The sequence below is a fragment of the Ferrovibrio sp. genome (assembly GCF_036381655.1).
Classification (GTDB): Bacteria; Pseudomonadota; Alphaproteobacteria; order Ferrovibrionales; family Ferrovibrionaceae; genus Ferrovibrio.
Window position 1 is genome coordinate 1 of record NZ_DASVCJ010000029.1, and the last position, 54364, is coordinate 54364.

59 protein-coding genes and 1 pseudogene (1 of these 60 cut by a window edge) are annotated in these 54364 nt (G+C 66.9%); 22 read left to right on the top strand and 38 right to left on the bottom strand.

Annotated elements, in window-relative coordinates:
* The 10 genes from VF194_RS05880 to phnG all read right to left on the bottom strand — a co-directional run.
* Nucleotides 1-177, bottom strand: a 177-nt coding sequence (locus VF194_RS05880) for a helix-turn-helix domain-containing protein (protein ID WP_330887949.1), incomplete at its 3' end; no start/stop codon positions are given.
* Between the two features lie 141 nt (nucleotides 178-318).
* Nucleotides 319-960: a LysE family translocator gene (locus VF194_RS05885; RefSeq protein ID WP_330888978.1), complete on the bottom strand. Its 642-nt coding sequence runs from the start codon at nucleotides 958-960 to the stop codon at nucleotides 319-321.
* Between the two features lie 56 nt (nucleotides 961-1016).
* Nucleotides 1017-1580 carry a phosphonate metabolism protein/1,5-bisphosphokinase (PRPP-forming) PhnN gene (phnN, locus tag VF194_RS05890; RefSeq protein WP_330888980.1) on the bottom strand — a complete coding sequence of 188 codons (564 nt, stop codon included), beginning with the start codon at nucleotides 1578-1580 and terminating at the stop codon, nucleotides 1017-1019.
* An 8-nt stretch (nucleotides 1581-1588) separates the two neighbouring features.
* Entirely contained in the window at nucleotides 1589-2734 is a 1146-nt protein-coding gene (locus VF194_RS05895; RefSeq protein ID WP_330888982.1) for an alpha-D-ribose 1-methylphosphonate 5-triphosphate diphosphatase, read from the bottom strand.
* Nucleotides 2731-3426: a phosphonate C-P lyase system protein PhnL gene (gene phnL / locus VF194_RS05900; RefSeq protein ID WP_330888984.1), complete on the bottom strand. Its 696-nt coding sequence runs from the start codon at nucleotides 3424-3426 to the stop codon at nucleotides 2731-2733. Before phnL ends, VF194_RS05895 begins: the two co-directional genes overlap by 4 nt.
* An 8-nt stretch (nucleotides 3427-3434) precedes the next feature.
* Nucleotides 3435-4211, bottom strand: coding sequence for a phosphonate C-P lyase system protein PhnK (gene phnK / locus VF194_RS05905; protein WP_330888986.1), 777 nt, complete (start codon nucleotides 4209-4211; stop codon nucleotides 3435-3437).
* Nucleotides 4208-5131 (bottom strand): alpha-D-ribose 1-methylphosphonate 5-phosphate C-P-lyase PhnJ, encoded by a 924-nt coding sequence (locus VF194_RS05910; RefSeq protein WP_330888988.1) that lies wholly within the window; start codon nucleotides 5129-5131, stop codon nucleotides 4208-4210. Before VF194_RS05910 ends, phnK begins: the two co-directional genes overlap by 4 nt.
* On the bottom strand, nucleotides 5128-6225 hold the full coding sequence (locus VF194_RS05915; RefSeq protein ID WP_330888990.1) for a carbon-phosphorus lyase complex subunit PhnI: 1098 nt from the start codon (nucleotides 6223-6225) through the stop codon (nucleotides 5128-5130). Before VF194_RS05915 ends, VF194_RS05910 begins: the two co-directional genes overlap by 4 nt.
* A 1-nt stretch (nucleotide 6226) precedes the next feature.
* Nucleotides 6227-6829, bottom strand: a complete 603-nt coding sequence (phnH, locus tag VF194_RS05920) for a phosphonate C-P lyase system protein PhnH (RefSeq protein ID WP_330888992.1) — start codon at nucleotides 6827-6829, stop codon at nucleotides 6227-6229.
* Between the two features lie 2 nt (nucleotides 6830-6831).
* Complete coding sequence (phnG, locus tag VF194_RS05925) at nucleotides 6832-7341, bottom strand: phosphonate C-P lyase system protein PhnG (protein ID WP_330888994.1); 510 nt, start codon at nucleotides 7339-7341, stop codon at nucleotides 6832-6834.
* A gap of 116 nt (nucleotides 7342-7457) precedes the next feature.
* Here phnG and phnF point away from each other — a divergent pair, with 116 nt between their 5' ends.
* The 3 genes from phnF to VF194_RS05940 all read left to right on the top strand — a co-directional run bounded on the left by phnF (nucleotide 7458) and on the right by VF194_RS05940 (nucleotide 10238).
* Nucleotides 7458-8225 (top strand): phosphonate metabolism transcriptional regulator PhnF, encoded by a 768-nt coding sequence (gene phnF / locus VF194_RS05930; RefSeq protein ID WP_330888996.1) that lies wholly within the window; start codon nucleotides 7458-7460, stop codon nucleotides 8223-8225.
* Nucleotides 8226-8376: 151 nt separating this feature from the next.
* Entirely contained in the window at nucleotides 8377-8931 is a 555-nt protein-coding gene (locus tag VF194_RS05935) for a tetratricopeptide repeat protein (protein ID WP_330888998.1), read from the top strand.
* A 119-nt stretch (nucleotides 8932-9050) separates the two neighbouring features.
* Nucleotides 9051-10238 (top strand): urate hydroxylase PuuD, encoded by a 1188-nt coding sequence (locus tag VF194_RS05940; protein ID WP_330889000.1) that lies wholly within the window; start codon nucleotides 9051-9053, stop codon nucleotides 10236-10238.
* Between the two features lie 7 nt (nucleotides 10239-10245).
* Here the strand turns inward: VF194_RS05940 and VF194_RS05945 are convergent, their stop codons facing one another.
* Genes VF194_RS05945 through VF194_RS05970 form a run of 6 tightly spaced genes read right to left on the bottom strand, consistent with a single transcriptional unit; the run spans nucleotide 10246 to nucleotide 14012 of the window.
* Complete coding sequence (locus VF194_RS05945) at nucleotides 10246-10731, bottom strand: hypothetical protein (protein ID WP_330889002.1); 486 nt, start codon at nucleotides 10729-10731, stop codon at nucleotides 10246-10248.
* Nucleotides 10732-10777: 46 nt separating this feature from the next.
* Nucleotides 10778-11428, bottom strand: a complete 651-nt coding sequence (locus VF194_RS05950) for a Crp/Fnr family transcriptional regulator (RefSeq protein ID WP_330889004.1) — start codon at nucleotides 11426-11428, stop codon at nucleotides 10778-10780.
* The gene (locus tag VF194_RS05955; protein ID WP_330889006.1) at nucleotides 11367-11840 is read right to left on the bottom strand and encodes a nucleoside deaminase; all 474 of its coding nucleotides are present in this window, start codon (nucleotides 11838-11840) and stop codon (nucleotides 11367-11369) included. The genes VF194_RS05950 and VF194_RS05955 overlap by 62 nt, the downstream gene beginning before the upstream one ends.
* 1 nt (nucleotide 11841) lies before the next feature.
* Nucleotides 11842-12198, bottom strand: a complete 357-nt coding sequence (gene uraH / locus VF194_RS05960) for a hydroxyisourate hydrolase (RefSeq protein WP_330889008.1) — start codon at nucleotides 12196-12198, stop codon at nucleotides 11842-11844.
* A gap of 16 nt (nucleotides 12199-12214) precedes the next feature.
* Nucleotides 12215-12730, bottom strand: a complete 516-nt coding sequence (gene uraD, locus VF194_RS05965; protein ID WP_330889010.1) for a 2-oxo-4-hydroxy-4-carboxy-5-ureidoimidazoline decarboxylase — start codon at nucleotides 12728-12730, stop codon at nucleotides 12215-12217.
* Between the two features lie 19 nt (nucleotides 12731-12749).
* Nucleotides 12750-14012: a glycerate kinase gene (locus VF194_RS05970; protein ID WP_330889012.1), complete on the bottom strand. Its 1263-nt coding sequence runs from the start codon at nucleotides 14010-14012 to the stop codon at nucleotides 12750-12752.
* A gap of 95 nt (nucleotides 14013-14107) precedes the next feature.
* Here VF194_RS05970 and VF194_RS05975 point away from each other — a divergent pair, with 95 nt between their 5' ends.
* Genes VF194_RS05975 through puuE form a run of 3 tightly spaced genes read left to right on the top strand, consistent with a single transcriptional unit; the run spans nucleotide 14108 to nucleotide 17586 of the window.
* Nucleotides 14108-15346: an allantoate amidohydrolase gene (locus VF194_RS05975; protein WP_330889014.1), complete on the top strand. Its 1239-nt coding sequence runs from the start codon at nucleotides 14108-14110 to the stop codon at nucleotides 15344-15346.
* 24 nt (nucleotides 15347-15370) lie between these two features.
* On the top strand, nucleotides 15371-16606 hold the full coding sequence (locus VF194_RS05980) for an ArgE/DapE family deacylase (RefSeq protein WP_414656075.1): 1236 nt from the start codon (nucleotides 15371-15373) through the stop codon (nucleotides 16604-16606).
* Nucleotides 16607-16617: 11 nt separating this feature from the next.
* Entirely contained in the window at nucleotides 16618-17586 is a 969-nt protein-coding gene (gene puuE, locus VF194_RS05985) for an allantoinase PuuE (RefSeq protein WP_330889016.1), read from the top strand.
* 10 nt (nucleotides 17587-17596) lie between these two features.
* Here puuE and VF194_RS05990 read toward each other — a convergent pair whose 3' ends face one another.
* Nucleotides 17597-18250, bottom strand: coding sequence for a TetR/AcrR family transcriptional regulator (locus tag VF194_RS05990; RefSeq protein WP_330889018.1), 654 nt, complete (start codon nucleotides 18248-18250; stop codon nucleotides 17597-17599).
* Between the two features lie 124 nt (nucleotides 18251-18374).
* On the opposite strand from VF194_RS05990, the gene VF194_RS05995 reads away from it, so the two are divergent.
* Nucleotides 18375-19115, top strand: coding sequence for an SDR family oxidoreductase (locus VF194_RS05995; protein ID WP_330889020.1), 741 nt, complete (start codon nucleotides 18375-18377; stop codon nucleotides 19113-19115).
* 86 nt (nucleotides 19116-19201) lie between these two features.
* The gene (locus tag VF194_RS06000; protein ID WP_330889022.1) at nucleotides 19202-19495 is read left to right on the top strand and encodes a hypothetical protein; all 294 of its coding nucleotides are present in this window, start codon (nucleotides 19202-19204) and stop codon (nucleotides 19493-19495) included.
* 65 nt (nucleotides 19496-19560) lie between these two features.
* Here the strand turns inward: VF194_RS06000 and VF194_RS06005 are convergent, their stop codons facing one another.
* From VF194_RS06005 to VF194_RS06020, 4 genes are all read right to left on the bottom strand, one after another.
* On the bottom strand, nucleotides 19561-20556 hold the full coding sequence (locus VF194_RS06005; RefSeq protein WP_330889024.1) for a fatty acid desaturase: 996 nt from the start codon (nucleotides 20554-20556) through the stop codon (nucleotides 19561-19563).
* A gap of 233 nt (nucleotides 20557-20789) precedes the next feature.
* Entirely contained in the window at nucleotides 20790-21425 is a 636-nt protein-coding gene (locus tag VF194_RS06010) for a glutathione S-transferase family protein (RefSeq protein ID WP_330889028.1), read from the bottom strand.
* Between the two features lie 61 nt (nucleotides 21426-21486).
* Complete coding sequence (locus tag VF194_RS06015; protein WP_330889030.1) at nucleotides 21487-22140, bottom strand: LysE family translocator; 654 nt, start codon at nucleotides 22138-22140, stop codon at nucleotides 21487-21489.
* 137 nt (nucleotides 22141-22277) lie between these two features.
* Nucleotides 22278-22643: a VOC family protein gene (locus tag VF194_RS06020; RefSeq protein WP_330889032.1), complete on the bottom strand. Its 366-nt coding sequence runs from the start codon at nucleotides 22641-22643 to the stop codon at nucleotides 22278-22280.
* Between the two features lie 634 nt (nucleotides 22644-23277).
* Here VF194_RS06020 and purB point away from each other — a divergent pair.
* A complete protein-coding gene (gene purB, locus VF194_RS06025) occupies nucleotides 23278-24675 on the top strand; it encodes an adenylosuccinate lyase (RefSeq protein ID WP_330889034.1) in 1398 nt (465 codons plus the stop codon).
* Nucleotides 24676-24750: 75 nt separating this feature from the next.
* Entirely contained in the window at nucleotides 24751-25635 is an 885-nt protein-coding gene (locus tag VF194_RS06030; protein WP_330889036.1) for a haloalkane dehalogenase, read from the top strand.
* A 2-nt stretch (nucleotides 25636-25637) separates the two neighbouring features.
* Here VF194_RS06030 and VF194_RS06035 read toward each other — a convergent pair whose 3' ends face one another.
* Complete coding sequence (locus VF194_RS06035) at nucleotides 25638-26090, bottom strand: VOC family protein (RefSeq protein WP_330889038.1); 453 nt, start codon at nucleotides 26088-26090, stop codon at nucleotides 25638-25640.
* An 88-nt stretch (nucleotides 26091-26178) separates the two neighbouring features.
* Between VF194_RS06035 and VF194_RS06040 the strand changes: the two are divergent.
* From VF194_RS06040 to VF194_RS06055, 4 genes and pseudogenes are all read left to right on the top strand, one after another.
* Nucleotides 26179-26331, top strand: a pseudogene (locus VF194_RS06040) (LysR family transcriptional regulator); the annotation flags it as partial.
* 161 nt (nucleotides 26332-26492) lie between these two features.
* On the top strand, nucleotides 26493-27071 hold the full coding sequence (locus VF194_RS06045; protein ID WP_330889040.1) for a LysR substrate-binding domain-containing protein: 579 nt from the start codon (nucleotides 26493-26495) through the stop codon (nucleotides 27069-27071).
* Nucleotides 27072-27114: 43 nt separating this feature from the next.
* Nucleotides 27115-28110 carry an LLM class flavin-dependent oxidoreductase gene (locus VF194_RS06050; RefSeq protein ID WP_330889042.1) on the top strand — a complete coding sequence of 332 codons (996 nt, stop codon included), beginning with the start codon at nucleotides 27115-27117 and terminating at the stop codon, nucleotides 28108-28110.
* Between the two features lie 145 nt (nucleotides 28111-28255).
* Nucleotides 28256-28552, top strand: a complete 297-nt coding sequence (locus VF194_RS06055) for a hypothetical protein (protein ID WP_330889044.1) — start codon at nucleotides 28256-28258, stop codon at nucleotides 28550-28552.
* A gap of 23 nt (nucleotides 28553-28575) precedes the next feature.
* On the opposite strand, the gene argB is transcribed toward VF194_RS06055, so the two are convergent.
* From argB to rpmH, 6 genes are read right to left on the bottom strand one after another with little or no spacing between them, the layout of a single operon-like run.
* On the bottom strand, nucleotides 28576-29490 hold the full coding sequence (gene argB, locus VF194_RS06060; protein WP_330889046.1) for an acetylglutamate kinase: 915 nt from the start codon (nucleotides 29488-29490) through the stop codon (nucleotides 28576-28578).
* 46 nt (nucleotides 29491-29536) lie between these two features.
* On the bottom strand, nucleotides 29537-30202 hold the full coding sequence (gene yihA / locus VF194_RS06065; RefSeq protein WP_330889048.1) for a ribosome biogenesis GTP-binding protein YihA/YsxC: 666 nt from the start codon (nucleotides 30200-30202) through the stop codon (nucleotides 29537-29539).
* 12 nt (nucleotides 30203-30214) lie between these two features.
* Nucleotides 30215-32041 carry a membrane protein insertase YidC gene (gene yidC / locus VF194_RS06070; RefSeq protein ID WP_330889050.1) on the bottom strand — a complete coding sequence of 609 codons (1827 nt, stop codon included), beginning with the start codon at nucleotides 32039-32041 and terminating at the stop codon, nucleotides 30215-30217.
* Nucleotides 32041-32316, bottom strand: a complete 276-nt coding sequence (gene yidD, locus VF194_RS06075; protein WP_330889053.1) for a membrane protein insertion efficiency factor YidD — start codon at nucleotides 32314-32316, stop codon at nucleotides 32041-32043. The genes yidC and yidD overlap by 1 nt, the downstream gene beginning before the upstream one ends.
* Nucleotides 32313-32678, bottom strand: coding sequence for a ribonuclease P protein component (rnpA, locus tag VF194_RS06080; protein WP_330889054.1), 366 nt, complete (start codon nucleotides 32676-32678; stop codon nucleotides 32313-32315). The genes yidD and rnpA overlap by 4 nt, the downstream gene beginning before the upstream one ends.
* Before the next feature lie 8 nt (nucleotides 32679-32686).
* On the bottom strand, nucleotides 32687-32821 hold the full coding sequence (rpmH, locus tag VF194_RS06085; protein ID WP_298722719.1) for a 50S ribosomal protein L34: 135 nt from the start codon (nucleotides 32819-32821) through the stop codon (nucleotides 32687-32689).
* A 259-nt stretch (nucleotides 32822-33080) separates the two neighbouring features.
* Between rpmH and rpmB the strand changes: the two genes are divergently transcribed.
* A complete protein-coding gene (gene rpmB / locus VF194_RS06090; RefSeq protein ID WP_330889060.1) occupies nucleotides 33081-33377 on the top strand; it encodes a 50S ribosomal protein L28 in 297 nt (98 codons plus the stop codon).
* Between the two features lie 93 nt (nucleotides 33378-33470).
* On the opposite strand, the gene VF194_RS06095 is transcribed toward rpmB, so the two are convergent.
* Nucleotides 33471-34499 (bottom strand): esterase-like activity of phytase family protein, encoded by a 1029-nt coding sequence (locus VF194_RS06095; protein ID WP_330889062.1) that lies wholly within the window; start codon nucleotides 34497-34499, stop codon nucleotides 33471-33473.
* Nucleotides 34500-34579: 80 nt separating this feature from the next.
* Here VF194_RS06095 and VF194_RS06100 point away from each other — a divergent pair, with 80 nt between their 5' ends.
* Entirely contained in the window at nucleotides 34580-38413 is a 3834-nt protein-coding gene (locus tag VF194_RS06100; RefSeq protein ID WP_330889064.1) for a PAS-domain containing protein, read from the top strand.
* Here VF194_RS06100 and cobT read toward each other — a convergent pair whose 3' ends face one another.
* From cobT to VF194_RS06115, 3 genes are read right to left on the bottom strand one after another with little or no spacing between them, the layout of a single operon-like run.
* Nucleotides 38414-40279 carry a cobaltochelatase subunit CobT gene (cobT, locus tag VF194_RS06105; RefSeq protein WP_330889066.1) on the bottom strand — a complete coding sequence of 622 codons (1866 nt, stop codon included), beginning with the start codon at nucleotides 40277-40279 and terminating at the stop codon, nucleotides 38414-38416.
* Nucleotides 40280-40309: 30 nt separating this feature from the next.
* Nucleotides 40310-41311: a cobaltochelatase subunit CobS gene (gene cobS / locus VF194_RS06110; RefSeq protein ID WP_330889068.1), complete on the bottom strand. Its 1002-nt coding sequence runs from the start codon at nucleotides 41309-41311 to the stop codon at nucleotides 40310-40312.
* Nucleotides 41312-41361: 50 nt separating this feature from the next.
* Entirely contained in the window at nucleotides 41362-41976 is a 615-nt protein-coding gene (locus tag VF194_RS06115; RefSeq protein WP_330889070.1) for a DnaJ domain-containing protein, read from the bottom strand.
* Between the two features lie 107 nt (nucleotides 41977-42083).
* Here VF194_RS06115 and VF194_RS06120 point away from each other — a divergent pair, with 107 nt between their 5' ends.
* Both VF194_RS06120 and VF194_RS06125 read left to right on the top strand, forming a co-directional pair.
* Nucleotides 42084-42371 carry a BolA family protein gene (locus tag VF194_RS06120; RefSeq protein WP_330889072.1) on the top strand — a complete coding sequence of 96 codons (288 nt, stop codon included), beginning with the start codon at nucleotides 42084-42086 and terminating at the stop codon, nucleotides 42369-42371.
* Between the two features lie 137 nt (nucleotides 42372-42508).
* Nucleotides 42509-42919 (top strand): ribbon-helix-helix domain-containing protein, encoded by a 411-nt coding sequence (locus tag VF194_RS06125; protein ID WP_330889074.1) that lies wholly within the window; start codon nucleotides 42509-42511, stop codon nucleotides 42917-42919.
* A gap of 23 nt (nucleotides 42920-42942) precedes the next feature.
* Here the strand turns inward: VF194_RS06125 and VF194_RS06130 are convergent, their stop codons facing one another.
* Genes VF194_RS06130 through VF194_RS06140 form a run of 3 tightly spaced genes read right to left on the bottom strand, consistent with a single transcriptional unit; the run spans nucleotide 42943 to nucleotide 46091 of the window.
* On the bottom strand, nucleotides 42943-44232 hold the full coding sequence (locus VF194_RS06130) for an HlyC/CorC family transporter (RefSeq protein WP_330889076.1): 1290 nt from the start codon (nucleotides 44230-44232) through the stop codon (nucleotides 42943-42945).
* An 8-nt stretch (nucleotides 44233-44240) separates the two neighbouring features.
* Nucleotides 44241-45365: a 3-dehydroquinate synthase gene (gene aroB, locus VF194_RS06135; protein WP_330889077.1), complete on the bottom strand. Its 1125-nt coding sequence runs from the start codon at nucleotides 45363-45365 to the stop codon at nucleotides 44241-44243.
* 3 nt (nucleotides 45366-45368) lie between these two features.
* On the bottom strand, nucleotides 45369-46091 hold the full coding sequence (locus VF194_RS06140; RefSeq protein WP_414656076.1) for a shikimate kinase: 723 nt from the start codon (nucleotides 46089-46091) through the stop codon (nucleotides 45369-45371).
* Nucleotides 46092-46217: 126 nt separating this feature from the next.
* Between VF194_RS06140 and VF194_RS06145 the strand changes: the two genes are divergently transcribed.
* The 4 genes from VF194_RS06145 to VF194_RS06160 all read left to right on the top strand — a co-directional run bounded on the left by VF194_RS06145 (nucleotide 46218) and on the right by VF194_RS06160 (nucleotide 50313).
* Nucleotides 46218-46358 (top strand): hypothetical protein, encoded by a 141-nt coding sequence (locus VF194_RS06145; protein WP_330889079.1) that lies wholly within the window; start codon nucleotides 46218-46220, stop codon nucleotides 46356-46358.
* A gap of 4 nt (nucleotides 46359-46362) precedes the next feature.
* The gene (locus VF194_RS06150) at nucleotides 46363-48219 is read left to right on the top strand and encodes a hypothetical protein (RefSeq protein ID WP_330889081.1); all 1857 of its coding nucleotides are present in this window, start codon (nucleotides 46363-46365) and stop codon (nucleotides 48217-48219) included.
* An 18-nt stretch (nucleotides 48220-48237) separates the two neighbouring features.
* On the top strand, nucleotides 48238-49239 hold the full coding sequence (locus VF194_RS06155) for a site-specific tyrosine recombinase XerD (RefSeq protein WP_414656077.1): 1002 nt from the start codon (nucleotides 48238-48240) through the stop codon (nucleotides 49237-49239).
* Nucleotides 49240-49335: 96 nt separating this feature from the next.
* A complete protein-coding gene (locus VF194_RS06160; protein ID WP_330889083.1) occupies nucleotides 49336-50313 on the top strand; it encodes a CoA ester lyase in 978 nt (325 codons plus the stop codon).
* Nucleotides 50314-50316: 3 nt separating this feature from the next.
* Here VF194_RS06160 and VF194_RS06165 read toward each other — a convergent pair whose 3' ends face one another.
* The 3 genes in view from VF194_RS06165 to VF194_RS06175 are tightly spaced (at most 48 nt apart) and all read right to left on the bottom strand, a layout consistent with a single transcriptional unit that may run on beyond the window.
* Nucleotides 50317-52269, bottom strand: a complete 1953-nt coding sequence (locus tag VF194_RS06165; protein ID WP_330889085.1) for a nucleoside-diphosphate sugar epimerase/dehydratase — start codon at nucleotides 52267-52269, stop codon at nucleotides 50317-50319.
* A 48-nt stretch (nucleotides 52270-52317) separates the two neighbouring features.
* Nucleotides 52318-53340: a glycosyltransferase family 4 protein gene (locus VF194_RS06170; protein ID WP_330889087.1), complete on the bottom strand. Its 1023-nt coding sequence runs from the start codon at nucleotides 53338-53340 to the stop codon at nucleotides 52318-52320.
* Nucleotides 53337-54364, bottom strand: the 3' portion of a protein-coding gene (locus tag VF194_RS06175) for a glycosyltransferase family 4 protein (protein ID WP_330889089.1). Its footprint extends 118 nt past the window's final position; 1028 of the gene's 1146 nt are visible here — the last part of the coding sequence; the start codon falls outside the window, past its right edge; its stop codon occupies nucleotides 53337-53339. Before VF194_RS06175 ends, VF194_RS06170 begins: the two co-directional genes overlap by 4 nt.

Genomic DNA, 54364 nt, shown 5'->3' on the forward strand with positions numbered 1-54364 from the left:
TCGCGTGTTGCCCATCCGCTTGGCCGCCGGACTGCCGGTGGCGCGGTAGCGCTGCGACCACTTCACCACACTCGCCACGCTTACCCCGAAGGTTGCCGCCACCTTGCGGCAGGTCTCCCCAGCGGCAACCCGGGCCACTACTCGTTCACGCAGATCCAGCGAATACGGTCGAACCATCCCTGCTGACCTCCTACCAGCAGGGATGGTGAATCTGATTTCGTCGAAAACCCGAAACCCAAAACCGGCGCCGACTCACAAAGGACTCACCACCGTCTCAAACAGGTCCCAAGACACGATTCAGAGACATCGAACTACGCTCTAGGCCCGCCGCACCCCCTCCATGATCAGCCGCAGCCCGAGCAGTGCCATCACGCCGCCGGCCAGCCGGTCGATCCAGGTCTTGGCCTGCAGATAGACCTTGCGCGGGCGATCCGCGGAAAACGTGACGGCGACGATCACATACCAGCCGAACTCGATCAGGAATACCGAGGGCGGCAGAAGCAGCACCAGCCAGAATGGCGGATGCGCCGGCAGCAATGCGGCAAAGATACTGGCATAGACGACGGCCGCCTTCGGATTGCTCAGCTGGGTCGCCAACCCGACGGCGAACGAACGCAGCGGGCTGCGCTCTCCGGCTTGCGGCAGGCCCAGGCTCAGCGGCTGCGCTGCGCCGCGCCAGATGCGTACCGCCAGATAGAGCAGATAGAGCCCGCCGGCGGCCTTCAGCCCCAGATAAAGCCATTCGACCTGCGCCAGCAGTGCAATCAGGCCGCCGAGCGCGAGACTGGCGAAGACCATGCCGCCGAGTCCCATGCCGAGCGCCGCCGCGATGCCGTGCACCCTGCTGCCGGCAATCGCCGTACGCGCCACCAGGACGAAGCTGGGGCCGGGACTGGCGGCACCGACGGCAACGGCGCCGAGAATGCTGAAATAGGGAACCAGGGATGGGATGCTGCTCATGCTGGGCTCCATGCGTTGGGCGCCATCATAGCCGGCATGGACAGGGGCAGCAGCCTCTATATTGCGGGCCGCCCCACCAGACGGATGAAGTCCGCCACCGTCTCGGCGAGGGCGCCGTCGTTGTTCAGCATGACGACATCGGCGCCTGCCAGCCTGTAGGCCGCGGCCCGCTGCAGGCGCTCTTCGATTTCGGCTGGGGTTTCGCGGCCGCGCTTTTCCAGCCTGGCGCGGAGAATCTCCGGCGCAGCGGTGATGCCGATGACCAGCAGGTTCGGATAACGCCGCCGCGCTTCGTCGATGACGGCGCGCGAAACATTGACGACCACCTGCCGGCCGGCGGCAAGCTCACCGTCGATGGCTTTGGGAATGCCGTAACGCAGGCCATGCGCGGCCCAGGCGAGCGCGAAATCGCCACGCCGCTGCATCGCGGCGAAATCGTCCTCGCTGACGGCGATGTAATCTTCGCCGCCCAACCCGGCCGGGCGGGTGACATAGCGGCGCGGAAACACGATATCGCCGCGGCCGGACAGGGCGGCGCGGGCGCCGTCGATCACGGAATCCTTGCCCACGCCGCTCGGGCCGACCACCAGCACCAGACGGCCCCGATCGAGAACGGTCATCGTCTTCCCTACATCACGCGCCGGCCATGGCGCCAGACCGACCGCACCACCGGAACATCGTCGATCAGGCTGACCCGGATCATATCGGCACGCCGGCCGACCTCCAACGCACCGCGATCGGTCAGACCGACGGCCTCCGCCGGATTGACCGATGCCATCGCCACCGCCTGGGGCAGGCTGATGGGCGGCACTTCGCGCGGCAGCAGGAAAACGGACTGGATCATGCTGCTGGGCACGTAATCGGAAGAGATGATGTCGAGCTGCCGCTTTTCCGCCAGATCGCGCGCCGAGACATTGCCCGAATGCGAGCCGCCGCGCACCAGATTTGGGCCGCCCATCATCACCCGCATGCCATGGGCGCGCGAATATTCCGCCGCCGCATGAGTGGTGGGAAATTCCGCCACCACCATGCCGTCGGCGGCGGCTTCGGCCACATGCTCGATGGTCGCATCGTCATGGCTGGCAAGCGGCAGGCCGCGCGAGCGGCATAGCGCCACCAGGTCGCGGCGGTTCTTCGGGCCATGCGCCTCGGCGGCGGCGACCTGCTCGGCCATGAACCTGTCCATCGCCGCGCCGGAGAGGCCGAACTTGCCCTGGTAATATTCGCGGTACTTGTCGAGATTGGCGAATTGGCGCTGGCCGGGCGAGTGATCCATCACCGAAACCAGGCGGAGCCAGCTCAGGCCGGTCATCGGCTCGACCAGTTCCAGCAGATCCTTGAACGAGATTTCGCAGCGCAGATGCAGCAGATGCTCGGCGCGCAGCATGCCCGCCGTCTGCGCAGCCTCGATGGCGGCCACCATGTCGCGCAGGATCGTCATGCGCAGAGCGCCGTCGCGCATGTCGCCGACCGCAATCGCATCCATAACCGTGGTGATGCCGGCCGCGGCGATCTGCGCATCATGGTTGATCACCGCCAGCTTGCCCGGCCAGCGCACGCCGGGGCGCGGCGCGAAATGCTTCTCCAGGTTGTCGGTATGCAACTCGACCAGGCCGGGCAGCAGGTAATCGCCGCCGAAATCCAGGGCCCCCGCCGTCGGCGTACCCCGGTCGACAGCGGCGATCATTCCGGCGCGCACATGCAGGCTGCCCGGTTCCAGAACCGTATCGCGGCCGACGAGGCGGGCGTTGCTGATGACCAGGTCGGAACTCATGCCGCGACTCCAAGGCTTTGCATGGTGAACAGGCGCGTGGCGATGGCCGCCCGTGTCTCGCTGTCATGCACGATGGCGACGATCGCGGCGCCGCGGGCGCGCGAATCGTTGATCAGGTTTATGACAATTTTGCGGTTCTGCTCGTCCAGCGAGGCCGTCGGCTCGTCCAGCAGGAGGACCGGATACTCGGCCGCGAAACCGCGGGCGATATTGATGCGTTGCTGCTCGCCGCCCGAAAAGGTCGCCGGCGGCAGGCTCCACATGCGCTCCGGAATCTGCAGGCGGGCGAGCAGTTCGCCGGCCCGCGCCCTGGCGGCGGCGGCACCGATGCCGCGCGCCAGCAAAGGTTCGGCCACCACATCGAGCGTCGCCACGCGCGGAATGACCCGCAGGAACTGGCTGACATAGCCGAGCGTGCACCGGCGGATCGCCATGACGATGCGCGGCTCGGCATCGACGATATCGGTCATCGTGCCGTCATGGCGGATCAGGATGCGGCCGTCCTGCGGCCGGTAGTTGCCGTAGATCGAACGCAGCAGGGTGGATTTGCCCACGCCAGACGGGCCATGCAGGGTGACGCATTCTCCCGCCGCCACGCTGAGGAAGACGTCGCGCAATACCGGCAGGCTGACCCCGCCGCGCAGATGCAGCGTGAAGGACTTGGCAAGGTTTTCGACGCGGATCATGTCCATCAGAAGCCTCACACGCCGAGTACCGAGGATACCAGAAGCTGGGTATAGGCATGCTGCGGATCGTCCAGCAACTGGTCGGTCAGGCCGGTCTCCACCACCTCGCCGTGCCGCATCACCATCAGCCGGTCGGCCAAAAGCCGGGCCACGCCAAGATCGTGGGTCACGATGATCACCGCCAGATGGTAGTCCTGCACCAGGCGGCGGATCAGATCGAGCAGCCGCGCCTGCACCGAGACGTCGAGGCCGCCGGTCGGCTCGTCCATCAGCACGATGCGCGGGCGGGTCACCAGGTTGCGGGCGATCTGCAGCCGCTGCTGCATGCCGCCGGAAAAGACGCGCGGCAGATCGTCGACGCGATCCGGCGGCATCTCCACGGCCGTCATCCAGTCCAGGGCCGCCTGGCGCAGATCGCCGTAATGGCGCCCGCCCAGCGCCATCAGCCGCTCGCCGATATTGGCGCCGGCGGAGAAATCCATGCGCAGGCCGTCGCGCGCATGCTGCTGCACGAAGCCCCATTCCGTGCGCATCAAATGCCGCTTCTGCGCCTCGCTCGCCGCGACCAGATCGACGCTGTCGCCACCCGCCAAGCGATAGCGGATGGCGCCGGCATCGACCGGCAGCCGGCTGGCCAGGCAATTGAGCAGGGTCGACTTGCCCGAGCCGCTTTCGCCGACGATGCCCAGCACCTCGCCCGGCCATAATTCGAAGGTGACATCGCGGCAGGCGATTTGCCGGCCGAAGCTCTTGCGCAGCTTCTCGACCTCCAGGAGAGGTATGTCGGTCATTCCGCGGCCCCTTCCCGATAGGGCGCCGCCATGCGCCCGTGATGGCCGGCCTGCTGCCGGCCATGGCAGTAATCGGTATCCGAGCAGACGAACATGCGGCTGCCCGCATCGTCGAGGATCACCTCGTCGAGGAAGCTGTCGCTCGCGTCGCACAGGGCGCAGGTCTGCGGCCAGCGCTCGATCTGGAACGGATGATCCTCGAAGTCGAGCGGCTTGACCTCCGTATAGGGCGGCACGGCGTAGATGCGCTTCTCGCGGCCGGCGCCGAAAAGCTGCAGGGCCGCGTTCATGTGGAGCTTGGGGGTGTCGAATTTCGGAATCGGCGAGCAGCGCATCAGATAGCGGCCATTGACCATCACCGGATAGTCATAGGCGGTCGAGATATGGCCATGGCGCGAGATATCCTCATACAGCTTCACATGCATGACGCCGTATTCGCTCAGGCCATGCATCTTGCGGGTTTCGCTTTCGCGCGGCTCCAGCCAGCGCAGCGGCTCCGGGATCGGCACCTGATAGACCAGGATCTGGTTCTCGCTCAGCGGCGTCTCCGGCACGCGGTGGCGCGTCTGGATCAGGGTCGCCTCGCGCGTCTTCTCGGTGGTCGCCACGCCGGTCATGCGCTGGAAGAAGCGGCGGATCGAGACGGCGTTGGTGGTGTCGTCCGCGCCCTGGTCGATCACCTTCAGAACGTCGCCTGAGCCGATCACGGCCGCTGTCACCTGCATGCCGCCGGTGCCCCAGCCATAGGGCAGCGGCATCTCGCGGCTGCCGAACGGCACCTGATAGCCCGGGATCGCCACCGCCTTCAGTATGGCGCGGCGGATCATCCGCTTGGTCTGTTCGTCCAGGAAGGCGAAATTGTAATCCGCCAGATCGCCGGCTTGCCGGGCCGTGGCGGTGAAGCTTCGTTGCAGGGTCATTGCGCCGCCTCCGGCAGCTCCGCGGCGGCGCGTTCGATCTCGGCCCGCATGGTGCGGATCAGCGTCAGCTCGGACTGGAAATCGACATGATGCGGCAGCTTCAGATGCTGCACGAAGCCCGAGGCCTCGACGTTGTCGGCGTGATAGAGCACGAATTCCTGATCCTGCGCCGGCGCGGTGACATCCTCGCCCAGCGCTTCCGCCTTGAGCGCACGGTCGACCAGCGCCATGGCCATCGCCTTGCGTTCGGTATAGCCGAAGCTGAGGCCGTAGCCGCGGGTGAATTTCGGCTTTTCTGTTTTCGAGCCGCGGAACTGGTTGACCATCTGGCATTCGGTCACGGTGATATCGCCGATATCGACGGCGAAGCCAAGTTCGGGGATGTCGATCTCGACGCCGACCTCGCCGCTGCGGATCTCGGCCACGAAAGGATGCGAGCGGGCATAGCCGCGCTGGGTGGAATAGCCGAGCGCCAGCAGGAATCCCTCATCGGCGCGCGCCAGCGTCTGCAGCCGGACATCGCGCCCGGCCGGGAACATCAGCGGCGCGCGGGTCAGGTCGCCGACCGGCGCTTCGTCTGCATCCGGCGCCTCCTCCTCGATCAGGCCCTCGGCATTGAGGAAGTCGATCACCGGCGGGCAATCGACGGCAGCGCCCGGCCTGGCATCGGCCCTCGGCGCCTCGCCCGCGGCGGCCAGCGTGAAATCCAGCAGACGATGCGTGTAGTCGAAGGTCGGGCCCAGCAACTGCCCGCCCGGCATATCCTTGAAGCAGGAGGAAATCCGCCGCGATACCTGCATCTCCGCCGTGTCGATCGGCGCCGATACGGCGAGCCGCGGCAGGGTCGTGCGGTAGGCCCGCAGCAGGAAGATCGCCTCGACCTGATCGCCGCGCGCCTGTTTCAATGCCAGCGCCGCCAGATCGGGATCGTAGACCGAGCCTTCCGTCATCACCCGATCGACGGCGAGGCTGAGCTGTTCGCGGATCTGCGCCAGGCTGAGTTCCGGCACGGCGGCATCGCCGCGGCGGTCTTCCGCCAGCAGCTTATGGGCATTCTCGATGGCGGCCTCGCCGCCTTTGACGGCCACATACATGTCAGGCCTCCATGGCAATCGCCGTGCTGCGCGGCAGGCCGACCAGCACGCTGCCGCAGCAAAGGTAGATGTCCAGTCCGCGCGGAAAAACGGCCGGCAGCGCGGCGCGCTGGTGCCAGAAGTATTCCGGCAGGCCGCAGAACGGCATCGCCGTTTCGGACCTGATGCCCGGCCCGCGCCAGGTGAGCGCCGGCGCGCCCTGCAGGCTGCCGACCTGGATCAGCAAGGTCGCGCCGCGGTCCGGCGCCTCGTCGCAGCCCAGGCTGAACTGCTCCAGCGGCGGCAGCGGCTGCGCGGCATCGAGCAGGGCAAAAGCGGCCGCCTTGGCCTCGGCGAACGGCGCGCCGGTATGAAAGCGCAGCCAGTCGCGTATCTGCGGCCGGTCGAGGCCCGGCCCCAGCCAGACCGGCGTTTCGAAATCGCACAGCGTCAGCGCGGCGGCGGCCAGGGCCGGCCCGATGCCGTCCGGACGGCCCGGCTCGGCTTCGATGCGCGTCATCCGGCCCGGCCGGGCCGTGGCATCGAGCAAGGCGCGGAAACTCTGCTGGCTTTGCTGCACCGGATCGTCGAAGCCGGCGACGGGGGCGAGATTCGATCCGGCCATGTTCATTCTCCCCGCACCAAGGTGAAGAAATCGACCTTGGTGGCCGCGACCTTCGCGGCGCGCGCGCTGCGCCGCCCGGCCAGCCGCGCGCGTTCGGGCGCGATCAGCGCCGTTTCGATGGCCTCGCTGCGCGCCGGATCCTGCGCAAGCGCATCGAACAGGGCCACCAATTCTGCCTTGCGCTTGTCGCGGCCCTGCACATAGCCGACGCCCATCAGACCGTCCGGCTCCAGCGCCACCACGCAGCGGGTCACCGTCAGCTCGCCGAGATTGAAGCGCTGGCCGGTGCCGCCGGCCCGCGCGCGCACCATGACCAGACCGGTTTCCGGCGGCTTCAGGCGGCGGTAGCGCGGCTTCTCGCGCAGCCCGTCCCATGCCGCCTCCAGGCTGCCGAGCGAGGCCCGGGCAAGGATGGCGAGGCGGTCCTGCCGGCGGCGGAGCGGGGTGGCGCCGGCCCCGGCGGACTCGGCTGCGGTGGACTGATCTGGCGCGGCTTGCGGCGCGACGGACATCTCGACCTCTTGCGGATTTGTCTAAATTGGTCTAGACATCTATATATCTACACCCGACCTCCCTCAGGATCAAGCCGGCTGTCGGCGCACGCTCTATGGCATCGGACGGATCAGCATTGCAGACGAACGACCCCGATACGGCGGGTATCGAGACGGCGGGCATCGAGCGCGGCAAGGGCATGGCGGTCTGGCGCCAGATCGCCGCCGCCATGGAGCAGGCGATCCGCCGCGGCGAATATCCGGCCGGCAGCCAGTTGCCGACCGAGAAGCAGCTCGCGGCCAGCTTCGGCGTCAACCGCCACACCGTGCGCCAGGCGATGACGCGGCTGGCCGATCTGGGCCTGGTCCGCATCGAGCAGGGCCGCGGCATGTTCGTCGCCGAGGCGATGCTGGATTACAGGATCGGACCGCGCACCCGTTTCAGCGAAAACCTGCAGACGATGCAGAAGAAACCGACGCGCGAACTGGTTTTCGCCGAACGGATTGCGGCGCCGGCCGATATCGCCCGCGCGCTCGGCATCCCGACCGGCGCGCTGCTCTGGCAGATCGAAAGCCTGAACAAGGCCGATGGCCGCCCGGTCGGCATCAGCAGCCATTACTTCGCCGTCAGCCGCTTTCCCGACATGCCGTCGCTGTTCCGCCGCGCCGGCTCGATCACCGGCGCGCTGCGCGCCGCCGGCGTGACCGATTACCGCCGCCGCAGCACGCGCATCGCGGCCCGGCTGATTTCCGCCGGCGACGCCCGGCTGGCCGATCTGCCGCGCACCCGGCCGATCCTGGTGAGCGAAACCGTCAATGTCGATCCGCAGGGCCGGCCGGTGGAATTCGTCCGCGCCCGCTTCGTCAGCGAGTATGTCACGCTCACCATCGAGCATTGGGAATAAGGCAAAACCAGGCCGTTTACGGCGGCCGGCGGGCTAACGCGCCGCGATCGGGCAGTTCCGCCCCTGGTGCCGCCCATGCCGCTTGGCGGGGCGCAGGGCCAATCTATGTGTTAGCCGAGATGGTGGAACAGACCCGGGTGGGAGAGGCCCGATGCAGTTGCCGGTCGCCGAAATGTTGAAGCTGGTCCTGAACGGTGTGCGAAAGCGCAGCCCTGCGGCGATGCGCGACGGCCGGCTGGATACGCTGTTCGCCATGCTGCAGGAGCCGGCATCCGATCTTCCGGCGGAAGAGATCGAGGACGAGATCTGGGCGATCTGGACCGGCCATGACGATCCCGCCCTGGAAGCGCGTATGCAGCGCGCCATCTCCGCCATCGCGCGGCGCCGCTATGCCGAAGCCGAAACGCTGCTGGATGCCCTGACCGGCGAGGCGCCTGGCTGGGCCGAAGCCTGGAACAAGCGGGCGACGCTGTATTACCTGACCCGCCGCGACGCCGAAAGCCTGGACGATATCCGCCGCGCGCTGCAGCTGGAGCCGCGCCATTTCGGCGCCATCTGCGGCTTCGGCCAGATCTGCCTGCGCCATGGCGAGAAGGCCGCCGCCGCCAGCGCCTTCGCCGCCGCCCTGCAGCTCAATCCCCATCTGGAAAGCGTGCGCGCCGTGCTTTCCGAACTGGAGCCGGCCCCGCCGCCCCGCCTGAACTAGCCGGATCGAGACGGCGCCCCGGACGGCCCGATCCCCATTGACGATTCCGAGCGGCCTCGCTAGGGCTGGATTGCGCCGCGCCAAGGCGGCGCCTGCGCCGCTCGGAGTATCTTACGTCCATGACCGACATCGCCCTCGAATGGCTCAACCTGGTGCTGCGCTGGATGCACCTGATCTTCGGCATCGCCTGGATCGGTTCGTCCTTCTTTTTCATCTGGCTCGACAATTCGCTGCGCAAGGGATTGCACGCCAAGGACGGGGTGCAGGGCGAGGCCTGGATGATCCATGGCGGCGGCTTCTATTTCACCGAGAAATACACGGTGGCGCCGGCGCAGTTGCCGGAAACCCTGCATTGGTTCAAGTACGAGGCCTATTTCACCTGGCTGTCCGGCTTCCTGCTGCTCGGCGCGCTCTATTATGTCGGTGCCGATCTTTATCTGATCGACCCGGAGGTGCTGCCGCTGAAACCCTGGCAGGCAATCGCCATCAGCTTCGTCTCGCTGCTGCTCGGCTGGGTGATCTACGACCTGCTCTGCAAGTCGCCGCTCGGCAAAAACGACGCCCTGCTCGCCGTGGTCGGCTTCGTGCTGCTGGTCGCCGCCGCCTACGGCTACACCAGGCTCTTCTCGGCGCGGGCCGCCTATCTGCATGTCGGCGCGCTGATCGGCACCATGATGGTCGCCAATGTCGCGCATATCATCATCCCGAACCAGCGCAAGGCGGTCGCCCAGATGCTGGCCGGCCAAACGCCCGATCCGAAATACGGCAAGCAGGCCAAGCAGCGTTCGCTGCACAACAACTACCTCACCCTGCCGGTGCTGTTCGCCATGATCAGCAACCATTATCCGATCACCTACGGCCATCCTTACGGCTGGGTGATCCTGGCCGTGGTGATGGTGATCGGCGGCCTGGTGCGGCATTTCTTCAACCTGAAGAACCAGGGCCGCGGCAGGCGTTACGAGTTTCTGATCATCGCTTTCCTGCTTGTCGTCGGCCTGGCGTTCTTCACCCAATGGGATCCGCGCCGGACCACGTCGGCGCATGACGTCGGCATTGCGGACGTTCAGCGCATCGCGGCGGCGCGCTGCACGCCCTGCCATGCCGCCAGGCCGACCTACGAGGGCATCGCGGAAGCGCCGAAGGGCGTCATGCTGGAAACGCCGCAGGAGCTGCGCCGCTATGCCGCCCTGATCAACCAGATGGCGGTGCGCACCGAGACCATGCCGCCGGGCAATGTCACCGAGATCACCGACGAGGAGCGCCAGCAGCTCGGCGCCTGGATCGCCGCCGGCGCCAAGCCGAACTGAGCCTGCCCTATTGCAGCCGGTAGGCGGCGTGGCAGGCCGCGCAGGTCTGCGTTGTCTCGGCCAGGGCGCCGAGCGCCGCTTTCATGTCGCCGGTGACGCCGGCATCCTTGGCGGTGCGGGCGAAGCGGCTGGCGGCATGATGCAACGCCGTGCCGGCCTGCTGCATGCCTTCCGGCATCAAGGGCGCGACCTCATGCGCGCCATGCAGCGATAGCGAACTCATCCCCAGGCGGTTTTCGGCGATCTCGGCCGCGGCGTCGAAATCGTCCTTCGCCAAGGCCGCCTGGATTTCCGACAGCGCCAGCAGGTGATCGCGCATATTGGCCAGCGTCTTGATCCGCAATGCCTCGGGATAGGCGACGAGCCGGCGATCGTCTTCCGCCGCCTCATCGTTCATCGCCATATCGTGCCGGCGCTCGTCGCCGGCGGCATGGGCAATGCCGGTCAGCGCCCGGATGGCGAAGAAGAAAAGGACGAAAAGACCAGAGCGCATGCGGGCACCTCCATTCGGACGGACCCTATCCGCTGCGGCGCCCCCGTCATATGATCTGGATCATATCCTTCTGCCGCCGGATCTTCCGCGCCTTCTGCAGGGCGGCCAGCGCGCGGTAGACCGCCTCATGAGTCAGCCCGAGTTCCGGCGCGATCTCCGTCCACGGCCGGTCCAGCGTCACCATCGGCGGCTCACCCAACGCGTTCAGCCGGAGCCAGGCCAACAGCCGTAACTGCGCCGACCGGATATTGCGCAGTTCGAGCCGCGCGCGCAGGTCGCGCACCTGACGGCTGAGATGCCGGGCATAGCCCAACATCGCCTCAGGCTCGCGCTTCAGCGCCGCCAGCAGATCGGCCTTGGGCACGGCCTGCACAAGGCTGTCGGTCTCGGCCACAGCATCGCAATGATACCGGACGGCGAACAGCGCGGCTTCGGCGAAACTGTCGCCCGCCCGCGCGACATGCAGCGTAACGCCGCTGCCGTCATCAAGGTGCCGCACCAGGCGGACGCGGCCGGTTTCGACGCGAAAGATCGCCGTCGCCCTGTCGCCCTGACGGAATACCGCTTCGCCCGCCGCCAGCGCCCTGCGGCGCAGGCGGCCCGGCGGGATCAGCGCCAGCCAATCGGGATGATCGCTAATAGCGCACCTTGTCCGGCTTGGCGGCCCAGGCCTTGAACACCTCCAGCGCCTCGTCACGCAGGATCTGTTCGCATTTCAGGCTGCGCTGCCGGATCGGCCGGGCCATCTCGTCGTACAGAAAAGCATCGTCGAATTCGATCGCCGCCGCATCGGCCTGCGTGTTGCCGTAATACAGCGCATCGACCCGCGCCCAATAGGCCGCCGCCAGGCACATCGGGCAGGGTTCGCAGCTCGTATAGATCGTCGCCCCCGCCAGCGAGAAGCGACCCAAAGTCTTGCAGGCATTGCGGATCGCCACGACTTCCGCATGGGCGGTGGGATCGTTCTGCGAGGTCACCTGGTTCCAGCCCTCGCCGACGATCTTGCCGTCCTGCACGACGACGGCGCCGAACGGCCCGCCATGGCCGGCCTCCATATGCTTGCGGCTCAAGGCGATCGCGCGGCGCATGAAGGTCTCGTGTTCGCTCATCTTACGAACCCCGATAGGTCGAGAAGCTCCAGGGCGAGACCAGCAGCGGCACATGGTAATGCCCGTCCGCCTCGGCGATGCCGAAGCGGATCGGCACCGCATCGAGGAAAGGCGGGTTCGGCAGCGCCACGCCGCGCGCCAGGAAATACGCCGAGACATGGAAGACAAGCTCGTAGCGCCCGGTCCTGAAATCCGCGCCGTCCAGCAGCGGCGCATCGGCGCGGCCATCGCCATTGGTGGCGATCCGCTTGAGCAGCTTGCGCCCGCCGGCCTCGTCGACGGCGTGAAGCTCGACGGCCATGCCGGCGGCGGGCTTGCCATGCATGGTATCGAGCACATGGGTGGTCAGGCGGCCCATCGCATCCTCCTCCGGTTCACATAGCCGGCAGCAGCGCTTCCAGCCGCAGCCGCGCGATCCGGCCGACCTCGTTCAGCGCCGTGGCGAATTCTGCCGTCCTGTCGTTGGCGATGCGCTGTTCGAAGGCGGCGAAGATCTGCGCCTTCGTGCGCAGCCTGACGGCGATGATGAAGGGAAAGCCGTGCCGCGCACGGTAGGCCGCGTTCATCTCCTTGATGCGCGCCTTCTCCGCCGCAGTCAGCCTGGTCAGGCCGACGCTGTCCTGCTCGCCGCTGGATTGCGCCGTCAGCGTGCCGGCATCGGCCTCCTTGCCGGCCAATTCCGGATGGGCGCGCAGCAAGGCAAGTTTCTCCTCATCCGTCGCCGCCCACATGGCCCGCACCATGGCGCCATGCAGGCTGTCGAGGCTGGCGAATGGCCGCCGTTGCGCGGCGCGTTCGGCGATCCAGGGCGAATGCTCGAAAATGCCGCCCAGGGCGGCGGCGAAATCCGCCTCGGGGATCCGGTTCAGTGCGGCAAGGGCCAGGGTCATGCGCCTACTTATACTCTCTTCAGAGAATAAGGATTGCCCGGAAATCGTTGACATTGGTCAGCGTCGGCCCGGTCGTCACCAGGCCGCCGGCGGCCTGGAAGAAGCCATAGCCGTCGTTATTGGCCAGCGCCGCCTTGGCCGAGACGCCCCTGGCCGCCGCCCGCGCCAGGCTCTGCGGCGCGAGCAGCGCGCCGGCATTGTCTTCGCTGCCATCGATGCCGTCGGTATCCGCCGCCAGCGCATAGATAGCCTCGGCGCCGTCCAGCACCACCGCCAGCGCGGTGAGGAATTCCGCATTGCGGCCGCCGCGGCCCCTGCCGCGCACGGTCACCGTGGTCTCGCCGCCCGAGAGCAGCACGCAGGGCGCCTTGGCCGGCTGGTTATGCCGGCGCACCTGGCGCGCCACGCCCGCCATCACCGTCGCCACCTCGCGCGCCTCGCCCTCGATGGCATCGCCCAGGATCAGCGGCGCGATGCCGGCCTGGCGCGCGACCTTCGCCGCCGCCTCCAGCGCCATCTGCGGCGTCGCCACCATGACCGTCTGCGTGTTGGCGAAGACCGCATCGCCGGGCTTGGGCGTTTCGTCCCCGCTGTCCCGCAGCCGGCGCGCCACCGCAGGCGGCAGTTCGATGCGGTATTTCTCGACCACCGCCCGGGCATCGGCAAAGGTGGTCGGATCGGGCACCGTGGGACCGGAGGCGATCACCGCCGGATCGTCGCCGGGCACATCCGAGATCAGAAGCGAGACCAGCCGCGCCGGCGCGACCGCCGCCGCCAGCCGCCCGCCCTTGATGGCCGAGAGATGTTTGCGCACGCAATTCATCTCGGCGATGTTGGCGCCCGACCTGAGCAGGGCCTGGTTGACCGCCTGCTTGTCGGCCAGGGTCAGGTCGGGCGCCGGCAGCGACAGCAGGGCCGAGCCGCCGCCCGAGATCAGGCATAGCACCAGATCGTCGGGCCCGAGGCCCCGCACGCGCTCCAGAATCTGCGCCGCCGCCCGTTCGCCGGCGGCATCCGGCACCGGATGCGAGGCTTCCACCACCGCGATCCTTTCGCAGGGCACGGCATGGCCGTAGCGCGTCACCACCAGGCCTTCGATCGCGCCGGCCCAATTCCTCTCCACCGCCTGCGCCATGCTGGCGGCCGCCTTGCCGGCGCCGACGACGACCGTCCTGCCTTTCGGCGGCTTCGGCAGATGCGGCGGCACGCATGCCGCCGGGTCGGCGGCCTTGCGCGCCGCGTCGAACATCGCCCGCAACAGGCTTTCCGGGTCTTCAGGCATGGTCACTCTCGGGCTCGGCGGCGGCCTTGGCCATGATGGGCCGCCAGTGTATGGTTCCTGAAACTGTATACATGTCTCCAGACAGGATGCCACCCATGGCTGCCGCTTTTCGTTTCGCGGATCGCATGCTGGCGCAGCTCGACGCGCTCGGCCGGATCAGCGAGCATTCCGATTTCCTGCTGCGCACCTTTCTCACGCCCGAGCAGAAAGCGGCCCATGAGCAGGTCGCGCAATGGATGCGGGAAGCCGGCATGGATGTCGAGCAGGATACCGCCGGCAACGTGGTCGGCCGCTATGCGGGCGCCGGCGCCGATGCGCCGGTGCTGATGCTGGGCTCGCATCTCGATACCGTGCGCAACGCCGGCAAATACGACGGCATGCTCGGCGTGATCGCGCCGATCGCCTGCGTCGCCGACCTGCATCGGCGCGGCGTCCGCCTGCCGCATGCCATCGAGGTGGTCGGCTTCGTCAACGAGGAAGGCACCCGCTTCGGCTCGCCGATGACCGGCAGCCGCGCCATCGCCGGCACCTTCGATCCCGCCATGCTGCAGGCGAGGGACCGGCAGGGCGTCAGCATGGGCGAGGCCTACAAGGCGTTCGGCCTCGATCCGGACCGGATCGGCGCCTGCGCCCGCCCGCCGGGCAAGGTCGCCGCCTTCATGGAACTGCATATCGAGCAGGGCCCGGTGCTGGAGCATAACAATCTGGCGCTCGGCGTCGTCACCGCGATTTCCGGCGCGCGGCGGCATCGCGTCGAGATCGTCGGCCTCGCCGGCCATGCCGGAACCGTGCCGATGGGCCAGCGCCAGGACGCCCTGCTCGCCGCCGCCGAGGTGGCGCTCTGCATCGAACGGCGCTGCACCGGCACGCCCACCCTGGTCGGCACGGTCGGCATGATGGAGGCATTGCCCGGCGCGATGAACGTCATCCCCGGCAAGGCCGTCTTCTCGGTCGATATCCGCGCCGGCGACGATGCCACCCGCGATGCCGCCATCGACGACGTGCTGGGCGAGCTGGCGGCGATCTGCGGCCGCCGCAAGCTGCAGCATAGCGTGACCGAGCTGTACAGGAGCACGGCGACGCCCTGCCATCCGGCGCTGATGCAGATGGCGGAGGATGCGATCCGCGCCCAGGGCATCGACACCATGCGCCTGCCCTCCGGCGCCGGCCACGATGCCGCCACCATGGCCGATCTCTGCCCGATCGGCATGATCTTCATGCGCTGCACCCGGGGGATCAGCCACAACCCGCTGGAAGCCGTGCTGCCCGAGGATGTCGAACTGGCGACCACGGCTCTGCTGCGCTTCGTCGAGGATTTCCGCCCGGTCCGCTGAGGTCCGGTCCACAGAGGAGTGAGGATGGGCATCGATCAGGCCACCGCCGCCGCGATCCGCGATTTCATCACCGCGCAGCAGCCGGCCATGACGGCGATGCTGGCCGAACTGGTCAGGGTGCCGTCCGACAATCCGCCGGGCGATTGCGCGCCGCATGCCGAACGCGCCGCCGCGCTGCTGCAGGCGCTCGGTTTCGAGGTCGAGCGCCATCCGGTGCCGGACGACCTGGTGAAGGCGAACGGCATGATCTCCTGCACCAATCTGATCGTGCGCAAGAAATTCGGTGACGGCCCCGTCGTCGCGCTGAATGCCCATGGCGACGTGGTGGCGCCGGGCGAAGGCTGGAGCGTCGATCCCTACGGCGCGGCGATCAGGGACGGCGTCATGTACGGCCGCGGCGTCGCGGTGTCGAAATCGGATTTCGTCACCTATGCCTACGCACTGCTGGCGCTGGAGAAACTCGGCGCGAAGCTGAACGGCACGGTGGAGCTGCACCTGACCTATGACGAGGAGGCCGGCGGCGCCATCGGCCCGCAATGGCTGCTCGAACAGGGCATCTCGAAGCCCGATTACGCCTTCTCGGCCGGCTTTTCCTATGCCATCACCACGGCGCATAACGGCTGCCTGCATCTGGAAGTGATCGTCAACGGCAAGTCGGCGCATGCCGCGCGGCCCGATACCGGCCATGACGCCCTCGAAGCCGCGACCCGCATCCTCACCGCGCTGTACAATTACCGCGCCACGCTCGATCGGATCCGCTCGCAGGTCGAGGGCATCACCGCGCCGACGCTGGTGGTCGGCCTGATCAGGGGCGGCATCAACACCAACGTGGTGCCGGACCGCGTCAGCTTCCGGCTCGACCGCCGCCTGATCCCGGAGGAGAATCCGGAAACCGTCGAAACAGGCCTGCGCAACCTGATCGCCACCGCCGCCGGCGGCCAGCCCGGCATCGCCGTCACCGTCAACCGCATCATGCTGGCGCGGCCCTTCGGCAAGGTGGACGGCGTCGACCGGCTGATCGACATCCTCCGGCACAACGCCTCGGCGGTCATGGGCCAGCCGGTCGGCACCGAGGGGATTCCGCTCTACACCGATGCGCGGCATTATTCGGCCGCCGGGGTGAAGACCGTGCTCTACGGCGCCGGCCCGCGCAACCTGCTGGAAGCCAACGGCCATCGCGCCGACGAGAAGCTGGTGCTGAGCGATCTTTACAAGGCGACCGAGGTCGTCGCCCGCACGCTGTATGAATTGCTGAGCTGAGCATGGCCAGGATGAAAGCCGCGAAAGGAAAACAGGCCGACATCGTCGCCCGGGCGCTCGGCCGCAAACCCTATCCGCGCGACCTGAAAGGCTACGGCCCCCATCCGCCCGATCCGCAATGGCCGAACGGCGCCCGGATCGCCGTCAGCTTCGTGGTCAACTACGAGGAAGGCGGCGAGCGCAGCATCCTGCATGGCGACGCGGAATCCGAAACCTTCCTGCACGAAGTGCCGGGCGGCGTGCCGCGCCGGAACATGCGCGACGAGCAGGTCGAGTCGGTCTACGAGTACGGCTCGCGCGCCGGCCTGTGGCGGCTGCTGCGGCTGTTCGCCGAGCGCGGGCTGAAATTCACCTCCTGGGCGGTGGGCATGGCGGTGGCGCGCTATCCGGAAGCGGCGCAGGCGATGCACGAGGCCGGCCATGAAGTCGCCAGCCATGGCTGGCGCTGGTACGATTATGCGAGAGTGCCGGTCGCCACCGAACGCGCGCATATGAAGCTGGCCATCGCGGCGATTAGCCAGGCGACCGGACAGCGGCCGCTCGGCTGGTATACCGGGCGGCTGTCGTCGAACACGCGCAAGCTGGTCGTCGAGGAAGGCGGCTTCGTTTACGATTCGGATGCCTACGACGACGATCTGCCCTACTGGACGCTGGTCGGCAAGACGCCGCAGCTGGTGCTGCCCTATACCTTCGACAACAACGACATGAAATTCGGCCAGTTGCACGGCTTCGCGACGGGGACGGATTTCTTCGACTATCTGAAGGACGCCTTCGACATCCTTTACCGCGAGGGCAGCGACGGGCAGCCGAAGATGATGACGGTGGCGCTGCATTGCCGCCTGGCCGGCCGGCCCGGCCGGGCCGCGGCGCTGGCGCGCTTCATGGATTACGTCCAGCGCCACGACAAGGTCTGGATCGCGCGGCGCATCGACATCGCCGAGCATTGGACGCGGGTGCATCCGTATCGGGCGCGGCGCTAGCCGGCCCTTTTCATGCCGGGCGCTGCCGCGCCATGCCGTCCCAGGCGGCCATGGCGCCATCGACCACGGCCCGCAGCGTCGCGCGGCTGGCGCCGTCGCGCGCCTGGATCGACAGGCCCTGGACCACGGTTGCGTAAAACATCGCGATGGCGCGCGGATCGGCGCCGGCCGGCACGTCGCCTTCCACGATGCCGCGCTCGATCCGCGCCGCGATGGCCGTGAGCGCGCCCTGGCGCCGCCGGCGCAGCAGCGCGCGCACCGACTGGCTCTGCGGCGTGCCGACGGCGGCCGCCAGCACGATCATGCAGCCGGCCGGCTTTTTCGGGTCGGTGAAGTCGGCGACATGGCGGCGCAGCACCGCGGCGATCGCCGCCCTGGCCGTCTTCTTCCCCTCAAGGGCGCGGCCCACCGCGACGCCTTCGGTGCGCTGATACAGATCGACCGCCTCCTCGAACAGCTTCTCCTTGCTGCCGAAGGCGGCGTAGAGGCTGGGCGCGTTGATGCCGAGCGCGGCGGTCAGATCGCTCACGCTGGCGCCTTCATAGCCGCGCTGCCAGAATACCCGCATCGCCGCCTTGAGCGCCGCGTCGCGGTCGAAGCAGCGCGGCCGGCCGCGCGCCGCCGCCCGGGCGCTTGCCGAGCCTCGCTTGCCTGCCGCCGCCATATCCGTTTCCTGCGCTCCCATTCAATTCTGTAGCGACAGTTAAATAAATCGCTTGATCCCCGCCGGCAAGGCCCTAGCTGGTATTACGTTTCTGTATCGATCACTACAAAAAAAGGAGTCCATCGTGACAGAGTTAGCCGACAAGACTGCCCTCGTCACCGGCGGCAGCCGCGGCATCGGCGCCGCCATCGTCGCGGCTTTGGCCGCGGCCGGCGCGGATATCGCCTTCACCTACACGGCTTCCGCCGACAAGGCCGCCGCCATCGTCCGGCAGATCGAGGCCCAGGGCCGCCGCGCGCTGGCAATAAAGGCCGACAGCGCCGATCCCGGCGACATTGCCAAGGCGGTCCGGACTGCGGCGGATGCGCTGGGCCGCATCGACATTCTGGTCAACAATGCCGGCATCGCCTTCGGCGGCGCGCCGGAAAGCCACAGCCTGGAAGAGGTCGACCGCATGCTGGCGGTGAATACCCGCGCGCCCTTCCTCGCCGTGCAGGCCGTGCTGCCGCATATGCCCGATGGCGGCCGCATCATCACCATCGGCTCCTGCCTCGGCGAGGTGGTGCGTTTTCCCGGTCTTACGCTCTATGCGATGAGCAAGGCGGCGCTGACCGGCATGACGCGCGGCCTGGCCCGCGATCTCGGCCCGCGGCGCATCACCGTGAACGTGGTGCAGCCCGGCCCGGTCGATACCGACATGAATCCCGCCGACAGCGAGCGCGCCAAGGGGCAACAGGCTTTGACCGCCATTGGCCGCTACGGCAAGCCGGACGAGATCGCCGCCATGGTACGGCTGCTGGCCGGACCGGGCGGCACCTATGTCACCGGCGCGCAGATCGCCGTCGATGGCGGCACCAACGCCTAGCGAGTGTCCAGGCAGGCGGCGGCGCCTGTATCATCCCGCCGGGAACCGGCGCCGCCTCCTGCAGGTTTCTTGTTCAGGAGGATGTCATGGCAGACAACAAGCAAGGCAATCCCGTACCGCTGAGGCCGCCGCGGCAGCAGACCGATCTGCCCGGCGCCCATGGCGGGCCCACCGGGCCGGCGCACCATACGCCGCTGAGCCGCGGCGCGCCGCGCCGCATGCCTTACGGCCCCGGCACCTATGGCAACGACCAGTTCGCGGCCGAGCATCACGACGATTTCCACGACCCGTCGCTCGGCTGCGATACCGACAGGCACGACGTGCCGCCGGCGCAGGCGGCGGCGGAGAAGCGCCGCTCCCCGGACGACTGGAAGCCTTAAAACCGCGCGCCCGGTCCGCGCCGCCATGGCCGGCCCATGGCGGCGCCGGTTTTCCCCGCCCCCGTTCAGGATTGCATCGGCTTGCGTTTGCGCGGAAAGCGCACCATGCGGCAGGCGGCCTCGTCCCAGAGCGCCAGGGCATGGCCGCGGAACGCGGCCCACAGGCTTATCGCCGGCACGGCTTGCAGGGCCTCGATCGCGTCATGGCAATCCTGCAGCCGGTAATTCGGCACCCGCGGATTGAGATGATGCACATGATGGTAGCCGATATTGCCGGTGAACCATTGCAGCAGGCGCGGCAGCTTGAGGAAGGAACTGCCGTCGAGCGCCGCGAGATGGCCGCTCCACGCGCCCTGGCGGACCCAGACGGTGCCTTCGAAGCGGTGCTGCACGGCGAACAGCCAGACGCCGATGGTCGCCGCCACCATGATGATCGGCAACTGCACCTTCAGCACGGCGTCGAAGCCCAGCGTGAAGCCCAGCAGCAGGGCCAGGCCGGCCAGCGCGAGATTGGTGAGCCAGACCGACCAGCGCTCGCGCCGCCAGCTTTTCGGCGTGTCCAGCGGCAGGCGGTAGATCAGCAGGAAGATCAGCGTCGGCATGATCAGCTGCGCGACGACCGGATGCTGCAGGATGCGGTAGCGCAGCCGGCCGAAACGGCTCAGCGCGTTGTATTCGTCGACCGTCAGGCAGCTCGAATAGACGTCGCTCCGGCTGCCGACGCGGCGGTCGAGATTGCTGCAGGTGGCGTGATGGCTGGCATGCCAGCGGCGCCAGTTGTCGAACGGCGTGAAGGTGAAGAGGCTGCAGAACCGGCCCAGCGCGTCGTTGGCCCAGCGGGCGCGGAAGAAGGCGCCATGGCCGCAATCATGCTGGATGATGAAGATGCGCACGGCGAAGCCGGCGGCCAGCACGGCCAGCGGCAGGACCGCCCAATACGGCAGGCCGATTTCCAGGCAGGCATACATGGCGGCGCAGAGGCCGAGGAAAGGCAGAAAGGAGTTCAGGACTTGCCAGAGGCTGACCGCAAGACTGGGCGTCTGGAAGGCGGCAACGGCCATGCGCAGGGTCAGGCCTGGATCGGCGGGTCGATGGATACCGGGCAACGGGGCTACTTTCGCGTTTCAGGAGAGCATATCCGCGGCCTCGCTGCGGCGGATTCGATGCGTGCCATATAGTATAATACCGCGACCCGGATTTTGCGGCGGCCGGCGATGAAATTCCGCCGGCGGCGTTTTTGCCGCTTTAACGTCGAAATCCGCCAATAACGCTGCGGCCGGCGCGCGGCGGCGGCTTAAAAATCGGTAATCGCCCGGCTCGCCGCCAGGCTCGGCCGCGTTTTCAGGCGCTCCCACCAGGCGGCCAGACGGGGCCGCGCCGCGATCATCGCCCGGCCTTCCTCGGCCATGGTGAAGCAGGCCAGCATCGGCGCCGCGTAAAGATCGGCCAGCGTGATCGCCGCGCCGCACAGATAGGCCTTGTCCTCCAGGATGCCGGCCAAAGCCTCGCAGCAGATCTCCGCCTTGGGCAAAGCGGCCGCGATGCGCGCCTCGTCGCCGTCGGCGCCGCGCCGGACCCGCTCGACGAAGACGTCCCAGACCCAATGCGGATAGGCATAATTATCGAGTATCGACATCGCCTGGTTCATGCGGGCGCGGGAGCGAAGGTCGCGCGGCTGCAGCGCCGGCGCCGGAAAGGCCTCGTCGATATAGCGCGCGATGGCGCCGGTCTCGAACAGCATGAAGCCGTCATGCGCGAAGGCCGGGATCTTGCCGAAGGGATGCCGCCTGAGATGATCGGCCGGCGCGCCGTCCGGGCCGAACACATCCACCTCTTCCAGACGATAGGCCTGCGCCTTCTCTTCCAGCGCCAGCCGGCAGATGCGGACATAGACGCTGTAGGCGGCACCATAAAGCACGGGTTCGGACATCTGGCCCCCTCCCTCGCGATAGCCCCGGATTCAATCCGGGGACGACGGCATCTTGCGCAGCCTAGCGCCGCGCCTCGGTCGCCATCTTCAGCGCCAGCCCGGTCAGCACGAAACCCATCAGCCAGCGCTGGACCAGCAGCCATGACGGCCGCGTGGCCAGGTAGCCGGCGATGCCGCCCGCCGTGATGGCGATCATGGCGTTAACGCTGACGCTGATCGCGATCTGCGTGGCGCCGAGCGCCATCGACTGGGTCAGCACCGCGCCGGCCGGCAGGCCGGGCGGAATGAATTGCGGCAGCAGCGCCAGATAAAGCATGGCGATCTTCGGATTGAGCAGGTTGGTGACGAGTCCCATGGTGAACAGCCGGGTCGGGCTGTCCTTGGGCAGGGTCTTGACCTGGAAGGGCGAACGGCCGCCGGGCTTGACGGCCTGCCAGGCGAGATACAGCAGATAGGCGGCGCCGGCGAAGCGCAGCGCGTCATAGGCATAGGGCACGGCGAACAGCAACGCCGTGATGCCGAAGGCGGCGCAGAGCATGTAGACGACGAAGCCGAGCGCCACGCCGCCGAGCGAGATCAGCCCGGCCAGCCTGCCCTGACAGATCGAACGCGAGATCAGGTAGATCATGTTCGGCCCGGGCGTGAGCACCATGCCGAGGGCGACGGCGGAAAAGGCGATCAAGTTGGCGGCGGAGGGCAGGAACTGGGTCGGCATGAGCGGGCTCGGCACCAAAGACGGCTGGAGATGGCTGGCGGGATTCGCACCGCCCGACTCTGCCGCAGATGCCGCCGCCGGTTAAGCGCGCGATTGTTGGGGTGCAATCCGCGCTCCGGCTTTCACTGCGCCGGTCGTTATTGCGCCACCGTCATCAGCTCCAGCAGATGCCCGTCCGGGTCGCGGAAATAGACGCCGCGCCCGCCGCCCCAATCGTTGAGCCGGCCATTCTCCGGCGCGCCGGGCGAACTGCCATAGGCGATGCCCTCCTGCTTGATGCGGCGGAAGATCGCGTCGAACTCGGCCTCTTCGACATGGAAGGCGTAATGATGCACGTCGAAGGCAGCGTGGTTGTCGAACAACAGCGTGAGCTGGCCGTTGACCTTGACCGGCGTGAAATAGCCGCGCTCGCCCACGCTCAGGCCGAAGATGCGGGCGAAGAACTGCGCCGCCCGCTCGCGGTCATGCGAGGGCACGATCATGTGATTGAGCACGATGGCCATCGGCCTTCCTCCCCGCTGTCGCGTTCCGCGTGAGCAGCATGTAGCGCGGCGCGGCGAGTCGCCCATTGACTTTATTCCTGAGATATATACCATATATGTTCTTGTGACAAGCCGGCCCGGAAGAGGAAGAGAATACGATTGCATGCAGGCGCGGGAGCCATGTCGCGACTGGCGCGGGACCGGGCGGATCTTTGGCGGCGCGAAACGGCCCGCAGCGGTCGCCAGCGGTCCGCAATGGCCGGAAACGGTCGGCTGCGGTCGCTGGCGGCCAGCGGCGGTCAGCTACGGGCGAAGACAGGCCGGCGGCAGGTGAAGGCGGCAGGCGAACGCCGTCTAAGCACGGATAAGCCTAAGCCGGAATAAGCCGGAATAAGACGAAACGGGCAGAATGGTTCAAAACGGGACGGAATGGTTCAAAACGGTTCAGAACGGTCCGGAACGGCCCGCAAGGGCTCGCCGCCGGCCGCCAGCGGCGGCGCCAAATCCGCCTTGCGCCGCCGCCCTCTTCCGGCCCCCGTATCGATCCCCGCATGGTCCCCGCATTGATCGGAGGGCGGCGAACGGCTAAACACAGCCGGCTTTTCGTTGCTTTCGCCGCCCGATTTCATCCCTTCGTCCCGCGTCCGAGGCCCGCATGATCCCGCGCTATACCCGCCCCGAAATGGCTGCCATCTGGGAGCCGGAGCAGAAATTCCGCATCTGGTTCGAGATCGAGGCGCATGCCTGCGATGCCCAGGCCCAGCTCGGCGTCATCCCGAAGGCGGCGGCGCGCGAGGTGTGGAGGAAGGGCAAGTGGGAGATCGCGCGCATCGACGCCATCGAGCGCGAGACCAAGCATGACGTGATCGCCTTCCTCACCAATCTCGCCGAATATGTCGGCCCGGCCGCGCGCTTCGTGCATCAGGGCATGACCTCGTCGGATGTGCTGGATACCTGCCTCAACGTGCAGCTCGTGCGCGCCGCCGACCTGCTGATCGCCGGGGTGGACCGCGTGCTGGCCGCGCTGAAGGAGCGCGCCTTCGAGTTCAAGCTGCTGCCCACCATCGGCCGCAGCCACGGCATCCATGCCGAGCCGACCACCTTCGGCATCAAGCTGGCCGGCTTCCATGCCGAGTTCCAGCGCGCCCGCAAACGCCTCGTCGCCGCGCGCGAGGAGGTCGCCACCTGCGCGATTTCCGGCGCGGTCGGCACCTTCGCCAATATCGATCCCTTCGTCGAGGAATGGGTGGCGAAGAAGATGGGCCTCAGGCCCGAACCGGTCTCGACGCAGGTGATCCCGCGCGATCGCCATGCCGCCTATTTCGCCCATCTCGCCGTGGTGGCGTCTTCCGTCGAGCGGCTGGCGGTCGAGATCCGCCATCTGCAGCGCTCGGAGGTCATGGAGGCCGAGGAATTCTTCTCGCCCGGCCAGAAGGGCTCCAGCGCCATGCCGCACAAGCGCAACCCGGTGCTGACCGAGAATCTGACCGGCCTGGCGCGGCTGGTGCGTTCCGCCGTCGTGCCGGCGCTGGAGAATGTGGCGCTCTGGCATGAGCGCGACATCAGCCATTCCTCCGTCGAGCGCGGCATCGGCCCGGATGCGACCGTGCATCTCGATTTCGCGCTGCACCGGCTGGCCGGCGTGATCGAGAAGCTGGTGGTCTATCCGGACAACATGATGAAGAATCTCGACCGCTTCGGCGGCCTGGTGCATTCGCAGCGCGTGCTGCTGGCGCTGACGCAAGCCGGCATGAGCCGCGAGGACGCCTACCGCATCGTGCAGCGCCATGCGCTGCGCATCTGGCAGCATGGCGGCGATTTCCTCCAGGCGCTGCAGGGCGAGCCGGAAGTCACCAGGCGGCTCAGGCCGGCGCAGCTCAAGGCGCTGTTCGACCTCGGCTATCACTTCAAGCATGTCGACACCATCTTCGCGCGCGTCTTCGGCAGGGAGGGCGTCACGCCCGGCCTGCGCAGGCCGCGCAAGGCCGCCGCCCGAAAGCAGCCAGCAAGGAAGAAGGCAGCGAAGCGGAAGACGGCGAAGGCGGGGCGCTGACCGCCGCCGCCCGGGCGGGATTGACATTCGCCGGCGGCGCGCCAGCCTCTCTCTCGCCATAAGGGGAAAGACGCCATGATCGAGGCCCTGCGCACGCCGGACGAGCGGTTCCGGAACCTGCCCGGCTACGGCTTCGCGCCGCATTACCTGGAGCATCCGAACGGCCTGCGGATGCATTACGTCGACGAGCATCCTTTCGCGGCCAAGACCTTCCTGTGCCTGCACGGCCAGCCGACCTGGAGCTATCTCTACCGGCGCATGATCCCGGTCTTCGCCGCGGCCGGCCATCGCGTCGTCGCGCCGGACCTGTTCGGCTTCGGCAAGTCGGACAAGCCGAAGAACGACGCGGTCTATACCTTCGATTTCCACCGCGACAGCCTGCTGCAGTTCATCCATGCACTGGATCTGCAGAATATCGTGCTGGTCTGCCAGGATTGGGGCGGATTGCTCGGCCTGACGCTGCCGATGGCGATGCGCGAGCGTTTCAGCGGCCTTCTGGCGATGAATACCACGCTGGGCACCGGCGACCGGCCGCTGTCCCGGGGCTTCATCGACTGGCGCGCCTGGAACGACCGGAACCCAGACATGGCGATCGCCAAGCTGATGCAGCGCGCCTGCCCGCATTTGAGCGATGCCGAAGCCGCCGCCTACGAAGCGCCCTATCCCGATGTGAGCCACAAGGGCGGCGTGCGCCGCTTCCCCAATCTGGTGCCCGACGGCGAGCATGCCGAGGGCGCGGCCCTGTCGCGCAAGGCGCGCGATTTCTGGCAGGACGCATGGACCGGCAGAAGCTTCATGGCGGTCGGCATGGCCGACCCGGTGCTCGGCGCGCCGGTGATGCGCGAGCTGCACGGCATGATCCGGGGCTGCCCGGCGCCGCTCGAACTGGCCGAGGCCGGCCATTTCGTGCAGGAATGGGGCGAGCGCATCGCCAGGGAAGCGCTCGCCGCCGGCTTGTAGGCCTATTTCGCGAAGATCATCGCGTCGTCGGCGAAGGCCTTGAATTCGAGCGCGTTGCCCGAGGGGTCGAGGAAGAACATGGTGTGCTGCTCGCCGACCTCGCCCTCGAAACGCACATAGGGCTCGATGATGAACTTGATGCCGGCGGCCTTCAGGCGTTCGGCCAGGGCCTTCCATTCCGGGATGGTGAGGATGACGCCGAAATGCTTGACCGGCACGTCATGGCCGTCGACATCGCCGGCCTTCCTGTAGCCGACTTCCTCCGGCGCCAGATGCGCCACCACCTGATGGCCGTAGAGGTCGAAATCGACCCAGGTCTCGGCCGAACGGCCTTCCGGGCAGCCGAGCAGATCGCCGTAGAAGGCGCGGGCCTCGGCGATGTCGCGGACCGGAAAGGCGAGATGGAACGGCCGGATCGCCTTGGCGGCGGTCTTCGCGGGGGCAAGCGCATTCATGCGACGGAATCCTTGTTCTGGGGGCTCGAACCGGGCGCGATCATAGCGACTGGCGATTGTCCGACAACCGATTTAAACTCGCCAAGCCATGAGTTTTTCTCAGCCGCCCGACCGCCTGCCCTCGCTCAACGCCCTGCGCGCCTTCGAGGTCGCCGGGCGGCATCTGAGCTTCACCCGCGCCGCGCGGGAGCTGCATGTCACGCAGGGCGCGGTCAGCCGCCTGGTCAAGCAGCTCGAGGAGGATCTCGGCGTCATGCTGTTCCAGCGCGGCCCGCGCGGCCTGGAACTGACGGCCGCCGGCGCCGGCTATCTGCCGGCGTTGAGCGATGCCTTCCAGCGGCTGGTGGCGGCCACGCAGCTCGTCTCGCGCCCGGCGCGGCAGCCGAATCACCTGCCATCGCCATGCTGCCGACCTTCGCCATGCGCTGGTTCATGCCCCGGCTGGCCGATTTCCATCGCCGGCATCCGGAGATCACGGTGGATGTCACCAGCGCCGACCGGCCGATCGACTTCCAGGCCGAACCGATCGATGTCGGCATCCAGTACGGCACCGGAAACTGGCCCGAGCTGACCGCAGAATTCCTCATGGGCGAAACGGTCATCCTGGTCGCCAGCCCGGCCTTGCTGAAAGCCAGGCCGGTGAGGCAGCCCGACGATGTGCGCCGCCATGTGCTGCTGACCCATTCGACCCGGCCGGAAGCCTGGGCGGAATGGTTCGCCGCCGCCGGCCTGAAGGCGCCGAAGGCCGCGCGCGGGCCGGCCTTCGAGCATTTCTTCATGTCGATCGAAGCCGCCGCAAACGGCCTCGGCCTCGCTCTGGTGCCGGACATCTTCGTGCAGGCCGAGCTCGCCGATGGCCGCCTGGTCGAACCCTTGCCGCGCTGTCGCCTGGCGCGCAAGGGCGGCTATTATCTGCTGCATCTGCCGGGCCGCGGGCGCGAGCCGGCGATCAAGGCGTTCCGCGACTGGCTGCTCGGCTAGCCGGCCCTAGTCTTTTTTGCCCACTCTCCCATATTGGCGAGCCATGCCTATTTTTTCCGTCCTCGACCTGTCACCGATCCTGCAAGGCAGCGATGCCGCGCAATCCTTCCGCAACACGCTCGACCTCGCCCGCCATGCCGAGAGCTGGGGTTACAAGCGCTATTGGATGGCCGAGCATCACAACATGCCCGGGGTCGCCTCTGCCGCGACCGCCGTGCTGATCGGCCATGTCGCCGGCGGGACCAAGACGATCCGCGTCGGCGCCGGCGGCGTCATGCTGCCCAACCACGCGCCGCTGGTGATCGCCGAGCAATTCGGCACCCTGGCCTCGCTATACCCCGGACGGATCGATCTGGGCCTGGGCCGCGCGCCGGGCACGGATCAGCTCACCATGCGCGCCCTGCGGCGCAATCTCGATTCCGATGAGGATCAGTTTCCGCGCGACGTGCTGGAGCTGCTGGCCTATTTCGAACCGGCCGAACCCGATCAGCGCATCCGCGCCGTGCCCGGCGCAGGCCTGAAGGTGCCGGTATGGATTCTGGGCTCCAGCCTGTTCGGCGCGCAGCTTGCCGCCATGCTCGGCCTGCCCTATGCCTTTGCCTCGCATTTCGCGCCGGCGCAGATGATGGATGCCATCGCCATCTACCGCGAGCGCTTCAAGCCCTCCGAATACCTGCAGAAGCCCTATGTGATGCTTGGCTTCAACATCTTCGCCGCCGACAGCGATGACGCGGCGATGACCCTGTCCACGTCGTGGAAGCAGGCCTTCGTCAATCTGCGCAGCGGCCGCCCCTCGCCGCTGCCGCCGCCCAGGCCGGGCTACGACGAAGAATTGCCGCCGCAGTTCAAGGCGATGCTGCAGCAGGTTCTGTCCTGCTCGGCGATTGGCTCGCCCGCGACCGTGAAAGCCAGGCTGGAGGATTTCCTGCAGAAGACGCAGGCCGACGAACTGATGCTGACGGCGCAGATCTTCGATCACGCCGCGCGGCTGCGCTCTTTCGAAATCGCTGCGGAGATACGGGGCAGCATGCGGCAATGAGTTCTGCCAGACCTGCCGATATGCGCAGATATGCATTCCCGATTGCAATTCGTCGCGGCGGCCGGCAGAATTTGAAGCACGGCCTGCGAAGTGCATATCGAACGACTGCTCGATGACATTGAGGCGACCCGATCGATCTCGCCGAGTGGCGCGCGGCCGTGGCGCAAATCGAGGGCGTCCGGATAGCGGAAGGCAACGTCAAGGCCGGCAACCCGAAAACCGGCGAAAGCATAAAATCAGCAACTTCGGTGGCGACACCGAAATCCTGCTGCCCGATCAACGCTGGGGGCGTTTTTCCCGCTGGATGCCGGGAGGCCGCATCTCACTTGCGGTGACGGACGATTTCAGTTCCCCCAACTCGACGATGCGGCGCATCGCCGCGCAACTGGCCGGTCAATTGAACGCCCGCCTCGTCGGCGACGAGGGTGAATTTTACGATTGAACGACGTATTCCCGGAACGATCGTCAGGGCGTCCGCTCGATCATCGTGCCGACGCCATGCGGCGTGAACAGTTCGAGCAGCAGCACATGCGGAATGCGGCCATCCAGGATATGCGCCGCCTGCACGCCGCCGCGCACGGCATCCAGGCAGGTTTCCACCTTCGGGATCATACCGCCGGAAATGGTGCCGTCGCCCATCAGCATCAGCGCCTCCTTGGCGGTGAGCGTCGGGATCAGCTTCTTGTCCTTGTTCAGCACGCCGGCGACATCGGTCAGCATCAGCAGCTTGCTGGCGCCGACAGCCGCGGCGATCGCGCCGGCCGAGGTGTCGGCATTGATGTTGTAGGTCTCGCCGTTCTCGCCGACGCCGATCGGCGCCACGACGGGGATGACGTTTGAATTCTGCAGGGTGCGCAGGATTTCCGGGTTGATCCGCACCGGCTCGCCGACGAAGCCGAGATCGAGCAGCTTCTCGATATTGGAGCCGGGATCGCGCACGGAACGGCGCAGCTTGCGCGCCTCGATCAGCTTGCCGTCCTTGCCCGACAGGCCGATGCCCGTGCCGCCCGCGGTGCCGATGGCGGACACGATCTGCTTGTTGATCGAGCCGGCCAGTACCATCTCGACGATCTCGACGGTCGCCTGATCGGTCACCCGCAGCCCGTCGACGAACTCGCTCTTGATCTTGAGCCGCTCCAACATGGCGCCGATCTGCGGGCCGCCGCCATGGACGACGATCGGATTGATGCCGACCTGCTTGATCAGCACGACGTCGCGGGCGAATTGATGCGCCAGTTCCTCGTCGCCCATGGCATGACCGCCATATTTGATCACCATGGTCTGGCCGGCGAAGCGGCGCATATAGGGCAGAGCCTCGGAAAGGACCTTGGCGGTTTCCTGCAGATGCGCTTCGAGAGGCTTGGGGCCGGCAGTCTTCATGGCGGGGCTCTTGGGTCGGACGGGTCGGATACGGTCGTTCCGGGGGTTATACGGTCGCCGGGGCCAGGGCGGCAAGCTCGGCGCGCAGTTCGGCGATGCCGCTGGCGGTCTGACTGGAGGTCACGCGGATGACGGGATGGGCCGCGACATGGCGGGACAGCGCCGCCGCCGTGGCGGACTTCACCCTGGCCAGCTCGGCGGGGCCGGTCTTGTCCGCCTTGGTCAGCACCACCTGATAGACCACCGCCGATTTGTCCAGCAGCGTCATGATGTCCTCGTCGCCGGGCTTCAGGCCATGCCGGCTGTCGACCAGCAGGCAGACCCGCAGCAATTCCGGCCGGCCCTTGAGGTAGGCGCGCGTCGTCTCGGTCCAGGCAGCGGCCTTGGCCTTGCCGACCGCCGAATAGCCATAGCCCGGCAGATCGACGAGGGTCAGCGTGCCGTTGCCGAGATCGAAGAAATTGAGCTGCTGGGTGCGGCCCGGCGTGTTGGAGGTGCGCGCCAGCGCCTTGCGCCCGGTCAGCGCGTTGATCAGCGAGGATTTGCCGACATTGGAACGCCCGGCGAAGGCGATTTCCGGGCCGCGCGCCGGCGGCAGCTGGGCCATGGTCATGGCGCCGGCGAAGAACTCGCAGGAGCCGACGAAAAGCAGCCGGCCGCGCTCAAGCGCGGCCGGTGCGATCTCTTCCGTAGCGGCCGGCAGATCGGCCATCGCAGGACATTCCTACTTTGCCGGTTTCGGCGCGGGCTTTTCGGCGCCGCCGCCGATCTTCACCCCCATCCGCTTCATGATCACGTATTGCTGCAGGACGGAGAGCGTGTTGTTCCAGCTCCAGTAGATCACCAGGCCGGCGGCGAAGCGGCCGAGCATGAAGGTGAAGACGATCGGCATGAAGGTGAAAATCTTCGCCTGCACCGGATCGGGCGGCGTCGGATTCATCTTCATCTGCAGGAACATGGTGATGCCCATGATGATCGGCCAGACGCCGAGCGAGACGATATGCAGCGGGCCGAGATCGGGCACCGCCCAGGGCAGCAGGCCGAAGCCGTTGATCCACGACGTCGGATCCGGCGCCGAGAGATCGTGGATCCAGCCGAAGAACGGCGCATGCCGCATCTCGATGGTGATGTAAAGCACCTTGTAGAGCGAGAAGAAGACCGGAATCTGCAGGAAGATCGGCAGACAGCCGGCGGCCGGATTGACTTTCTCCTTCTTGTAGAGCGCCATCAGCTCCTTCTGCATCATCTCTCGGTTGTCGGCGTAGCGCTCGCGCAGCTTCTGCATCTCCGGCTGCAGCTTCTTCATCGCGCTCATGGAGACGTAGGATTTGTACGCCAGGGGGAAGAACAGCACCTTGACGATCACGGTCACCGCCAGCATGGCGAGGCCGATATTGCCGATCAGGTGATAGAAGAAGTCGATGGTGAAGAACATCGGCCGGGTGAGGAAATAGAACCAGCCCCAGTCGATCGAGAGATCGAAGCGCGGGATATGCAGTTCCTCTTCATACCGGTCGATCAGCTTCACCTCCTTGGCGCCGGCGAACAGCATGCCCGTGGTCTCGACCGATTTGCCCGGCTCGACCTGCTTGCCGCCGCCGAGATAATCGACCTGATAGCGCTCGGCCACGCCATTCGCGGCCGGCACATGGCTGAAGCGCGCCTTCACATGCTGATCCAGGCCCGGGATCAGGGCGGCTTCCCAATATTTGTCGGTGATGCCGAGCCAGCCTCCGACCGAGTCGAATTCCTGCGCCTTCTCGCCGGCCAGATCCTTGTAGCTGAACTCCTTCAGCGTGCCGTTGTCGTCGGCCTTCTCGCGGAAGACGCCGAGCGGGCCTTCATGCAGGATGTAGAGCCCCGCCGTGGTCGGCGTGCCGTGGCGCGAAACCAGCGCATAGGGGAACAGCGTCACCGGCTTGTCGCCCTTGTTCTCGACCTTCTGGGTGACGGTGAACATGAAATTGTCGTCGACCTTGATGACGCGGGTGAAGACGAGGCCCTGTCCGTTATCCCAGGTCAGCGTCACCGGCTCGTTGGTGCGCAGCACCTGCTTGTCGGCGGTCCAGCGGGTCTGGCCGTTCGGCAGGGCAACGCCGTCGCCGCTCGCAGTCCAGCCGAACTCGGCGTAATACGGCTCGGGGCCGCCGGCCGGCGAGAGCAGATGGATCGGCGCGCTGTCGGGCTCGATGGTTTCCTTGTATTCCGGCAGCACGATGTCGTCGATGCGGGCGCCGAGCAGATTGATCGAGCCGGTCAGGCGCTTGCCCTCGATCTTCACGCGCGGCGTCTCGGCCAGCGCCTTCTCGCGGCTGAGGGTCTGCCCGGCGGCCTGCTGCGCCAGGCTCGGCAGTTGCGGCAGTTCGGCACTGCCCGGCTTGGCGCCGCCCGATGGCGCCGGAGCGTTCGATTGTCCGGCCGTCGCCTGCTGCTGCGTCGCCTGCTGCTCGCGCAGGCGGTCCTGGCGCGGCTTTTCGACGAAGAACTGGAAGCCCAGCAGGATCGCCACCGACACGGCGATCGCGATAATGAGATTCTTCTGGTCGGACATCAGACAGAGCCTTGTTGCACGGATGAAGTCTTCGGCGCGGCCGGCGCGGATCGCACCGGCGGCACCGGATCGAAGCCGCTGCCGCCCAGGGGATGGCAGCGGGCAAGCCGGCGAATGGCGAGATAACTGCCTTTCACCCCGCCGTGTTTCTCCAGCGCCTCGAGCGCATAGCAGGAACAGGTCGGTTGATAGCGGCAGTTATGGCCCAGCCAGGGCGACAGGAACAACCGATAGGCCTGCACCGGAAGCGCCGCAAGACGCGCCAGCGGCGTCATGCCGCACCCCCGTCCTGCCGGTGCCAGAGCTTCAGCTTTTTCAAGGCGTTTTCCAGGTCCCGGCGCAACGCCGCGAAGTCCCGCGCCGGCGTCGCCTGCCGCGCGACCAGGACATAGTCATAACCCGGCGCGGCATGCTGCGGCAGGACCTCGCCCGCCAGGGCCTTGAGCCGGCGCCGCGCCCGGTTGCGCGTCACTGCATTGCCGACCTTGCGCGATGCGGTGAAACCGACCCGGCGCATATCGTCCTCCCCGGGGGCAGCTTGCAGCAACAGGCCCGGCAATGCCGCCCGTCGGTCGGCCGCCTGCACCCGGAGATAATCCGCGCGGCGGCGGAGTCGCTCGACGCCGCCTGTCGCCATCGGAAAAATTAGGCCGAGAGTTTCTTGCGGCCGATGGCGCGCCGATTGGCCAGCACCTTCTGGCCGCCCTTGGTGGCCATGCGGGCGCGGAAACCGTGGCGGCGCTTGCGCACCAGCTTGCTGGGTTGATAGGTCCGTTTCACAACCGCTCTCCGTTTCACCAAGCCGATTTTCGTCGCGGAATTCCAACGAAAATGGCCAATAACACGCGTAAATAGGGGGCCTGGTGAGGCCCCCCGGACAAATTCGGTCCCGCTGTATACGGGCTGAAACCGGGTAAGTCAACTTGAGCCTGTCACGAAAGCCAGAATGCAGGGGGCTTTCGTGTTGACGGCGGGTGGACCAGCCCCTATAACCAGCCGCCAAATTTGCAGAAACACCGACTTCATTAAGAGGTTTACCATGGCTCGCCGCTGCGATGTGACCGGCAAGGGCGTTCGGACCGGCAATAACGTCAGCCACGCCAACAACAAGACCCGGCGTCGTTTCCTGCCGAACCTGCATGCCGTCACGCTGATCAGCGAGGCGCTGGGCCGTAACGTGACGCTGCGGGTGTCCTCGCATGGCCTGCGCTCGGTCGAGCATAACGGCGGCATCGACAATTGGCTGCTCAAGACCAGCGATACGCGCCTCTCGGACGAGGCCAAGGTGCTGAAGCGCAAGATCAAGAAGGCGCTGGCTGCCAAGCAGGCCGCCTGAGCCGACCCTGAAATCCGCAGCGCCCGCCGGTCCACCAGCCGGCGGGCGTTGTCGTTTCGGTGCCGGAGTCAGCGCCTGTATCAAGCGCCCGCATCAGGGCCCGAGCCGGAAGACCATGAGCAGGGTCCGCTGCAGGCCGTTCCGGTTGTCGTCCGACATCACATACAGCCAGGCCGAACCGTCGGCGGCGCGGCGCGCATCCAGCGCCTCCATATTGTCGATCGAAACCGGACGCGCCCATTCCGCCAGGGTGGTCGCCTCCAGCCGCGCCTCGTTCACAGCCGCCGCCGGGATCAGGCGCAGCCGCGCCTTCGGGCCGACCAGCACCGTGAAATAGCGCTCCAGCACCACGACATCGCCATTCGGCAGGGCCGTCGCGTCGGTCGGCCGGAAATCGCCGCTTTTCGGCCAGCGGCGTTCCTCCCAGCAGCCATTGCGGCGCAGCCAGGCGGCCCCGGCCAATTTTCCGTCGGCATCGGCAAGCTCCAGATTCTCGCTGAACAGCAGAAGACCATCCTGCGGCAATGCCGCCATCGCCTCCACGCCGCCATTGGCGGGCTGGTCGGTGGCCGCCGGCGGCAGCGGCAGCGCCATCATCGCCGGGCCGCCCGGTTCGTCATAGACCCAGACGCGATGCCAGTGCTCGAAGCCGACCAGCCAATGGCCGTCGGCGCTGCGCCGCAGCGATTCGGCATCGGCATCGTGCTTGCGCTCCAGTTGCCGGCCCTTGGCATCGCGCAGCGGCAGGATGCGCGCCTGGCGGATCGCGGCCGGCACGCCCCTGCCGTCGAGAGCGAAATCGAGCCGCAGCCAGTGGCCGAGATCGGAGATCGCCCATAATCCCCTGCCGTCGGCATCGACGACGAGGCCGGAATAGCCGCCGAAGCGCTCGTCGTCGCTGGCCAGCACCAGACCACCGAGATAGGTCAGGCTGCCCAGATGGCTCAAGCCGGGCTGCTCGGGGTTGAGATCGAGTAAGGCGCTGCGCACCGTCAAGGGCGGGCCGGGCTGCGCCGGCGCGGATGCCGACTGCGCTTTGGAGGCCTGCGCCATCGAGAGTTGCGGCAAACCCGCCAGTCCCAGGCAAAAAAGCCAGGCGATCAGCGCTTTAGCGGCGGCCATGCCACCCTTGCTGCGGCAAGCTTTGCTTTGTGAGGGAGAGTCCATCCGGTATGCTTCCATAAAGCCAGTCCAGTGAGGCCATGCCGACAGGAATCACCGTTTCCGCCCGATCAGCCGAGCCCCGGACCGCCCTGAGATCGGCGATCCTTGCGCCGGCGCTCTTCGTCGGGGTGCTGCTGCTGCTGCTGGCCGGCATCCTGAGCTGGCAACTCTACCGGCAGTATCATGACGAGATTGCGGCGGGAAAGGCCACCGCGCGCTCGTTGGCCACCATCCTCGACGAGCATGCCGGCCGCACCTTTGCCGCCGTCGACATTTTCCTGCTGAATTACTCCGAAACGCTGAGCGGCATGGCGGGCACCAATCCGGTCGGCACCTTATCGGCGCTGCGCGAGCGCATGAACGCGCGGCTTTCCGAGCTGCCGCAGATCCGCGCCTATCTGGTGCTGGACGAGAACGGCAAGGCGCTGATCGACAGCGGCGTGCCGCAGCCGCGTCCGTTCGACGGCACCGATCGCGATTACTTCCATATCCACCAGCAGCATCCCTATGCCGGCCTTTACATCGGCGAGCCGGTCTACAGCCGGATCAGCAATCGCTGGTTCATCAGCGCCAGCCGCCGGTTCAACAAGCCCGACGGCAGCTTCGGCGGCGTCATCCTCGCCGCGATCGAGCCGGATTACTTCATGGCCTTCTATCGCGAGGCCCTGATCTCCAGCAGCAACTCGCTTAGCCTGCTGCATGCCTCGGGCGTGCGTCTGGCCAGCATACCGGATGGCGGCGGCTCGATCGGCGGCATGACGCCCTATACGCCGATCCTGCAGCCGCGCTTTGCCGATGCCAGTTCCGGCCTGTTCCTCTCCGACCGGGCGGACGAACCGCCGCGCTATGTCGCCTTCCGCCGCGTCGATGGCTATCCGCTGATCGTCGTCGCCGGCATTTCCGTCGATTCCATCCTGGCCAACTGGCGCGACAATGTCGGCTACAGCATCCTGGCCTTCATCATAGCGACCATGGCGGCCGGCATCTTCCTCTCCGTGCTGCAGCGGCAGACGGGGCGCACCCGCGCCGCGCAGCTCCGCCTGCGCGAAGCGATCGAAAGCCTGTCGGACGGTTTCGTCATCTACGATTTCCAGGGTAGGATCGCCCTGGCGAATCAGCGCTTCTACCAGTTGAGCGGCCTCGATCCGCACAAGATCGGCGTCGGAACGCATTACCGCGAGGTGGTCCGCGACCTGAACCAGCGCTGGCTGGGCAATGTCGGCAGCTCAGGCCATACCGCCTTCATCCGCGCACTGGAACGCGATTACGAAAATCCGACCGGCCGGCCGATCGACAACCAGTATGCGCCGGGACGCTGGTTCCGCACCACGCGCTACCGCACGGCGGAAGGCGGCATCATCTCGATCCTGTCGGACATCTCCGACCTCAAACTGGCCGAGCAGCGGCTGCGCGACGCCATCGACGCGCTCGGCGCCGGCTTCGCGCTCTACGATGCCGACGGCTATCTGGTGCTGGTCAACCGGCGTTTCTACGATTTGACCGGCCACGATCCCGCGATGGTGCGCATCGGCATCCGCGACGAAGACCTAATCCGCATCACGGCGGCCAAGCGGCTCGAAACGTCGCAGCACATCAATGTCAGCCGCTATCTCGAACAGCTGGAAAGCGACTTCCGCAATCCCTCCGGCCAGCCGATCGATGCCGAAGTCTTCCCCGGCCGCTGGCTGCGCACCCAGCGTCACCGCACCGCCGATGGCGGCGTGATCTCGATCATCGACGACATCTCCGACCTGAAGCGCGCCGAGCAGCTGCTGCGCGACGCCATCTCGGCGATCAACGAAGGCTTCGTCCTTTACGACATCGACGACCGCGTGGTCCTGTTCAATCAGCGCTTCGTCGACTACTTCTGGGGCCTCGCCGATGTGATCCGAGCGGGCGTCTCCTTCGAGGAACTGATGCGCACCGGCGTCGAACGCAAGCTGTTCCAGATCAATGCGCCCGATCCCGAGGCCTGGATCGCCGCCCGGCTGGAAAGCCACCGCAATTCCACCGGGCCGATCGAGCGCCGGCTGAACGATGGCCGCTGGCTGCTGCTGCGCGAGGAGCGCACCGTCGATGGCGGCGTCGTCAGCATCGCCACCGACATCACCGCGATCAAACGCGCCGAACAGCAGCTGCGCGACGGCATCGACGCCATCACCGAAGCCTTCATCCTGTACGACAAGAACGATCGCGTGGTGCTCTTCAACCAGCGCGTCCTCGACTATTACCCGCAGATGGCGGGATTCCTGAAGCCGGGCATGAGCTTCGAGGAGGCCCTGCGGCTGGGCGTCGCCGCCGGCCAGTTCGTCGTCACCGGCGACCTGGAGGAATGGGTCGCCCAGCGCATGGCGGCGCACCGCCATCCCGGTCCGATCATCGAGCGGCAGACCATCGAGGGACGCTGGCTTCTGGTGCAGGAGCAGCGCACCGCCGAAGGCGGCATCGTCAGCATCGGACGCGACATCACCGCGCTGAAGGACCAGCAGGCGGCGCTGGAGCGCCATGTCGCCGAGCTGGAAGCGGCGCACCGGCAGGTCGAACAGCAGGCCTTTCAGTTGCGCGAACTGGCCGACCGCTTCGCCGAGGAAACCGAGCGCGCGCAGGCGGCCAGCCGCGCGAAGTCGGAATTCCTCGCCATGATGAGCCATGAGATCCGCACGCCGATGAACGGCGTGCTCGGCGCCATCGGGCTGCTGCTCAACACCAAATTGTCGGTGCCGCAGAGCCGACTGGTCACCACGGCGCGCGAATCGGCGGAGCATCTGCTGACCCTGATCAACGACATCCTCGACCTTTCGAAGCTGGAAGCCGGCCGTATCGACCTCGAAACCATCGATTTCGATCTGACGCAGCTCGTCGAAAGCTCGGTTTCGATGATGACGCCGCGCGCGGTGATCAAGAATCTGCGGCTGTCGAGCCGCCAGGAGCCGCCCCTGCCGCGCTTCCTGCGCGGCGACCCGGGCCGCCTGCGGCAGATTCTGTTCAATCTGGTCAGCAACGCGATCAAGTTCACCAATGAGGGCGAGGTCGAGATCACCGTGGCATCGGCCGCGGAACCGGACGGAAGACACCGCATCAGGTTTTCCGTGCGCGATACCGGCATCGGCATCGCCGCCGACAAGATGGAACGCCTGTTCGGCCGCTTTACGCAGGCCGACAGCTCGATCGCCCGCCGCTTCGGCGGCACCGGCCTCGGGCTGGCCATCTCAAAGCAGCTTGTCGAACTGATGGGCGGGCGGGTCGGCGTCGAGAGCACCGAGGGCGAAGGCAGCACCTTCTGGTTCTCGGTGACTCTACCGGAAGGCGAGCCGGTCAAGGCCGCGGTTGCGGAAGCGCAGGCGGCCGGGCCGGCGACACGGAACAGCCTGCGCATCCTGGTTGCCGAGGACAATCAGGTGAACCAGATGGTGATCGGCCTGATGCTGCGCCAGCTTGGCCACCAGGTGGATGTCGCCACCAACGGGATCGAGGCCTGCGAACAGGTGCAGAAGGCGCCCTACGATCTCGTGCTGATGGATGTACAGATGCCGGAAATGGACGGCCTGCAGGCGACCCGGACGATCCGCAGCCTGCCGCAGGGCTGCGCCGACATTCCCATCATCGCGCTGACCGCCAATGCCATGGAGGGCGATCGCGAGAAATACCTGGCGGCGGGCATGAACGACTACATCGCCAAGCCGATTGCGCTGCCGCAGTTGATAGCGGCGATGAACCGCGCGCTCGGCGCCAGCAGCGGCGCGGGCGCCGGCAAGACGGGGACGGAGACCGCCGCGGAAGCGGATCATGTGCCCGGCACGCCGGACGGATTGAGCGAGCAGGCCAAGACCGGCCTGGGCAATCTGCTCGCTTCGCTGAAGAAGCTGAACTGATCAGGCGGCGCGGCGCCGGCCCCGGCGCGGCGGCTGCGCGGCGGCAGGGGTTTCGTCGAACAGCTCGGCGAGCTTTTCCATCATGGCGCCGCCAAGCTGCTCGGCATCGACGATGGTCACCGCCCGCTTGTAATAGCGCGTCACGTCATGGCCGATGCCGATGGCGACCAGTTCGACCGGCGAGCGCTTCTCGACCCAGTCGATCACCTCGCGCAAATGGCGGTCGAGGTAATTGCCGGGATTGACCGAGAGCGTCGAATCGTCGACCGGCGCGCCGTCGGAAATCACCATCAGGATGCGGCGCTGCTCGGGCCGGCCGATGAGGCGCTCATGCGCCCACATCAGCGCCTCGCCGTCGATATTCTCCTTCAGCAGGCCCTCGCGCAGCATCAGGCCCAGATTGCGCCGCGCCCGCCGCCAGGGCGCGTCGGCGCCCTTGTAGACGATATGGCGCAGATCGTTGAGCCGCCCCGGCTGCGCCGGCTTGTTGTCGGACAGCCATTTCTCGCGGCTCTGGCCGCCTTTCCAGGCCCGCGTCGTGAAACCGAGGATTTCCACCTTCACCCCGCAGCGCTCCAGCGTGCGGGCCAGGATATCGGCGCACATGGCGGCGACCGTGATCGGCCGCCCGCGCATCGAGCCGGAATTGTCGATCAGCAGCGAGACCACGGTGTCGCGGAACTCGATGTCGCTTTCCTGCTTGTAGCTGAGCGGCAGGGTCGGATTGGCGACGACGCGCGCCAGCCGCGCGGCATCGAGAATGCCTTCCTCAAGGTCGAAATGCCACGAGCGCGACTGCTTGGCCATCAGGCGGCGCTGCAGGCGGTTGGCCAGCTTGCCGACCACCGATTGCAGATGGCTGAGCTGCTGGTCCAGATGATGCCGCAGGCGCGCCAGTTCGTCGGCATCGCACAGATCGTCGGCGCCGATCACCTCGTCAAACTGCTTGGTATAGACCTTGTAGCCCGGCTCGCGGTTATGGCCGGCATCGCCGTAAGGCGGGCGGCGGCCCTTGCCCGCCTCCTCGCCGGAGCCGGCAACCTCCTGCTCCATGCCGGCCTCGGCTTCCATCTCGGCCGCCTCGCCGGCCGACGCATCGGCCGCCTCGGCCTGATCCATGCCGGAGGTGGCCGCCTCGCCCTGATCGGAATCCTCGCCTTCCGACTGGCTCTGCGGCTGCTGGCCCTGGGTGTCCTGATCCTCGCCCTCGTCCTCGTCATCCATCTCGCCGCCCTCCTCATCGGTGAGCTCGAGATCCTTGATCAGGCGGCGGGCGACTTTGGCATAGGCGCGCTGGTCGCGGATCGCCTCGAAGAGGTGATCCAGGTCCTTGCCGCCCTTCTCCTCGATCCAGTCGCGCCAGAGCGAAACCATCTTGCGGGCGGAGTCCGGGATCGACTCGCCGGTCATGCGCTCGCGGGCGATCAGGCCCAGCACATCCGCCAGGGGGGCTTCGGAGCGATCCTTGATCTTGGCATAGCCGCGGCTGCGGCATCTTTCTTCCAGCGCCGCAGTCAGGTTCTGCGCCACGCCGGCCATGTTGTTGGCGCCGATCGCCTCGACGCGGGCCTGCTCCACCGCATCGAAGACGGCGCGCGCCGTGCCGCCCTGCGGCAGCATGCGGGAATGCAGATTGTCGTCGTGATAGCGCAGCCGCAGCGCCATTGCGTCGGCAGCGCCGCGGATCTGTGCGACCTCGTTGGCCGGCAGATCGCGGCTCGGCACCGGCAGCCGCGCCCGCTTGCCGCGCAGACCCGGCGTTTCCGGCCCGAAGCTGACCTGCAGATCGCGGTCATGCGAGATCGCCCGCGTCGCCGCCGTCAGCGCGCGCTTGAAAGGTTCGATCGGGCTTTCCGGTTTCGCCATGAGCAAAAAATCCCGGCGGCGGCCGGCCGGCTAGACCAGGTCGGCCTTGGCGGCGGTCTCGGGCAACTCCTCGCCGAAGCAGCGCTGGTAGTATTCGGCAACCATCGGCCGCTCCAGCTCGTCGCATTTGTTGAGGAAGGTGAGCCGGAAGGCGAAGCCGACGCTGCCGAAGATGCGCGCATTCTCGGCCCAGGTGATCACGGTGCGCGGGCTCATCACGGTCGAGATGTCGCCGTTCATGAAACCGGCGCGGGTCAGATCGGCCACGGCCACCATGTTCTGAATCGTCTTGCGGCCCTGCTCGCCCGTATAGGTCGGCGACTTGGCCAGCACGATGGCGATCTCGTCCTCCGCCGGCAGGTAGTTCAGCGTGGTCACGATGCTCCAGCGGTCCATCTGCCCCTGGTTGATCTGCTGCGTGCCGTGATAGAGGCCGGAGGTATCGCCCAGGCCGACCGTATTGGCGGTGGAGAACAGACGGAAGGCCTTGTGCGGCCGGATCACCCGGTTCTGGTCCAGCAGGGTCAGCTTGCCTTCGACTTCGAGCACGCGCTGGATCACGAACATCACGTCCGGACGGCCGGCATCGTATTCGTCGAAGACCAGCGCTACCGGCGACTGCAGCGCCCAGGGCAGAATGCCCTCGCGGAATTCGGTGACCTGCTTGCCGTCGCGCAGCACGATCGCATCCTTGCCGACCAGGTCGATACGGCTGATATGGCTGTCGAGGTTGACGCGCACGCAGGGCCAGTTCAGCCGCGCCGCCACCTGTTCGATATGGGTCGACTTGCCGGTGCCGTGATAGCCCTGCACCATGACGCGGCGGTTGTAGGCGAAACCGGCCAGGATCGCGAGCGTGGTTTCGCGGTCGAAGCGGTAGGCCGGATCGAGATCGGGTACATGCTCGGTCGGCTGGCTGAAGGCAGGCACCTTCATGTCGCTTTCGACGCCGAACACGTCGCGGACGGAAATCGTAATATCCGGCAGATCGTTGGCTGGCGCGGCAATGGTTTTGGTCTGGAGGGCCGTCATATCACTCTCAATGGTCTTCTTGGGCTAAGTCTCGGGCAGCCTGAACAATCTCAAGTATAGCCGCGCGATTGAAGATAGGCATAGGCCTGGTTGATGCTTTTGAGCATTTCCTCGGCGGCCCGGTCGCCGCCGCGGATATCGGGATGGTAGCGTTTTACCATCGTCTTGTACTGCGCCTTGATGTCGGCCTTCCGCAACGGCAGCACGATCGTCTCCAGGTCGAAGCCCAGCATCGTCAGCGCCTCGCGCTCGCGCGGCTGCAACTGCAGCTCCGCCCGCGATTTCCGCCGGCTGGCGCCGAGGGTGATGCCGACATCGGCAAGAATGCCCAGATCGTCCTTGACCCAGACCTGCGGCTCCTCGCGCTGCGGCCTGGTGCCCAGCCGCCAGGTCGGCCGATGGCCCAAAACATCCTCGCGCTGATAGCGTTCCACATCCGCCGCGCTCATGCCGCGGAAGAAGTCCCAGCCGGCATTGTACTGACGGACATGGGTAAGACAGAAATGCCAGCGTCCCTCGCGCGGTTCCCGGCTTTTCGGCGCCGGATAGGCCCCTTCCTCCTGGCAGCCAGGATGGTCGCAGATCCGTGCGCGCACCCGTCCGAAACTGACGTCAACTTCGGCTTCAAGCAGGATTTTTCGCTGGGCGGAACGGGCTCTACTCATCACGGTCAAAGTATGGGTCGAAGCGGTGGCAGTGGCAAGGCGATTGCCGATATCCTGCTCCGGCGACCCTTGTTGCGTTTTTCTTGAGCTTTGCGGGAGTTTTTATCATGTCGATCGCAGACCGCATGCGCGGCAAATTGACGGCAGCCCTGGCACCCAGCCGGCTGGAGCTTATCGACGATTCGGCCCGGCATGCGGGCCATGCCGGCACCAGGGGGCTGCCGGGCGGCGAAACCCATTTCCAGCTCGTCATCGTTTCCGAACGCTTCCGCGGTTTGAACCGGCTGCAACGCCAGCGGCTGGTGCATCAACTCGTTGCCGAGGAATTCGGCGCCGGCCTGCATGCTCTTGCAATCACCGCTCTCACGCCGGATGAGGACGGTACGGGACCGTAACGACAACGCCCGCGAGCAGTCATCAGATCGATTGCACTTCCTACAGTGGCATGACATATAATTCATGCATTGATAATTTTCAAAACCTACAACCTTTTCATTTGATAATCCGGGTCTAGCCTATTAATGGTTGTGGCATGCCCATTACGCGTCAGCCGCAGCATGCCCATTCGCCGTTGAACGGCTCCAGTCTGGTGACCCGCAATCTGCGGCTGGAACGAGGCCGGACCAGCATTCGCCTCGAACAACTGGAATGGACCGCCCTGGACCTGATCTGCGCGGCGGAGGGCCTCGACCGGCATACATTTGCCACCCTGATCGACCGCGATCCGGCCCGGCGGGAGAAGACCCTGACCTCGCGCATCCGCAGCGCCGTGCTGGGCTATTTCATCCTGCGCTCCGGTCTGCGGCCCGAAGGCGCCGGCTCGGCGCTGTTGCCGCGCATGCCCCTGGGCAACCGCGATACGGCGGTTTTTTCGCCGAACGGAGCAGCCGAAGCGAAAGACGCCGAACTCAAAGACGCCGAACTCAAAGAATCGGCAGGCTGACCGGCCTGCGGGGCCGGAAGGCTTCACGCTTCGGCGGAAGAATTGGGCGGCGGCGCCGGAGTGAGTTTCAGCAGCGTCACCTGATGGCGCAGCCGGCGCAGAATCTCGAAGCGGAAACCGTGGAACATGAAAACCTGGCCGGGATCGGGAATCGTCTGCGTCTCGTGCAGCACCAGACCGGCGATGGTGGTGGCATCGTCGTCGGGCAGGTGCCAGTCGAACTGCCGGTTGATATCGCGGATCGTCGCCATGCCGTCCACCACCAGTGATCCGTCCGGCTGCAGGCGGTAGATCCGGCTGGCCGGATCGTGCTCGTCGCGGATGTCGCCGACGATCTCCTCGAGAATATCCTCCAGCGTCACCAGCCCCATGATCGCGCCATACTCGTCGACCACGAGCGCGAAATGCGCCCGCCGCTGGCGGAAGGCATTGAGCTGGCCGCGCAACGTGGTGGTCTCCGGCACGAACCAGGGCGTGGTCAGCAGCCGCGGCAGATCGAGCTTCTGCTGATCGAAGCCGGATGCCGCCAGGGCGCGCAGCAGATCCTTCGCATGCAGCACGCCGATGACATTCTCCGGATCGCCCTTCCAGATCGGAATGCGGGTATGCGGACTGGCCAGCACCTGGCGCACCAGCTCGTCCGGCGGCAGGTCGGCATCCAGCATCACCATGTTGCGGCGATGCACCATCACGTCGCCGACCGGCACCTCCTCCAGGTCGAGGATCGAGCCGAGCATGTCGCGCTCGTGCTTGACCATCCGGCCTTCCTCGGCGTGCAGCTGCAGCGCCGAGCGGATTTCCTCGCTGGCGGTCAGCGGCTGATCGCGCGCGATATGCACGCCGAACAGCCGCAGCGTGCGCACGCCGATCCACTGCACCGCGCGGACCAGGGGCGCCAGCAGGCGGATCAGCACCGCGATGGTCGGCGCCACCGCCAGGGCGACGCGCTCGGGCTTGTTGATCGCATAGGTCTTCGGCATCACCTCGCCGAAGATCAGCACCAGCACGGTCATCGCCACGGTGGCATAGGCGACGCCGACATCGCCGAACAGCGTGATCAGCAGATTTGTCGCCAAGGCCGAAGCCAGGATGTTGACCGCATTATTGCCAAGCAGAATCGAACTGATCAGCAGCTCGCGGCTTTCCAGCAGCTTGAGCACGGCATTGGCCCCGCGCTTGCCCTCGCCGGCCAGATGATGGATGCGCGGCGGCGATGCCGCCGTCAGCCCCGTCTCCGACATGGAGAAGAAAGCCGACAGCGCCAGCAGCAGGACAATGGCTGCGGCGGTTCCGACGATGACGGTATCGATCATGGCCTGTACTAAGTAGCGGAACGGGCCAATTGTTCGGCCAGCAGGGCCTCGACCGCCGCCGGCGTTACGTCATTGCGCTGGATCGCCTGGCCGATGGCCTCGGCCAGGATGAAGACCAGATGGCCATCGCGCACCTTCTTGTCCTGCTTCATATGCTCGAGCAGGACGGCGGGCGTGAAGCTCCGGGCGCCCTCGACATCGGTCAGCCGCGCCGGCAGGCCGCTTGCGCTCAGATGGCGCTCGATGCGCGGCGCAAGGGCTGCGTCGCATAGGCCGAGCCGGGCCGAAAGGCGGAAGGCGAGCGCCATGCCGACGGCGACGCCCTCGCCGTGCAGAAGGCGCTGCGAATAGCCGGTCTCGGCCTCCAGCGCATGGCCGAAGGTATGTCCGAGATTGAGCAAGGCCCGCTCGCCCTCCTCGCGCTCGTCGGCGGCGACGATCCGCGCCTTGTGCATGCAGCAGCGCGCCACGGCTTCGATGCGCAAGGCGGCATCGCCGGCCAGCAGCGCGGCGCCGTTCCGCTCGAGCCATGCGTAGAAATCGGCATCGCCGAGCAGGCCGTATTTGACGACCTCGGCATAGCCGGCCCGCAACTCGCGCGCCGGCAGGGTGGCGAGCAGGTCGACATCGGCCAGCACCAGGCGCGGCTGATGGAAGGCGCCGATCAGGTTCTTGCCCTGGCGGCTGTTGATCGCCGTCTTGCCGCCGACCGAACTGTCGACCTGCGCCAGCAGCGTGGTCGGGACCTGGATGAAATCCATGCCCCGGCGCAGCACCGCGGCGGCGAAGCCGACCAGGTCGCCGATGACGCCGCCGCCGAGTGCGATCAGGTGATCGCGGCGCTCGACTTTCAGGGCCAGCAGCGCCTCGCACAGGCGCTCGAAGCCGGCATAGGATTTCTGGCTCTCGCCCGGCGGCAGGATGACGGTCTCGCAGCCGATATTCTTCTGCGCCAGGGCGCGGCGCAGCGCCTGCAGATGCGGCGTGGCGGCGACATTCTCGTCGGTGACGATCACCGCGAAAGGCCGCCGCAGCAGCGGCGCGATATGCTCGCCGGCCTTCTGGATCAGACCGGTATCGACCAGGATGTCATAGGCGCGATCGCCGAGCGCGACGCGGACTTTCCGGCTCATCGCCTACTCCATTCGAGAAATGTCTGCCCGCCCGGCGCCGGCTTCCGCCGCAGCCAGGTGACGGTAATCCTCCGGCAGGGCGCGCAGGATATCGTCGACCACGTCTTCGTGCGGCCCGTCGCCGGTGATGACGGTGATATCCGCCCCGGCATAGACCGGATAGCGTTCCTCCATCAGCCGGGCCAGGGTCTGCCGCATGTCGCCGTTCTGCAGCAGCGGGCGATGCGTGCGCCGGGCGCAGCGTTTGACCAGCACGTCGAGCTCGGCCTTGAGCCAGATGGAAATCCCGGCGGCGCGGATGCGCGCGCGGGTTTCGGGATTCATGTAGGCGCCGCCGCCGGTCGCCAGCACGATGCGCGGCTGCTGCAACAGCCGGGCGATCACCTTGCGCTCGCCGTCGCGGAAAGCGGCTTCGCCATGGGCGGCGAAAATCTCCGGGATCGTGGCGCCGGCCGCTCTCTCGATCTCGGTATCGGCATCGACGAAATCGAATCCGAGCACCCCGGCCAGCCGGCGGCCGACCGAGCTTTTGCCCGCCCCCATCAGCCCGACCAGAATCAGGCTGCGCAGCGCGCTTGCCGGCCCCGCCGCGGCAGCCGCGCCGGCCGTGCGCCCGGGAGCAGGTTTTCCGTCGCCAGGCGCCGGCGTGGCATCAGGCAGCGACTTGTCGGCTGGGGACTCGTCGGATGGGCCGGCGACGGCAGACGCTGTAGCACCGATGTTCACGTCGTCTCCGTTCAGGGGCGCGCGCATTGCTTGCACCGCGCCACGCCGATACAATAAAGCAATTGCGCCACAATTCCACCGCGTGGCCGGGACCGTCCGGCACGCCCAGTCCGGAGCCGAAGCCGTATGGCCCGTATGTCGATTTTCCTGCTGCTGATTCTCGTCCTGCTGCTCGGAGGCGGTGCCGTCTTCCTGGCCACCTGGAACATCCCGGCGCCCCGCGCCAAGGTGGAAAAGGTGATTCCCGCCGACCGGCTGGGAAAATAGACGAATGCAGCGGGGACTCCGACAGGCCGGTCTGGCGGCAGGCCTCGCTACCCTTCTTGCGGTCGCCGGCGGGGCGGCGACCTGGGCGCAGCCGATTCGTCTGATTCCGCCGAGCCGCGATGCGGACGCGCAACGTCCCGCGCCGCCGGAGCCGGCCATCTCGGCACCGCCGCAAACCAATACGCCGCAGACCAACATCCCGCCGATCGGCGCTCAAACCTCCATCGGCCAGCCGGCCGCCGCCAGCAATTCGGAAGGCAGCGAATCCGAGGGCAGCGTGCAGAAGGCATTCGTCATCCAGCCGCTTCAGGCGCCCGACCCGTCCACGGCCGGCTTGCTGGACGATGACAATGGCGGTCTCGGCGCCGAGATGTGGCAGGGCACCGATCTGCCGCGGGCCATGCGCCTCCTGACCGTCTTGCCCGCTCCGGTGCCCGCGCCGGCCCTGCGCGATCTGCAGCGCCGCCTGCTGCTGACCACGGCGGAGGTGCCGGCCGGCACGCCGGGCACCCCGAGCCTGCTGGGACAGCGCATCACGCAGCTTTACCGCCTCGGGCTGATCGGCGAGGCCGAGCAACTGGCGGAGCCCCAACCGCCCCTGCTGAAGGATGCCGTCTTCACCCAGCTGCCGGTCGAAGCCGCTTTGCTGCGCAACGATCTTGGCCGCGCCTGCGAACTCGACGCGGCGGGCCTGCGCGAAGACGGCTCGGCCTATTGGCAGAAGCTGGCGGTGTTCTGCCGCTATCTGGCCAAGGACATTCCCGGCGGCGATCTGGCGCTCAGCCTGTGGCGCGACGGCGGCGGCGACGATCCGGCCTTTGCGGCCCTGGCCGCGGCGATGCGCGGCGATGCGCGGGTGAAGGTCGAAACGCTCGGCGCCAGCGCCAGTCCGCTGCATTTCGCCATGCTGCGGGCGGCCGGCAAGCCGCTGCCCAAGGATATGCTGGAGATCGCGCCGCCGGTGCTGCTGGCCGCCCTGGCCGGATACGACAAGGCCGATCCGGAATTGCGGCTGGCTGCCGCCGAAAAGGCCGTACTCTATGGCACCCTCCCGGCCGCCAGGCTCGCCGAGGCCTATGCCGCCCTGCCGATCAGCGACGCACAGCGCACGGCCTTGTCCAAGGGCAAGGAAAAATCCGCCCGCGCGGCCGCCCTCCTCTATCAGGAAGCCAAGGCTGCCGCCGATGCGAAGACGCGCGCCGCGCTGCTGCAGAAGGGTTTCGATCTGGCGCAAAGCCGCGACCTGCTGATGGTGACAGCCGCGGTCTACAAGCCGCTGCTCAGCGGATTGACGCCGGACGAGACGACCATTTCCGCCGCGCCGGCGGTGATACGCCTGGCGCTGGCCGCCGGGGCCGAGGATATCGCGCGGCTGTGGTACAACAACTTGCTCACCCTTCCGCCGGAGCGCGGCAAGGCGGGCGACATGGCCGCCCAGCTCTGGCCGTTGCTGCTGTTGAGCGAAGGCCAATGGCGCGACAGCAGTTACGATGCCTGGCTGGCGACGCTGCAATCGCAGCCGGAAGCCGAGCGCGATGCGCGCGCCACCTTGCTGCTGACGCTGGCGGAGGGTGCCGGCATCGCAGTGCCGGCGAACCGCTGGCAGGCCTTGCTTGCGCCCTCCGCCATGGAAAGCGGCGCAGTGCCATCGGTGGTGATCTGGCACGGTTTGCAGCGGGCATCGCAATCCAAGGCCAAGGCCGAGACGGTTGCCCTGGCGCTGGCCCTGCTCGGGCCGCGGGGCACGGCGAAGGCCGATGGCCAAAGCCTTGCCACGGCGCTGGGCGCGCTGCGCGAGGTCGGCCTCGCTGCCGACAGCAAGCGGATAGCGCTCGAAGCCGCGCTGCTGCACGGCTTCTGAGCGGAAACGGCGCCAAGGATGGCGCGCGCCGACCGACGCCCCCCTGACCGGCATTCTCCCGGTCGACATTCCCCCGCTCGACACTCTCTGGGCCGCCATATCGAGAGCTTCCTCGAGATGCTGAGCGCCGAGCGCGGCCTGGCGAAGAATTCCCTGCTCGCCTATCAGACCGATCTCGCCGATTTCGCCGGCTTTCTCGCCGCCCGCGAAGAGACCCCGCAGCAGGTCGGTATCGATGCGCTCCGTCTCTACGTGCAAGGCCTGGCCGATGCCGGCCTGAAGCCAACGACGGCGGCCCGGCGGCTCTCGGCCCTGCGGCAGTTCTTCCGCTTCCTGGCCCAGGAAGGCATCCGCAAGGACGATCCGGCGGCCCTGCTGGACGCCCCCAAGCGCGCCCGCCCGCTGCCGAAGATCCTGAGCGAAGACGAGGTCGACCGCCTGCTGGCGGAAGCGCGCCGCCTGCGCGACGATCCGGCGGAGGCCGCGCGGCTGACGGCGCTGCTGGAACTGCTTTACGCCACCGGATTGCGGGTAAGCGAACTGGTTTCCCTGCGCTGGCCGCCTTTCGGCGACGATCCGCGCTTTCTCGTGATTCGCGGCAAGGGCGGCAAGGAGCGGCTGGTGCCGCTGAGCCAGCCGGCGCGCGAAGCGGTCGAGGATTACGCCGGCTGGCGCAAGGACTTCCTGCAGCCGAAGCAATCGTCGCCCTGGCTGTTTCCTTCGCGCGGCGAAAGCGGCCACCTGACCCGGCAGCGTTTCGGCCAATTGTTGAAGGAGCTTGCGGTGGCTGCGGGCATTGCGCCGGCGAAAGTCTCGCCGCACGTGCTGCGTCATGCTTTCGCCAGCCACCTGCTCGCCCGTGGCGCCGATCTGCGCGCCGTGCAGAAGATGCTCGGCCATGCCGATATCAGCACGACGCAGATCTACACGCATGTGCTGGAAGCCCGTAAACAGGCGCTGGTCCAGGCCCATCACCCGCTGGCACGGCCGTCCGGCAAGGGAACCGGGACGGCCCGATAGTTTTATCGGTAACTTTCTTGTCCCAACGTCAGGCTTGCCAAGCAGCCGCCGCACCGTTAGCAGATGCAGCAAGACCTCAAGGGAGAGTAAAGCGCCATGAGCTTCAAGACGATCACCCCCGCTCCGGCCCGGCTGAACCGCTGTGAACTCGCGGTGCCGGGCAGCAATACGAAGCTGTTCGAAAAAGCCGCCAAGTCGGCCGCCGATGTGATCTTCCTCGATCTCGAAGATGCCGTCGCACCCGACGATAAGCCGCAGGCGCGCAAGAATATCATCCAGGCGCTGCACGAGGTCGACTGGGGCAACAAGACGATGTCGGTGCGCATCAACGGCCTCGATACGCAGTACATGTACCGCGATGTCGTCGAGGTGATCGAAGGCGCCGGCGACAAACTGGACCTCGTTATGGTGCCGAAGGTCGGCACGGCAGCCGACATCTATGCCGTCGACATGCTGCTGACCCAGATCGAGGCGGCAAAGGGATTCAAGAAGCGCATCGGCATCGAGGCGATCATCGAAACCGCCTTGGGCATGCAGAACATCCACGAGATCGCCGCCGCTTCGCCGCGGCTGGAAAGCCTGCATTTCGGCGTCGCCGATTATTCGGCCTCGACGCGGGCGCGCACCACCTCGATCGGCGGCCCCAACCCGCTTTATGGCGTGCTGACCGACAAGGACGGCGACAAGCCGCGCGAGTTCTTCTGGGGCGACATGTGGCATTACGCCATCGCCCGCATGGTGGTGGCGGCCCGCGCCAATGGCTTGCGGCCGATCGACGGGCCGTTCGGCGACTTCGCCGATGCGGAAGGCTACAAGGCGCAGGCCAACCGCGCGGCGATCCTCGGCTGCGAAGGCAAATGGGCGATCCACCCCTCGCAAATCCCGCTCGCCAACGAGGTCTACACGCCGCCCGCGGAAGAGGTGAAGAAGGCGCGCCGCATCCTGGAGGCGATGAAACAGGCGCAGGCGGAAGGCAAGGGCGCCGTCGCGCTGGACGGCAAGCTGATCGACATCGCCTCGATCCGCCAGGCGGAAGGCATCGTCAAGCAGGCCGAACTGATCGCCCGCGGGTGATCTTCACTCGCCGCCGACCGCCGCCACCGATGTGGCGGCGGTCGCCGCCTGCACCGGCATATCCTTGTCCTGACCAAGCGGCGCATGCCGGAATTCCGGCACCAGTATTTTCAGCTGCGCCAGCACGGTCGCGGTATCGCGCGCTGCGGCTGCCTGCGCCAGCACATCCAATGCGGCATTCAGCTCGGCCCGATCCAGCACGCGCGGCGCTGCCAGCAGAATGCCCTCCTGCGAGGTCGGCACCAGCGCCTCGTCATGGTGCAGCACTTCTTCGTACAGCTTCTCGCCAGGCCGCAGGCCGGTGAAGACGATCTTCACATCCACATCGGGCTTCAGGCCGGCCAGACGGATCATCTGGCGCGCCAGATCCTGAATCCGCACCGGCTCGCCCATGTCGAGCACGAATATCTTGCCGCCGCCATTGAGTTCCTCCTGCGGCAGGGCCGCCGCCTGCAGGATGAGTTCGACCGCCTCGCGGGTGGTCATGAAGAAGCGGGTCACGTCGGGATGGGTGACCGTCAGCGGCCCGCCCTGGCTGAGCTGGCGCTGGAACAGCGGCACGACCGAGCCGGACGAGCCGAGCACATTGCCGAACCGCACGGTGACGAAACGCGTGCCGGCCTGCGCCACGTCCAGGCTCTGGCAGATCATTTCCGCGACGCGCTTGGTTGCGCCCATGACATTGGTCGGATTGACCGCCTTGTCGGTCGAGATCAGGACCATGGCCTCGACGCCATGGCGCTGGCAGGCCTCGGCCAGCTCGCGCGTGCCGATCGCGTTGGTCAGCACGCCTTCCTCGGCATTGCCCTCGACCAGCGGCACATGCTTATAGGCGGCTGCATGCAGGACGATCTCGGGCCGGTATTCGCGGAATACCTGTTCGATGCGGTCCCGCGAACGGACATTGGCCAGAACGGCCATGCGCGGCACGGCGGCAAACCGCTCGGCCATCTCCATGTCGATCTGATAAAGCGCATGTTCGCTCTGCTCGAACAGGACGACCAGCGACGGGGCAAGCTCGGCGATCTGGCGCACCAGCTCGGACCCGATGGTGCCGCCGGCACCAGTAACCAGGACGCGGCGGCCGGCAAAGAGTTTTGCCACCGGGGCACGGTTGAGCACGCGCTGCGGCCGGCCAAGCAGATCTTCGACATCGATCGGCCGCAATTGCTGCGCCGTCTCGCCTTCCTTGCGAAACTCGGTCAGGCGCGGCAGGCGCGCCACCGTCAATCCGAGCGGCGTGGCGGCATCCAGCAATTGGCGGATCGCACCGCCGCCCAGGCGCTCATCGGCGACGATGATCCGCCGCGGCCGGTCGAACTCGCGCAAGCCCTGCACGACCGCGGAAATGTCGTGGAGACCGCCGAGGATGCGAACGCCGCGCAGATCGCGGCCCTGCCGGCCCTCGCTGTTGTCGATGATGCCGACCACGCGATAACCGGCCTGGCGGTTGCGTTCCATCTCGCGGATGAAGGCGTCCGCCGCCAGGCCCGAGCCGACCAGCAGGACCGGTACGCGCTTGTCTTCGCCGCGCTTCCACAGCTCGATCAGGCTGCCGTCCTTCCAGCTGCGGTACAGAAGACGGGGCCCGCCCAGCAGCGGCACAAGAATGAAGAATTGCAGCAGCAAGGCGCTGCGGGGATAGCTTTCCAGGCGGGTGACGAAAAACAGCAGCGGCAGGAAAATCAGCAATGCCAATGCACTGGCCCGCATGATGGCCAGCATGTCGCGCACGGACGCGAAATGCCAGATGCCGCGATAGAGGCCGGAATAGCGGAAGACCACCGCCGCGACGGCGGCGAAAATGACCATCGCTTCCCAATAGGTGGACAGCGTCCAGGGCAGATCGGCCAGCCAATAGCGCAGGCCGAGCGCCAACTGGAAGGATACCGCCGCCATGACGATGTCGTGCAGCGCCACCAGCACGATGCGGCGGTTGAGGCGAGCGAAAGGCATGGCGGGCTTCAGCGTCGGCACGGTGCGTCCGGTGGTTGTGGGGCGACGCTATAGTACTGGCTTTGCGGGCTGAGCGAAATGCCTGCACAGCAGAATGGTCAGGCCGGCGGCAACCGTCACCGCCAAGCCGTTCAGGGGCCAGCCTGCGCTGGAGACCAGCGCCAATCCGATCAGCGCGACATTCAGGGCTGCGATGCGGCGCGTGACCGAGACATGATCGCCAAATCGGCGGGCCGCCTGCTGATAGAAATGGCTGCGATGCGCCTCCCAGATCTTCTCCCGCCGCAGCAGACGGCGCAGCAGCGTGATGCTGGCATCGAGCCAGTAATACATCGGCACTATCAGCGCCGCCGCCCATTGGCCCTGAAGCGCCGCATCGAGCAGCAGCCAGCCGAGCAGGAAGCCCGCCGGCACGCTGCCGACATCGCCGAGAAAGACCCTGGCGCGGTTCCAGTTCCACGGCAGGAAACCGAGCCCCGCAGCCGCCAGGATGAGCGCCAGGCCGCCGCTGCTGTCCGCGTCTCCCGCTATCGCATGCAGGGCGGCGATGCCGATGCCGATGGATGCCATCTCGGTGCCGCTGATGCCGTTGATCCCGTCCATGAAGTTGAAAAGATTCGTGAACCACAGCCAGGCGAAGAAGCAGACGATCCGCTCCAGCCAGAGCGGCATCCAGCCGCCGGCGATGCGCGCCTCGGCCGGCAGCAGAGCCAGGACGATGCCGATGACCAGGGCCTGCGCCGCCAGCCGCAGCCGCGCCGGCAGGCCGCCGGCACGGCGATCGTCGAGCCACGAAATCGCCGCGAGCGCCAGCGCCCCGAGCAGCGCAACGGCCGCGACCGCGTCCTGCAGCAGACCGAGCCAGACGGCGGCGGCGGCAACGATGCCGGCCATGACCGCGATGCCGCCACCCCGCGGAGTGGCTTCGGCATGGCTGGAGCGGGCATTCGGCACATCCCACACCGCCCGGCGCTTCAACCAGGCGATCAGCGGCCGCATCGCCAGCGCAACAATCAGTCCGGCCAGCGCGGCAAGTGCAATAGCCCACGCCCAGTAAGCCAAGCCGGTCATGGCTCCTGCCCCAGCACATGCCGGTAAGCCGCCAGACTTTGCGTCACGAAATGCTCAACCGAGAATTCGGCCTCGGCCTTGGCCCGGCCGGCGGCGGCCAGCCGGCGGCGGAGATCGGCATCCTCAAGCAACCGGCCTATGGCAGACGTCGTCGCTGCGGCATCACGTGCCGGCACCAGCAGGCCATTTTCCTCATGGCGCACCACCTCGCGGCATCCCGGAGCATCGGCGGTGACGATGGCCCGCCCCACCGCACAGGCCTCGATCAGGTTGCGCGGCACGCCTTCTCCATAGAAGGATGGCATCGCGATCACGTGGGCTTTGGCCAGCGTATCCGGCATGTCATCGGAGAAGCCCCAATACTCGACCAGCCCGCGCGCCACCCAATCGTCCAATGCGTCTTGACCGATATCGGAGGGGCTGAGCGGATCGCGCCGGCCGACGAGGACAAAACGCGCCGGAATCTGCTTCGATTTGAAATGCTTGGCCGCGGCGACAAATTCATACAGCCCTTTGTCGCCAATCAGCCGCGCCGGAAACATCACGATGGGAGGATGCGCGGCATCGATCGGGGCTTCCGGCCGATTTACGAAACGCTGCATATCGACACCGCAGCCGCGGATCATCATCCAGCGCCCGGGTTGCACCATCCGGCCAGTCTCGAAAACCGCGAGGTCGTCGCCGTTCTGGAAGATCGCCAGGTTGTTCGGGTGGGCGAGTGCGATCCTATACAGGCGTTCGAGGATACTGCGCAGCAACCCGCCACCTTCATTGCGGCGGACAAATCCCAGGCCGGTAATGGCATGTATCACGGCGGGCACGCCGGTCAGCCGCGCCGCCATGCCGCCCCAGATCATCGGCTTGATCGAAACCAGATGCAGCAGGTCCGGCCGCAGCCGCAGGAACAGGACTGCCAGAGCGCCGAGCAACCGCAAATCCGCGAACGGGCTGCGGCTGCCGCGGGCGAGCGGAATGGGATGGAACTGGAAGCCCTGGGCCGCAAGCCTTGCGGCGATCGCCGGAT

Coding starts and splice junctions, on each gene's coding strand:
- VF194_RS05885 (WP_330888978.1), bottom strand. CDS start 960: ATGAGCAGCATCCCATCCCTGGTTCCCTATTTCAGCATTCTCGGCGCC.
- phnN (WP_330888980.1), bottom strand. CDS start 1,580: ATGACCGTTCTCGATCGGGGCCGTCTGGTGCTGGTGGTCGGCCCGAGC.
- VF194_RS05895 (WP_330888982.1), bottom strand. CDS start 2,734: ATGAGTTCCGACCTGGTCATCAGCAACGCCCGCCTCGTCGGCCGCGAT.
- phnL (WP_330888984.1), bottom strand. CDS start 3,426: ATGGACATGATCCGCGTCGAAAACCTTGCCAAGTCCTTCACGCTGCAT.
- phnK (WP_330888986.1), bottom strand. CDS start 4,211: ATGACCGACATACCTCTCCTGGAGGTCGAGAAGCTGCGCAAGAGCTTC.
- VF194_RS05910 (WP_330888988.1), bottom strand. CDS start 5,131: ATGACCCTGCAACGAAGCTTCACCGCCACGGCCCGGCAAGCCGGCGAT.
- VF194_RS05915 (WP_330888990.1), bottom strand. CDS start 6,225: ATGTATGTGGCCGTCAAAGGCGGCGAGGCCGCCATCGAGAATGCCCAT.
- phnH (WP_330888992.1), bottom strand. CDS start 6,829: ATGGCCGGATCGAATCTCGCCCCCGTCGCCGGCTTCGACGATCCGGTG.
- phnG (WP_330888994.1), bottom strand. CDS start 7,341: ATGTCCGTCGCGCCGCAAGCCGCGCCAGATCAGTCCACCGCAGCCGAG.
- VF194_RS05935 (WP_330888998.1), top strand. CDS start 8,377: ATGCAGTTGCCGGTCGCCGAAATGTTGAAGCTGGTCCTGAACGGTGTG.
- VF194_RS05940 (WP_330889000.1), top strand. CDS start 9,051: ATGACCGACATCGCCCTCGAATGGCTCAACCTGGTGCTGCGCTGGATG.
- VF194_RS05945 (WP_330889002.1), bottom strand. CDS start 10,731: ATGCGCTCTGGTCTTTTCGTCCTTTTCTTCTTCGCCATCCGGGCGCTG.
- VF194_RS05955 (WP_330889006.1), bottom strand. CDS start 11,840: ATGAGCGAACACGAGACCTTCATGCGCCGCGCGATCGCCTTGAGCCGC.
- uraH (WP_330889008.1), bottom strand. CDS start 12,198: ATGGGCCGCCTGACCACCCATGTGCTCGATACCATGCATGGCAAGCCC.
- uraD (WP_330889010.1), bottom strand. CDS start 12,730: ATGACCCTGGCCCTTGCCGCACTGAACCGGATCCCCGAGGCGGATTTC.
- VF194_RS05970 (WP_330889012.1), bottom strand. CDS start 14,012: ATGCCTGAAGACCCGGAAAGCCTGTTGCGGGCGATGTTCGACGCGGCG.
- VF194_RS05975 (WP_330889014.1), top strand. CDS start 14,108: ATGGCTGCCGCTTTTCGTTTCGCGGATCGCATGCTGGCGCAGCTCGAC.
- VF194_RS05980 (WP_414656075.1), top strand. CDS start 15,371: ATGGGCATCGATCAGGCCACCGCCGCCGCGATCCGCGATTTCATCACC.
- puuE (WP_330889016.1), top strand. CDS start 16,618: ATGAAAGCCGCGAAAGGAAAACAGGCCGACATCGTCGCCCGGGCGCTC.
- VF194_RS05990 (WP_330889018.1), bottom strand. CDS start 18,250: ATGGCGGCGGCAGGCAAGCGAGGCTCGGCAAGCGCCCGGGCGGCGGCG.
- VF194_RS06000 (WP_330889022.1), top strand. CDS start 19,202: ATGGCAGACAACAAGCAAGGCAATCCCGTACCGCTGAGGCCGCCGCGG.
- VF194_RS06005 (WP_330889024.1), bottom strand. CDS start 20,556: ATGGCCGTTGCCGCCTTCCAGACGCCCAGTCTTGCGGTCAGCCTCTGG.
- VF194_RS06010 (WP_330889028.1), bottom strand. CDS start 21,425: ATGTCCGAACCCGTGCTTTATGGTGCCGCCTACAGCGTCTATGTCCGC.
- VF194_RS06015 (WP_330889030.1), bottom strand. CDS start 22,140: ATGCCGACCCAGTTCCTGCCCTCCGCCGCCAACTTGATCGCCTTTTCC.
- VF194_RS06020 (WP_330889032.1), bottom strand. CDS start 22,643: ATGGCCATCGTGCTCAATCACATGATCGTGCCCTCGCATGACCGCGAG.
- purB (WP_330889034.1), top strand. CDS start 23,278: ATGATCCCGCGCTATACCCGCCCCGAAATGGCTGCCATCTGGGAGCCG.
- VF194_RS06030 (WP_330889036.1), top strand. CDS start 24,751: ATGATCGAGGCCCTGCGCACGCCGGACGAGCGGTTCCGGAACCTGCCC.
- VF194_RS06035 (WP_330889038.1), bottom strand. CDS start 26,090: ATGAATGCGCTTGCCCCCGCGAAGACCGCCGCCAAGGCGATCCGGCCG.
- VF194_RS06045 (WP_330889040.1), top strand. CDS start 26,493: ATGCTGCCGACCTTCGCCATGCGCTGGTTCATGCCCCGGCTGGCCGAT.
- VF194_RS06050 (WP_330889042.1), top strand. CDS start 27,115: ATGCCTATTTTTTCCGTCCTCGACCTGTCACCGATCCTGCAAGGCAGC.
- argB (WP_330889046.1), bottom strand. CDS start 29,490: ATGAAGACTGCCGGCCCCAAGCCTCTCGAAGCGCATCTGCAGGAAACC.
- yihA (WP_330889048.1), bottom strand. CDS start 30,202: ATGGCCGATCTGCCGGCCGCTACGGAAGAGATCGCACCGGCCGCGCTT.
- yidC (WP_330889050.1), bottom strand. CDS start 32,041: ATGTCCGACCAGAAGAATCTCATTATCGCGATCGCCGTGTCGGTGGCG.
- yidD (WP_330889053.1), bottom strand. CDS start 32,316: ATGACGCCGCTGGCGCGTCTTGCGGCGCTTCCGGTGCAGGCCTATCGG.
- rnpA (WP_330889054.1), bottom strand. CDS start 32,678: ATGGCGACAGGCGGCGTCGAGCGACTCCGCCGCCGCGCGGATTATCTC.
- rpmB (WP_330889060.1), top strand. CDS start 33,081: ATGGCTCGCCGCTGCGATGTGACCGGCAAGGGCGTTCGGACCGGCAAT.
- VF194_RS06095 (WP_330889062.1), bottom strand. CDS start 34,499: ATGGCCGCCGCTAAAGCGCTGATCGCCTGGCTTTTTTGCCTGGGACTG.
- VF194_RS06100 (WP_330889064.1), top strand. CDS start 34,580: ATGCCGACAGGAATCACCGTTTCCGCCCGATCAGCCGAGCCCCGGACC.
- cobT (WP_330889066.1), bottom strand. CDS start 40,279: ATGGCGAAACCGGAAAGCCCGATCGAACCTTTCAAGCGCGCGCTGACG.
- cobS (WP_330889068.1), bottom strand. CDS start 41,311: ATGACGGCCCTCCAGACCAAAACCATTGCCGCGCCAGCCAACGATCTG.
- VF194_RS06115 (WP_330889070.1), bottom strand. CDS start 41,976: ATGAGTAGAGCCCGTTCCGCCCAGCGAAAAATCCTGCTTGAAGCCGAA.
- VF194_RS06120 (WP_330889072.1), top strand. CDS start 42,084: ATGTCGATCGCAGACCGCATGCGCGGCAAATTGACGGCAGCCCTGGCA.
- VF194_RS06125 (WP_330889074.1), top strand. CDS start 42,509: ATGCCCATTACGCGTCAGCCGCAGCATGCCCATTCGCCGTTGAACGGC.
- VF194_RS06130 (WP_330889076.1), bottom strand. CDS start 44,232: ATGATCGATACCGTCATCGTCGGAACCGCCGCAGCCATTGTCCTGCTG.
- aroB (WP_330889077.1), bottom strand. CDS start 45,365: ATGAGCCGGAAAGTCCGCGTCGCGCTCGGCGATCGCGCCTATGACATC.
- VF194_RS06145 (WP_330889079.1), top strand. CDS start 46,218: ATGGCCCGTATGTCGATTTTCCTGCTGCTGATTCTCGTCCTGCTGCTC.
- VF194_RS06150 (WP_330889081.1), top strand. CDS start 46,363: ATGCAGCGGGGACTCCGACAGGCCGGTCTGGCGGCAGGCCTCGCTACC.
- VF194_RS06155 (WP_414656077.1), top strand. CDS start 48,238: ATGGCGCGCGCCGACCGACGCCCCCCTGACCGGCATTCTCCCGGTCGA.
- VF194_RS06160 (WP_330889083.1), top strand. CDS start 49,336: ATGAGCTTCAAGACGATCACCCCCGCTCCGGCCCGGCTGAACCGCTGT.
- VF194_RS06165 (WP_330889085.1), bottom strand. CDS start 52,269: ATGCCTTTCGCTCGCCTCAACCGCCGCATCGTGCTGGTGGCGCTGCAC.
- VF194_RS06170 (WP_330889087.1), bottom strand. CDS start 53,340: ATGACCGGCTTGGCTTACTGGGCGTGGGCTATTGCACTTGCCGCGCTG.